Origin of the sequence: Rhodococcus sp. PML026 (assembly GCF_000963615.1) — a bacterium.
Classification (GTDB): Bacteria; Actinomycetota; Actinomycetes; order Mycobacteriales; family Mycobacteriaceae; genus Rhodococcoides; species Rhodococcoides fascians.
In genome coordinates, this window is sequence record NZ_KQ031373.1 from 28,245 (window position 1) to 84,683 (window position 56,439).

56 protein-coding genes and 1 riboswitch (1 of these 57 cut by a window edge) are annotated in these 56,439 nt (G+C 65.8%); of the genes, 12 read left to right on the forward strand and 44 right to left on the reverse strand.

Annotation, left to right across the window (positions count from 1 at the left end; all coding sequences use genetic code 11):
• From VF34_RS10695 to dacB, 19 genes are all read right to left on the reverse strand, one after another.
• Nucleotides 1-2,427: ATP-dependent Clp protease ATP-binding subunit (locus tag VF34_RS10695; RefSeq protein WP_045841406.1), on the reverse strand; the 2,427-nt coding region annotated here is incomplete at its 3' end.
• Nucleotides 2,428-2,700: 273 nt separating this feature from the next.
• Nucleotides 2,701-4,224: a lysine--tRNA ligase gene (lysS, locus tag VF34_RS10705; RefSeq protein ID WP_032373866.1), complete on the reverse strand. Its 1,524-nt coding sequence runs from the start codon at nt 4,222-4,224 to the stop codon at nt 2,701-2,703.
• A gap of 36 nt (nt 4,225-4,260) precedes the next feature.
• Nucleotides 4,261-4,683, reverse strand: a complete 423-nt coding sequence (locus VF34_RS10710; RefSeq protein WP_032364474.1) for a rhodanese-like domain-containing protein — start codon at nt 4,681-4,683, stop codon at nt 4,261-4,263.
• Nucleotides 4,680-5,249 carry a cysteine dioxygenase gene (locus tag VF34_RS10715; RefSeq protein WP_080733275.1) on the reverse strand — a complete coding sequence of 190 codons (570 nt, stop codon included), beginning with the start codon at nt 5,247-5,249 and terminating at the stop codon, nt 4,680-4,682. The genes VF34_RS10710 and VF34_RS10715 overlap by 4 nt, the downstream gene beginning before the upstream one ends.
• A 137-nt stretch (nt 5,250-5,386) precedes the next feature.
• Entirely contained in the window at nt 5,387-6,187 is an 801-nt protein-coding gene (locus VF34_RS10720) for a type III pantothenate kinase (protein ID WP_032373865.1), read from the reverse strand.
• 4 nt (nt 6,188-6,191) lie between these two features.
• Nucleotides 6,192-6,623, reverse strand: a complete 432-nt coding sequence (panD, locus tag VF34_RS10725; protein WP_027494364.1) for an aspartate 1-decarboxylase — start codon at nt 6,621-6,623, stop codon at nt 6,192-6,194.
• 4 nt (nt 6,624-6,627) lie between these two features.
• Nucleotides 6,628-7,536: a pantoate--beta-alanine ligase gene (gene panC, locus VF34_RS10730; RefSeq protein WP_032373864.1), complete on the reverse strand. Its 909-nt coding sequence runs from the start codon at nt 7,534-7,536 to the stop codon at nt 6,628-6,630.
• Complete coding sequence (locus tag VF34_RS10735; RefSeq protein WP_032373863.1) at nt 7,533-8,447, reverse strand: Rossmann-like and DUF2520 domain-containing protein; 915 nt, start codon at nt 8,445-8,447, stop codon at nt 7,533-7,535. The genes panC and VF34_RS10735 overlap by 4 nt, the downstream gene beginning before the upstream one ends.
• Nucleotides 8,448-8,561: 114 nt before the next feature.
• Nucleotides 8,562-9,788, reverse strand: coding sequence for a DUF6779 domain-containing protein (locus VF34_RS10740; protein WP_045841407.1), 1,227 nt, complete (start codon nt 9,786-9,788; stop codon nt 8,562-8,564).
• Between the two features lie 90 nt (nt 9,789-9,878).
• On the reverse strand, nt 9,879-10,349 hold the full coding sequence (locus tag VF34_RS10745; protein WP_032369421.1) for a DUF3180 domain-containing protein: 471 nt from the start codon (nt 10,347-10,349) through the stop codon (nt 9,879-9,881).
• The gene (folK, locus tag VF34_RS10750; protein ID WP_032373862.1) at nt 10,346-10,855 is read right to left on the reverse strand and encodes a 2-amino-4-hydroxy-6-hydroxymethyldihydropteridine diphosphokinase; all 510 of its coding nucleotides are present in this window, start codon (nt 10,853-10,855) and stop codon (nt 10,346-10,348) included. Before folK ends, VF34_RS10745 begins: the two co-directional genes overlap by 4 nt.
• Complete coding sequence (folB, locus tag VF34_RS10755) at nt 10,852-11,253, reverse strand: dihydroneopterin aldolase (protein ID WP_045841635.1); 402 nt, start codon at nt 11,251-11,253, stop codon at nt 10,852-10,854. The genes folK and folB overlap by 4 nt, the downstream gene beginning before the upstream one ends.
• Nucleotides 11,250-12,098, reverse strand: coding sequence for a dihydropteroate synthase (gene folP, locus VF34_RS10760; protein ID WP_230593387.1), 849 nt, complete (start codon nt 12,096-12,098; stop codon nt 11,250-11,252). The genes folB and folP overlap by 4 nt, the downstream gene beginning before the upstream one ends.
• Nucleotides 12,099-12,117: 19 nt before the next feature.
• Entirely contained in the window at nt 12,118-12,744 is a 627-nt protein-coding gene (folE, locus tag VF34_RS10765) for a GTP cyclohydrolase I FolE (protein WP_080733274.1), read from the reverse strand.
• 207 nt (nt 12,745-12,951) lie between these two features.
• Nucleotides 12,952-15,780 carry an ATP-dependent zinc metalloprotease FtsH gene (gene ftsH / locus VF34_RS10770; protein WP_032373861.1) on the reverse strand — a complete coding sequence of 943 codons (2,829 nt, stop codon included), beginning with the start codon at nt 15,778-15,780 and terminating at the stop codon, nt 12,952-12,954.
• Nucleotides 15,781-16,087: 307 nt separating this feature from the next.
• Nucleotides 16,088-16,639 (reverse strand): hypoxanthine phosphoribosyltransferase, encoded by a 552-nt coding sequence (gene hpt, locus VF34_RS10775; protein WP_027494374.1) that lies wholly within the window; start codon nt 16,637-16,639, stop codon nt 16,088-16,090.
• Nucleotides 16,640-16,650: 11 nt separating this feature from the next.
• Nucleotides 16,651-17,604 (reverse strand): tRNA lysidine(34) synthetase TilS, encoded by a 954-nt coding sequence (gene tilS, locus VF34_RS10780; protein ID WP_032373860.1) that lies wholly within the window; start codon nt 17,602-17,604, stop codon nt 16,651-16,653.
• Between the two features lie 16 nt (nt 17,605-17,620).
• Nucleotides 17,621-18,697 (reverse strand): zinc-dependent metalloprotease, encoded by a 1,077-nt coding sequence (locus VF34_RS10785; RefSeq protein WP_045841409.1) that lies wholly within the window; start codon nt 18,695-18,697, stop codon nt 17,621-17,623.
• On the reverse strand, nt 18,694-20,064 hold the full coding sequence (gene dacB / locus VF34_RS10790) for a D-alanyl-D-alanine carboxypeptidase/D-alanyl-D-alanine endopeptidase (RefSeq protein ID WP_045841637.1): 1,371 nt from the start codon (nt 20,062-20,064) through the stop codon (nt 18,694-18,696). Before dacB ends, VF34_RS10785 begins: the two co-directional genes overlap by 4 nt.
• A gap of 178 nt (nt 20,065-20,242) precedes the next feature.
• On the opposite strand from dacB, the gene VF34_RS10795 reads away from it, so the two are divergent.
• Both VF34_RS10795 and VF34_RS10800 read left to right on the forward strand, forming a co-directional pair.
• Complete coding sequence (locus VF34_RS10795; protein ID WP_027494378.1) at nt 20,243-20,734, forward strand: inorganic diphosphatase; 492 nt, start codon at nt 20,243-20,245, stop codon at nt 20,732-20,734.
• 64 nt (nt 20,735-20,798) lie between these two features.
• Nucleotides 20,799-21,257 (forward strand): PAS domain-containing protein, encoded by a 459-nt coding sequence (locus VF34_RS10800; protein ID WP_027494379.1) that lies wholly within the window; start codon nt 20,799-20,801, stop codon nt 21,255-21,257.
• 86 nt (nt 21,258-21,343) lie between these two features.
• Here VF34_RS10800 and VF34_RS10805 read toward each other — a convergent pair whose 3' ends face one another.
• From VF34_RS10805 to VF34_RS10815, 3 genes are all read right to left on the reverse strand, one after another.
• Complete coding sequence (locus VF34_RS10805; RefSeq protein WP_032373888.1) at nt 21,344-22,420, reverse strand: GGDEF domain-containing protein; 1,077 nt, start codon at nt 22,418-22,420, stop codon at nt 21,344-21,346.
• A 130-nt stretch (nt 22,421-22,550) separates the two neighbouring features.
• Nucleotides 22,551-23,015 carry a MarR family winged helix-turn-helix transcriptional regulator gene (locus VF34_RS10810; RefSeq protein ID WP_032369382.1) on the reverse strand — a complete coding sequence of 155 codons (465 nt, stop codon included), beginning with the start codon at nt 23,013-23,015 and terminating at the stop codon, nt 22,551-22,553.
• Between the two features lies 1 nt (nt 23,016).
• Complete coding sequence (locus VF34_RS10815; protein ID WP_032373857.1) at nt 23,017-23,844, reverse strand: crotonase/enoyl-CoA hydratase family protein; 828 nt, start codon at nt 23,842-23,844, stop codon at nt 23,017-23,019.
• A gap of 119 nt (nt 23,845-23,963) precedes the next feature.
• Between VF34_RS10815 and VF34_RS10820 the strand changes: the two genes are divergently transcribed.
• A complete protein-coding gene (locus tag VF34_RS10820) occupies nt 23,964-24,461 on the forward strand; it encodes a 2-oxo-4-hydroxy-4-carboxy-5-ureidoimidazoline decarboxylase (protein ID WP_032369380.1) in 498 nt (165 codons plus the stop codon).
• A gap of 10 nt (nt 24,462-24,471) precedes the next feature.
• Here VF34_RS10820 and VF34_RS10825 read toward each other — a convergent pair whose 3' ends face one another.
• Together VF34_RS10825 and VF34_RS10830 are read right to left on the reverse strand one after the other, a co-directional pair.
• Nucleotides 24,472-24,696 carry a DUF6480 family protein gene (locus VF34_RS10825; RefSeq protein WP_027494384.1) on the reverse strand — a complete coding sequence of 75 codons (225 nt, stop codon included), beginning with the start codon at nt 24,694-24,696 and terminating at the stop codon, nt 24,472-24,474.
• A gap of 28 nt (nt 24,697-24,724) precedes the next feature.
• Nucleotides 24,725-25,303: a TetR/AcrR family transcriptional regulator gene (locus VF34_RS10830; RefSeq protein ID WP_032373887.1), complete on the reverse strand. Its 579-nt coding sequence runs from the start codon at nt 25,301-25,303 to the stop codon at nt 24,725-24,727.
• Between the two features lie 138 nt (nt 25,304-25,441).
• On the opposite strand from VF34_RS10830, the gene VF34_RS10835 reads away from it, so the two are divergent.
• From VF34_RS10835 to VF34_RS10845, 3 genes are read left to right on the forward strand one after another with little or no spacing between them, the layout of a single operon-like run.
• On the forward strand, nt 25,442-26,437 hold the full coding sequence (locus VF34_RS10835) for a hypothetical protein (RefSeq protein WP_032373856.1): 996 nt from the start codon (nt 25,442-25,444) through the stop codon (nt 26,435-26,437).
• A gap of 11 nt (nt 26,438-26,448) precedes the next feature.
• Nucleotides 26,449-27,411, forward strand: a complete 963-nt coding sequence (gene alc / locus VF34_RS10840; protein ID WP_032373855.1) for an allantoicase — start codon at nt 26,449-26,451, stop codon at nt 27,409-27,411.
• 27 nt (nt 27,412-27,438) lie between these two features.
• Nucleotides 27,439-27,912 (forward strand): YbaK/EbsC family protein, encoded by a 474-nt coding sequence (locus tag VF34_RS10845; RefSeq protein ID WP_032373854.1) that lies wholly within the window; start codon nt 27,439-27,441, stop codon nt 27,910-27,912.
• 11 nt (nt 27,913-27,923) lie between these two features.
• Here VF34_RS10845 and VF34_RS10850 read toward each other — a convergent pair whose 3' ends face one another.
• Nucleotides 27,924-28,427 carry a hypothetical protein gene (locus VF34_RS10850; protein WP_032373886.1) on the reverse strand — a complete coding sequence of 168 codons (504 nt, stop codon included), beginning with the start codon at nt 28,425-28,427 and terminating at the stop codon, nt 27,924-27,926.
• A gap of 154 nt (nt 28,428-28,581) precedes the next feature.
• Complete coding sequence (locus tag VF34_RS10855; RefSeq protein ID WP_032373853.1) at nt 28,582-29,913, reverse strand: aminotransferase class V-fold PLP-dependent enzyme; 1,332 nt, start codon at nt 29,911-29,913, stop codon at nt 28,582-28,584.
• A 54-nt stretch (nt 29,914-29,967) separates the two neighbouring features.
• A riboswitch (SAM riboswitch) is annotated at nt 29,968-30,083 on the reverse strand.
• Nucleotides 30,084-30,278: 195 nt separating this feature from the next.
• Between VF34_RS10855 and VF34_RS10860 the strand changes: the two genes are divergently transcribed.
• Complete coding sequence (locus tag VF34_RS10860) at nt 30,279-34,223, forward strand: Pls/PosA family non-ribosomal peptide synthetase (protein ID WP_230595233.1); 3,945 nt, start codon at nt 30,279-30,281, stop codon at nt 34,221-34,223.
• 6 nt (nt 34,224-34,229) lie between these two features.
• On the forward strand, nt 34,230-35,567 hold the full coding sequence (locus tag VF34_RS10865) for a M1 family metallopeptidase (protein WP_032373852.1): 1,338 nt from the start codon (nt 34,230-34,232) through the stop codon (nt 35,565-35,567).
• A gap of 83 nt (nt 35,568-35,650) precedes the next feature.
• Here VF34_RS10865 and VF34_RS10870 read toward each other — a convergent pair whose 3' ends face one another.
• The 12 genes from VF34_RS10870 to VF34_RS10925 all read right to left on the reverse strand — a co-directional run bounded on the left by VF34_RS10870 (nt 35,651) and on the right by VF34_RS10925 (nt 46,402).
• Complete coding sequence (locus VF34_RS10870; protein ID WP_197077458.1) at nt 35,651-36,112, reverse strand: hypothetical protein; 462 nt, start codon at nt 36,110-36,112, stop codon at nt 35,651-35,653.
• Nucleotides 36,113-36,340: 228 nt separating this feature from the next.
• Nucleotides 36,341-37,591, reverse strand: coding sequence for an MFS transporter (locus tag VF34_RS10875; RefSeq protein ID WP_045841410.1), 1,251 nt, complete (start codon nt 37,589-37,591; stop codon nt 36,341-36,343).
• A complete protein-coding gene (locus tag VF34_RS10880; RefSeq protein ID WP_032369373.1) occupies nt 37,588-38,244 on the reverse strand; it encodes a GntR family transcriptional regulator in 657 nt (218 codons plus the stop codon). The genes VF34_RS10875 and VF34_RS10880 overlap by 4 nt, the downstream gene beginning before the upstream one ends.
• Nucleotides 38,245-38,382: 138 nt before the next feature.
• Nucleotides 38,383-38,580, reverse strand: a complete 198-nt coding sequence (locus VF34_RS10885) for a hypothetical protein (RefSeq protein WP_027494394.1) — start codon at nt 38,578-38,580, stop codon at nt 38,383-38,385.
• 113 nt (nt 38,581-38,693) lie between these two features.
• Complete coding sequence (locus VF34_RS10890; protein ID WP_045841411.1) at nt 38,694-39,098, reverse strand: DUF2752 domain-containing protein; 405 nt, start codon at nt 39,096-39,098, stop codon at nt 38,694-38,696.
• Nucleotides 39,099-39,111: 13 nt separating this feature from the next.
• A complete protein-coding gene (locus tag VF34_RS10895; RefSeq protein ID WP_032369371.1) occupies nt 39,112-39,459 on the reverse strand; it encodes a cupredoxin domain-containing protein in 348 nt (115 codons plus the stop codon).
• A complete protein-coding gene (locus tag VF34_RS10900) occupies nt 39,456-40,457 on the reverse strand; it encodes a HEAT repeat domain-containing protein (protein WP_045841412.1) in 1,002 nt (333 codons plus the stop codon). The genes VF34_RS10895 and VF34_RS10900 overlap by 4 nt, the downstream gene beginning before the upstream one ends.
• Nucleotides 40,458-40,466: 9 nt before the next feature.
• Nucleotides 40,467-41,093 carry a HEAT repeat domain-containing protein gene (locus tag VF34_RS10905; RefSeq protein ID WP_045841413.1) on the reverse strand — a complete coding sequence of 209 codons (627 nt, stop codon included), beginning with the start codon at nt 41,091-41,093 and terminating at the stop codon, nt 40,467-40,469.
• A 34-nt stretch (nt 41,094-41,127) separates the two neighbouring features.
• On the reverse strand, nt 41,128-43,185 hold the full coding sequence (locus tag VF34_RS10910; RefSeq protein WP_045841414.1) for an FUSC family protein: 2,058 nt from the start codon (nt 43,183-43,185) through the stop codon (nt 41,128-41,130).
• Nucleotides 43,186-43,206: 21 nt separating this feature from the next.
• Complete coding sequence (locus VF34_RS10915) at nt 43,207-44,535, reverse strand: GAF domain-containing protein (protein ID WP_032364496.1); 1,329 nt, start codon at nt 44,533-44,535, stop codon at nt 43,207-43,209.
• Between the two features lie 44 nt (nt 44,536-44,579).
• Complete coding sequence (locus VF34_RS10920) at nt 44,580-45,347, reverse strand: acetoin reductase (protein WP_045841415.1); 768 nt, start codon at nt 45,345-45,347, stop codon at nt 44,580-44,582.
• Nucleotides 45,344-46,402: a 2,3-butanediol dehydrogenase gene (locus VF34_RS10925; protein WP_027494401.1), complete on the reverse strand. Its 1,059-nt coding sequence runs from the start codon at nt 46,400-46,402 to the stop codon at nt 45,344-45,346. The genes VF34_RS10920 and VF34_RS10925 overlap by 4 nt, the downstream gene beginning before the upstream one ends.
• A gap of 181 nt (nt 46,403-46,583) precedes the next feature.
• Here VF34_RS10925 and VF34_RS10930 point away from each other — a divergent pair, with 181 nt between their 5' ends.
• Both VF34_RS10930 and VF34_RS10935 read left to right on the forward strand, forming a co-directional pair.
• Nucleotides 46,584-47,699 carry a hypothetical protein gene (locus tag VF34_RS10930; RefSeq protein WP_156158517.1) on the forward strand — a complete coding sequence of 372 codons (1,116 nt, stop codon included), beginning with the start codon at nt 46,584-46,586 and terminating at the stop codon, nt 47,697-47,699.
• A 92-nt stretch (nt 47,700-47,791) separates the two neighbouring features.
• Complete coding sequence (locus VF34_RS10935; protein WP_032373841.1) at nt 47,792-49,633, forward strand: flavin-containing monooxygenase; 1,842 nt, start codon at nt 47,792-47,794, stop codon at nt 49,631-49,633.
• Between the two features lie 53 nt (nt 49,634-49,686).
• Here VF34_RS10935 and VF34_RS10940 read toward each other — a convergent pair whose 3' ends face one another.
• The 5 genes from VF34_RS10940 to VF34_RS10960 form a co-directional block, all read right to left on the reverse strand.
• Nucleotides 49,687-51,048, reverse strand: coding sequence for an NAD(P)/FAD-dependent oxidoreductase (locus VF34_RS10940; protein ID WP_045841641.1), 1,362 nt, complete (start codon nt 51,046-51,048; stop codon nt 49,687-49,689).
• 63 nt (nt 51,049-51,111) lie between these two features.
• Nucleotides 51,112-52,116: an aldo/keto reductase family protein gene (locus VF34_RS10945; RefSeq protein ID WP_032382164.1), complete on the reverse strand. Its 1,005-nt coding sequence runs from the start codon at nt 52,114-52,116 to the stop codon at nt 51,112-51,114.
• 23 nt (nt 52,117-52,139) lie between these two features.
• Nucleotides 52,140-53,393, reverse strand: a complete 1,254-nt coding sequence (locus VF34_RS10950; protein ID WP_045841416.1) for a hypothetical protein — start codon at nt 53,391-53,393, stop codon at nt 52,140-52,142.
• 7 nt (nt 53,394-53,400) lie between these two features.
• Nucleotides 53,401-53,865 carry a MarR family winged helix-turn-helix transcriptional regulator gene (locus tag VF34_RS10955; RefSeq protein ID WP_045841417.1) on the reverse strand — a complete coding sequence of 155 codons (465 nt, stop codon included), beginning with the start codon at nt 53,863-53,865 and terminating at the stop codon, nt 53,401-53,403.
• Nucleotides 53,862-54,461, reverse strand: a complete 600-nt coding sequence (locus VF34_RS10960) for a DJ-1/PfpI family protein (protein WP_045841418.1) — start codon at nt 54,459-54,461, stop codon at nt 53,862-53,864. Before VF34_RS10960 ends, VF34_RS10955 begins: the two co-directional genes overlap by 4 nt.
• A 149-nt stretch (nt 54,462-54,610) precedes the next feature.
• On the opposite strand from VF34_RS10960, the gene VF34_RS10965 reads away from it, so the two are divergent.
• Nucleotides 54,611-54,967 carry an ArsR/SmtB family transcription factor gene (locus tag VF34_RS10965; RefSeq protein ID WP_045841419.1) on the forward strand — a complete coding sequence of 119 codons (357 nt, stop codon included), beginning with the start codon at nt 54,611-54,613 and terminating at the stop codon, nt 54,965-54,967.
• Nucleotides 54,964-55,992 carry a TIGR03086 family metal-binding protein gene (locus VF34_RS25750; protein WP_082079182.1) on the forward strand — a complete coding sequence of 343 codons (1,029 nt, stop codon included), beginning with the start codon at nt 54,964-54,966 and terminating at the stop codon, nt 55,990-55,992. Before VF34_RS10965 ends, VF34_RS25750 begins: the two co-directional genes overlap by 4 nt.
• Here VF34_RS25750 and VF34_RS10980 read toward each other — a convergent pair.
• On the reverse strand, nt 55,989-56,439 hold the 3' portion of the coding sequence (locus VF34_RS10980) for an ABC transporter substrate-binding protein (protein WP_231578213.1). Its footprint extends 533 nt past the window's final position; 451 of the gene's 984 nt are visible here — the last part of the coding sequence; the start codon falls outside the window, past its right edge; its stop codon occupies nt 55,989-55,991. The two genes, VF34_RS25750 and VF34_RS10980, sit on opposite strands and share 4 nt — an antisense overlap.

Sequence of the window (56,439 nt, forward strand, 5' to 3'; positions counted from 1 at the left end):
TTCGCCGTCCCAGTTCTCGACGTCGACCAGGATGATCTGGCCGGCTTCGATTTCGCCGAAGAGGATCTTCTCCGACAACTGGTCCTCGATCTCGCGCTGGATGGTGCGACGCAGTGGCCGCGCACCCAGGACGGGGTCGAATCCGCGCTTGGCGAGCAGAGACTTCGCCTTCTCGGTGACCTCGATCGCCATGTCCTTGTTCTTGAGCGCACCTTCGACTCGGTTGAGCATGAGATCGACCATCTGGATGATATCGTCCTTGGTGAGCTGGTGGAACACGACGATGTCGTCGATACGGTTCAGGAACTCGGGGCGGAAGTGCTTCTTCAGCTCGTCGTTGACCTTGAGCTTCATCCGCTCGTAGTTCGATCCGGTGCCTTCACCCGAGGAGAAGCCGAGGCCGACTGCCTTCGAGATGTCCGAGGTACCGAGGTTCGAGGTGAAGATCAGCACGGTGTTCTTGAAGTCGACCGTGCGTCCCTGGCCGTCGGTGAGACGGCCGTCTTCGAGCACCTGCAGGAGGGTGTTGTAGATCTCCTGGTGTGCCTTCTCGATCTCGTCGAACAGCACGACGGAGAACGGCTTGCGGCGGACCTTCTCGGTGAGCTGGCCACCCTCTTCGTAGCCGACGTATCCGGGAGGAGCACCGAACAGACGCGACGCGGTGAAGCGGTCGTGGAACTCGCCCATGTCGATCTGGATGAGCGCATCGTCCTCGCCGAAGAGGAAGTTCGCGAGTGCTTTCGACAGCTCGGTCTTACCGACACCGGACGGGCCGGCGAAGATGAACGAGCCCGACGGGCGCTTCGGGTCCTTCAGACCTGCACGGGTACGACGGATCGCCTTGGAGACGGCCTTGACTGCCTCGACCTGGCCGATGATCCGCTTGTGCAGCTCGTCTTCCATGCGGAGCAGACGCGTGGTCTCTTCCTCGGTGAGCTTGAAGACGGGGATGCCGGTCCAGTTTCCGAGGACCTCGGCGATCTGCTCGTCGTCGACCTCGGCGATGACGTCGAGGTCACCGGAACGCCACTGCTTCTCCCGCTCGGCACGCTGACCGACGAGGGTCTTCTCCTTGTCGCGCAGGTTCGCAGCCTTCTCGAAGTCCTGTGCGTCGATGGCCGATTCCTTCTCCCGGCGTGCGTCGGCGATCTTGTCGTCGAACTCACGCAGGTCTGGCGGCGCGGTCATCCGGCGGATGCGCATCCGCGCGCCCGCCTCGTCGATGAGGTCGATTGCCTTGTCGGGCAAGAACCGATCGTTGATGTACCGGTCGGCCAGAGTGGCGGCAGCAACGAGTGCACCGTCGGTGATCGAGACGCGGTGGTGTGCCTCGTAGCGATCGCGCAGACCCTTGAGGATCTCGATGGTGTGCTCGACGGTCGGCTCGCCGACCTGGACGGGCTGGAAACGACGCTCGAGAGCGGCGTCCTTCTCGATGTACTTGCGGTACTCGTCGAGGGTGGTGGCACCGATGGTCTGCAGTTCGCCACGAGCCAGCTTCGGCTTGAGAATCGACGCTGCGTCGATGGCACCTTCGGCGGCACCTGCGCCGACGAGCGTGTGCAGCTCGTCGATGAACAGGATGATGTCGCCGCGGGTGTTGATCTCCTTGAGCACCTTCTTCAGGCGCTCCTCGAAGTCACCGCGGTAACGGCTGCCGGCCACGAGCGAGCCGAGGTCGAGGGTGTAGAGCTGCTTGTCCTTGAGCGTCTCGGGAACCTCGCCGTTGACGATGGCCTGAGCCAGGCCTTCGACGACTGCGGTCTTACCGACACCGGGCTCGCCGATGAGAACAGGGTTGTTCTTGGTACGACGCGACAGCACCTGCATGACGCGCTCGATTTCCTTCGCGCGACCGATGACCGGGTCGAGCTTGCCTTCGAGCGCGGCCTGGGTGAGGTTGCGTCCGAACTGGTCGAGAACCAGTGACGTCGACGGGGTGCCCGCCTCGCCGCGGCCGCTGCCGCTCTCGGACGGCTCCTTGCCCTGGTAGCCCGACAGCAGCTGAATGACCTGCTGACGCACGCGGTTGAGGTCGGCTCCGAGCTTGACCAGAACCTGAGCTGCGACGCCTTCGCCTTCGCGGATCAGGCCGAGCAGGATGTGCTCGGTGCCGATGTAGTTGTGGCCGAGCTGCAGTGCTTCACGCAGGCTGAGCTCGAGTACTTTCTTGGCGCGCGGAGTGAACGGAATGTGACCGGACGGAGCCTGCTGGCCCTGGCCGATGATTTCCTCTACCTGGCTGCGGACTCCTTCGAGGGAGATGCCCAGCGACTCGAGAGACTTTGCTGCAACACCTTCACCCTCGTGGATGAGGCCCAGCAGAATGTGCTCCGTGCCGATGTAGTTGTGGTTGAGCATCCGGGCTTCTTCTTGAGCCAGGACGACAACACGCCGCGCGCGATCGGTGAACCTCTCGAACATCGCTCTCCCTCACTTCTCGGTGGGTGGTAGCTCGCCCACCAGTTCTTCCAGCGCCGCAGTGTCCTGAACACTCGGTCGCTTGTGCATTCGAAGGTAAGACTGTGTCTCACTGTAGTTGGCCGACGCGACGAACGCCGACCCTCCACCCCTGAAATACTGCGTCTCCGGCAACGAGACGGACCGCCTCGTGTGCTTACTGTTCATAACGCAGGCACTTTGCAAAACGTTTCCCGATCGCTGTCCGCTGCTGGCGAACAGCTTTCTGGCCTCCGATCAGGCCTGCGACGGCTTGACGATCGGAAACAGGATCGTTTCGCGGATGCCGAGGCCGGTCAGTGCCATCAGCAGACGGTCGATTCCCATACCGGTTCCGGTGGTCGGCGGCATTCCCTGTTCCATGGCCGCGAGGAAGTCCTCGTCGAGCACCATCGCCTCGTCGTCGCCTGCGGCAGCCTGACGCGCCTGGTCCTCGAAGCGCTCGCGCTGGATGATCGGGTCGATCAGCTCCGAGTAGCCGGTCGCCAGCTCGAATCCACGAACGTAGAGATCCCACTTCTCGGTGACGCCCGGCTTGCTGCGGTGCTGACGCGTCAACGGCGACGTCTCGACGGGGAAATCACGGACGAACGTCGGTTCGGTCAACGCGTCGCCCACCTGGTGTTCCCAGAGTTCCTCGACGAGCTTGCCGTGGCCGTAGATCGGGACGCCGTCCTTGCGGGGGACTTCCAGCCCGACCTTGTCGGCGATCGCGAGCAGTTCGTCGACGGTGGTGTCGGGGGTGACGTCGAATCCGAGCGACTCCGACAACGACGGGTACATCTCGAGCGTCGTCCATTCGCCGCCGAGATCGTAGGAGGTGCCGTCGGGCAGGGTGACCACGGTGGATCCGAGTGCGGCCACCGCCACTTCCTGGACGAGTTCCCGCGTCATCTTCGCCGAATCGTCGTACGTGCCGTAGGCCTCGTAGGTCTCGAGCATCGCGAACTCCGGCGAGTGGGAGGAGTCGGCACCTTCGTTGCGGAAGTTGCGGTTGATCTCGAAGACCTTCTCGATGCCGCCGACGACGCAGCGCTTGAGGAACAGCTCCGGCGCGATGCGCAGGTACAGATCCGTGTCCATCGCATTGGAATGGGTGACGAACGGCCGGGCCGCGGCACCGCCGTGCAGCGTCTGCAGCATCGGGGTCTCGACCTCGAGGAAGCCGCGACGCTCGAGTGCGTTACGCAGTTCACGAACGACGGCGATGCGCTTGCGAGCGGTCTCTCGGGCCTCCGGACGCGTGATCAGATCCAGGTAACGCTGCCGGATCCGCGTCTCTTCGCTGAGTTCCTTGTGCGCGACGGGCAAGGGCCGCAACGACTTCGACGCGATCTGCCACGCGTCGGCCATAACGCTGAGCTCACCGCGACGGGAGCTGATGACCTCGCCGTGGACGAACACGAAGTCGCCCAGGTCGACGTCGGCCTTCCACGCTGCGAGGGCGTCCTCGCCGACACCTGCCAGGCTGATCATGGCTTGGAGCTGGGTGCCGTCGCCCTCCTGCAGGGTGGCGAAGCACAGCTTGCCGGTGTTACGGACGAAGATCACGCGGCCGACGACGCCGACGATCAGGCCGGTCGTCGTGTCGGCGTCGAGCTCGGGAAACTGGGTGCGGATCTCGAGCAGCGAATGGGTCCGCGGAACCGACACCGGATACGCCTCGACCCCGCGCTCGAGCAACGCAGCGCGCTTGGCGCGACGAATCCGTAGCTGCTCCGGGGTGTCGTCGGCCGGCTGGGTAGAAGCTGTATCACTCACGCGCACACACTTTACAGTCCGAGACTGTCGGGACGATCAGTGCGCTGCGACGGCCTCAGCCTCGCGAACGCAGTGCTTGGCCTGCGTCAACACCCCGAGCAGCCCTGCCGACTTCAGCGCCTGATAGCCGCCGACCAGATCGGTGGCCTTGTGCAGACCCAGCAGCTTGAGCGACGCGGCCGCGAGCGAGGACGTGTAGCCCTCGGAGCAGATGACGATCCACTCGACGTCGTGGTCGGTGGCGATCGCCAGCCGCGCGTCACTGGTGGGATCGAGACGCCATTCGAGGACGTTGCGTTCGATGGCCAACGCACCGGGCAGGGTGCCCTCGACAGCGCGCTGCGCCTGCGGGCGAATGTCGACGACGACCGCGCCGCGGTCGACAGCATCACGGAGCTCGAAGACGGTCATGCGATCGATGGTCTCGCGAGCGGATTCGAGCATTTCGACGATGGTCATCTCGTGGCCTTCTCGGGTTCGGCGGTGAGCTCACTGCGGGTCCGGCGCAGCGTGGCGCGCTCGGTCACTTCGTAGTACGACATCGCCGTCAGCGGCGGTGAGTAGGCGTGCACGCTGAGGGTGGGCCCGGTCGTGTTCGACGCCGGATCGTGCATCACGTCGTGCACCCATCCCAGCGGAAAGGCTGCCTGATCTCCCGCGTCGAGATGACGTTCCTTCAGTTCGGTTCCCGCCCAACGGTATTCGAGCAAAGAACCACTCAGGACGGTCAATGCACCGAGCGATCCGGCGTGATCGTGCAGTTCGGTGGATCGCTCGGGAACCCAGCTGATCAACCAGACGTCGAGATCGTCGTCGGAGTGCAGGCGAGTGGCCCAACGCTCGTCGGTAGGCCACTGTCCACCGCCGGGAAGCAGGTGGTCGAAGCGACCCTCGAGGACGTCCGATGCGCCCTGATCGGTGATCCGAAGCAGGTCGGGAGGACGCAGCCGAGTCGGCGATGTCGAGACCGACCGCGAGGTCGATCGGGGACGGGAGGGTGCAGAAAATACAGGTGTGGAAAGCATGAAGCTCTACTCCAAGGGTGTGTAACGAACGAGGCGGCGGTCAGCCTCGACAACACTCCTGGGTGGCCATGCACGTCATCACGCCGACGATTCTGACACACGAACGCCCGACGCGCTACCCCGCTTCACCGAAACATTCAGCGTGGCCGTCGCTTTGCCATGTTTCGTTCGTAGACCAGTCGCAGACCCTCCAGCGTCAGGTCGGGTTCGTGATGCTCGATGGTCGTCGACTCGGGCAGGATCAGCGCAGCGATGTCTCCGGTACCGATGACCGCGACGTCGGTGCCTTTGACCTCCGGCACCTCACGTCTGATGCGTCCGACGAGCCCGTCCACCAGGCCGGCGAAACCGAAGATGGTGCCCGCCTGGATGCACTCGACGGTGTTCTTTCCCAGCACCGATCGCGGCCGCACCATCTCGACCTCACGCAGCGTCGCGGTGCGAGTCGACATGGCCGAGGCCGAAATTTCGAGACCGGGCGCGATCGCTCCGCCGAGGAACTCGCCCTTGGCCGAGACGACGTCGACACACGTGGTGGTGCCGAAATCCACCACGATGCACGCCGAGTCGTACAGATCATGTGCGGCAAGGGTATTGACGATGCGATCGGCCCCGACCTCTTTGGGATTGTCGACCAGCAGCGGAACCCCGGTCCGCACACCGGGTTCGACCACCACGTGCACCACGTGATCCCAGTAGCGCACGAGCATCGTCCGCATCTCGCGCAGCACGGACGGCACCGTGGACAGAGCCGTCACCCCGGTGATCTGCTCGGCCTGTTCGCCCAACAACCCCCGCAACATGAACGCCAGCTCGTCGGCCGTCACATGGGGATCGGTGCGAATACGCCAATCGCGCAGCAGTTTCGAGTGATCCCCGGTGCCGGTGAAGAGCCCGACCACCGTGCTGGTGTTGCGTACATCGATTGCGAGAAGCATCGAGTCAGACCAGCACGGAGTCGGCCCGCAGATCGCGCGGCGTGATCAGACCCGAACCGGCGGGCGCATGAGCCGGGTCGCTGCCGAGCTCGACCGGCCGGTTCTTGTCGTCGACGAACACCACCCGGGGTGCGTAGTCGGCAACCTCCTGCTCGTTCATGACCCCGTAGGCGATCAGGATGACCAGGTCACCCGGGTTCACCAGATGCGCTGCGGCCCCATTGATTCCGATCACACCACTGCCCCGCTCACCGGTGATCACGTAGGTCTCCAGCCGCGCACCGTTGTCGATGTCGACGATGGTGACCTGCTCGCCTTCGAGCAGATCGGCTGCTTCCATCAGTTCCTGATCGACGGTCACCGAGCCCACGTAGTGCAGGTCCGCGTGCGTGACGGTGGCGCGATGGATCTTGGACTTCATCATGGTACGAAACATCGTGTCACTCTCCACTTTTCGGATCGTCCGGGTACTCCAAGAAACCGGTGCCGACGGCGACACCGACGTTGTCGATCAATCTCGTGGTACCCACCTTGGCCGCCACGAGCAGTCTGCCGTCCCCACGTTCGGGAGCCGGGCCGAGATGCGGGTCGCGCACTTCGAGGTAGTCGACCTGGACCAACGGCACCTGGTCGAGTACGGCACGCGCGGTGGCGATGATCGCCTCCGGACCACCGGCAGCGGCGTGCGCCCCGGCCACGAGTGCAGCGGACAACGCCATTGCAGCGTCACGCTGTTCTGCATCGAGATACCTGTTGCGCGAGGACAGCGCCAGACCGTCCTGCTCGCGAACCGTCGGGACTCCGATGACCGCGACGTCGAAGTTCAGGTCTCGCACCATCTGCCGGATCAACGTCAGCTGCTGGTAGTCCTTCTCCCCGAAGTACGCCCGATGCGGAGCGGCTATCTGCAGCAGCTTCGCCACGACGGTGAGCATTCCCGCGAAATGCGTTGGTCTGCTGACACCGTCGAGTTCACTACCGAGCGGACCGGGATGGACCGTGGTGCGCGGCCCGGACGGGTACATGTCGGACGCGGACGGCGCGAATACCAATTCCACGCCCTCGCCGCGGAGCAGTTCGACATCGGCGTCGAGGGTCCGCGGATAGGCGTCGAGGTCCTCCCCCACGCCGAACTGCAGTGGATTGACGAAAATCGACGCGATCACGACCGCGCCGGTGAGCTTCGCCTGGCGCACCAACTGCAGGTGGCCGGCATGCAATGCGCCCATGGTCGGCACCAGAGCGACCTGCTTGCCGACGCCACGTAGGGCCTTGGACACCGACGTGATCACCGCGGGATCGTGGTGAACCGTCAACTGTCCCTTCGTGTAGCTGCCCGCGAGGGTCATCGCTTCCCTTCCAGAATCTCGATCAGATCGGCTGCGGCACCGATACGTTGGGCGGACCGCAGCGACAGCGCACGGTAACCGGCGGCGATCCGTGGATCGACGGCCTCGAGCACTTCGAGGTGTTTGCCCACAGCCGCGGTATCGCCTCGGGCCACCGGGCCGGTCAGTGCGGATTGTCCGTTGCGCAGCGCATTGTCCAGTGCAGTTTCGAGCAGCGGAGCCAGAACGCGCTCGGGCACACCACGTTCGGCATCGGATCCAGGAAAACCCGGACCGGCCAACGCAACTCGCAGTGCCTCGACCGCGTCGACGACCAACGTCACGAGGTGATTGCTGCCGTGAGCCAACGCCGCGTGGTAGAGCGCCCGGTTGCTCTCGGGCACGTGCACCGGCTCGCCACCGATCTCGAGGACGAGGGCTTGGGCTACCGCATAACCGATCTCGTCGCCCGCGGTGATGCCGAAGCACGCGGCCGTCATCCGGTCGGTGTCCTCGGGTCCGCCGCTGAATGTCATGGCCGGATGTATTGCCAACGGAACCGCGCCAAGGGCAGCCAGCGGCTCCAGTACCGCGACGCCGTTCGCGCCGGAGGTGTGCGCCACCAACTTGCCCGGCGCGACCGCCCCGGTCGCGGCGAGACCGGCGACGATCGAGGCCAGTTCGTAATCCGGTACCGCCAGAATCAGCAGTTCGGCGCGACGGGCAACCTCGTCGACAGGCAGAATCTGCGACTCGGGCAATCGATCACGTACTCGCGCGATGGATGCGTCCGATACCGCGGCGGCACCGACGACAACGTGTCCGACGCGTTCGAGCGCCTCACCGAATGCCGTACCGACCCGACCGGCGGAGACGACACCCACGGTCAAGCGAGCCGGAGACAGACCACCAGTGAACCCTGATGAGGTCACCGAAATTTTCCTCTCGTTCGTTCCAGTCCCGCTCGGCGGGTACCAGACGTCCTGCAGGGAACAATAGCGACAGCGGCACCGAACGTGCCATGGGAAACCGGTGTGATCTGGTTCTCAGTCTGCGCGACGGCGACGGCGACGCGTGCCGGCGTCGGTGGTCGTCGTGTCGGCCGAATCGCCGCCTGCCAGCCCGGCCATGATCTCGGCGACGGAACGGCCGTTGGAGTGCGCGCCGGACGCCTCCTCGGTGGATTCGGCGCGCCTGCGTCCGCGTCGCGGTGCATCCGCCGTCTCCTCGGCAGGCGTGTCGTCGACGCGGTCGGCTGCGAAGAACGCATCGGCCGAATCGCGCAGCGATCGGCGAGACTCCGGGTACGTGGCCTCTTCTTCGGCCGATTCGGACTCGGTGGCCTGCTGGGGCTGGGCCTCCTCGACAGGTTCGGCGTCCTCGACAGGTTCTGATTCGGCCGCGGGTCGACGCGTCTGCTCGAAGTTGTATGCGGTGAACGGCGAGGTGGGCGGGCTCACCCGACCGGCCGGCCTCGGTGCCCCGTAGGGGCGGGACTGCGCGGCCGGCGGCTCGGTGCGGTCGTTCTGCCCGGCGTCGGTGACGTCGTCGGAACCCTCCGGTGCAGAACCCTGCTCGGCAGACGCGTCCTGTGCGTACCGGGAATCGGTGTCCGGTGCCGCGGTCGCGCGGGGCATTTCGTCCGGATCCTCGGGGTAGACCACCGACGTCTCGGCGGTGACCGGCTCGTCGTAGGGCGTACCTACGCCGTTGAAGCCGGGGCCTGCAGGTCCGTTGCCGTTGCCGCCACCCCGTACGTACAACCCGGACGGGGCGGGCTGATAGCTGTCGTAGCCACGGCCACCGAGTTCCTGCATCCGCATCGCCTCGGCGCGCAGTGCGACCCGTTCGGTCGGTAGATTGCCCTCGAAGAGCACCTGCAGGTTCTGGCGCAGCGCGGCCAGTTCGTTACGCAGCGCAGCGACCTCGTCCGATTCCAACCGCGTCTCGTTGCGCACCCGGGCTTCGACGCTCATCTCGTACTCGCGTCGGGCCGAGATCTCGCGGGCGAGCTGCAGTTCGTAGACGGTCTGTAAGTCCTTGGCCTTGGTCTGATCCGCGGCCGCTTCCCTGCGGTACTTCGTCATCGCGAACGCACCGATCACCGCGGCCCACAGCGCCGAGAGCACCCCGACGCGCATCCACTGAACGCTTTCGCTGAACAACAACAGCACACTGGCGACGATGCCGAACACGACGAGCGCCGCGAGGAACAGCTGGCTCGCACTACGCCGCTTTCGGCGTCCCTTCTTGGCGCGAGTCTGATCTGTCATGTTCTCAAGGGTAACCGGCCTGTCGGTCGCATCTGGTCATCCCCGACCGATCACGTACACAACGAAGGTAACGATCGAGGGACGGATACGTTATCGGGAGCGCTCGTCGTCCCGATCTTCCGGGGTGCGGCAGCACTGCTCCAGCCACACCGCGGCGGCGACGACAGCAAGGCCCGCGACGAGGGCCACGATCGCTCCGGCTCGGTCAGCGGACGCCGCTCGCACCGTTGCCGCACGTGGCAATACGTACACCAGGAAGCCGACGCACACCCCCACCAGAGCGGTTCCCACCAGCAGCGACGCCTTCGCCAACACCAGCGCCCGGAAGACCGTCAACGGATGCAGGTCGTGCAGACCGGTACCCACTCGATGCTCGGCGATGCGATTGCGGACGATCACCGCGGTCACCACTTCCACCACCGCGACCAGATACAGCGACGCTCCGGCGTACACCGGGATCGGCGGAAACGAACCGTAGAAAACCCGCACCAGCAGCCACGTGCCCACTGCGGCGATCAGAAACAAACCCAAGACATCCCAGATCTTGGTGGGATTGGTCACCACAGTCGATCACCGTCGCCGTCGAGACGGACGACTCCCGCTCGCTCGTCCGTACTCAGACGCTCGAGCAGCTCGGATATCGGCACGTCCGCCCCGTCGACCCGAAGCGTGGCGTCGGGCTCGACGTCCAGCCACGGCATCAGCACGAACGCGCGCTCGTGTGCACGGGGATGGGGAAGAATCAGGCGCGGGTCGTCACTGATGACGTCGTCGCACACGATCACGTCGACGTCGAGGCTGCGGGGTCCCCAACGCTGCACTCGAACGCGGTCCGCTGCCTCCTCGAGTTGCTGCCCCAGACGCAACCAGTCCCACGGGCCGTAGGCATCGTCCTCGGCCACCACGATCGCGTTGAGGAAGTCCTGTTGCTCGACGCCACCCCACGGAGCAGATCGATGCACGGCCGAGCACGCCACCACGCGCGAACCCAATTCCGTTGTGACAGAACGCAAGTGGCTCATCGAGTCGCCGATGTTGCTGCCGATCGACAGCACTGCACGGCTCACTTTCGCTCCCGATAGGCCACCACGGCAACGTCGCCGAACGTCAGGGGAATGGGAGCCGACGGCTTGTGCAGCACCACCTCCACCGCGTCGACTCGGGAGTCGTAACCGAGCACCACCTCGGCGATCTCGGCGGAGACCGTCTCGATCAGATCCCGGGACGGGCCCGCTACGACCGCCGCGGCATGTTCGGCCAGCTCGCCGTAGTGCAACGTCCGAGTCAGATCGTCGGTCTCGGCCGCGGGCGAGAGATCCATCCAGACGGTGATGTCGACGACGAAGTCCTGGCCGTCTCGCTTCTCGAAGTCGAAGACACCGTGATTGCCGCGGACGGTCAGCCCACGCAATTCGATGCGGTCGCCGCGACGAGTCCCTGCAGCGGCACTGTTGATCTCGCTCATGCGCGACCACCCTGCCATGCCCGCACGACGGCCACCGCGTCGAGTGACGACCGGACGTCGTGCACCCGCACTCCCCACGCGCCGCCGGCGACGGCGAGGGCCGAGACGACGGCCGTCGCGATCTCCCGGCCGTCCGGTGGACGCGGTGAACCGTCGGGTTCGGCGAGAAGCGAGCCCAGAAAACGTTTGCGGGACGCACCCACCAGAACCGGGAAACCGGATTCCACCAGGATGGGCAGTCCGCGCAGCAGCTGCCAGTTGTGCTCCGCGTTCTTGGCGAATCCGAGGCCCGGGTCCAGCACGATCCGCGACGCGTCGACCCCGGCGCTCACTGCGTGGTCGACCTGCTCGAGCAGTTCGCGGCGGACGTCGGCGACCACGTCGTCGTAGTGATCGGCCGGACCGGTGTGCCGGAACGTCGAGTCGGCGGCCCGCCAGTGCATCAGGATCCACGGCAGTCCGCCTCGCGCGACCACGCCGGCCATTGCGGGGTCGGCTCGACCGCCCGAGACGTCGTTGACGATCGACACCCCGGCCTCGATCGCCGCAGCGGCGACGTGTGCGCGCATCGTGTCGACGCTGGTGCTCACGCCTTCGGCGGCCAACGCCGAGATGACCGGTACGACGCGCTGCGCCTCGACCGACGGGTCGACGCGGTCCGCCCCGGGGCGCGTGGACTCCCCGCCGACGTCGACGATGTCGACTCCCAGCCGATGCATTGCCAGACCGTGTTCGACGGCCGCGTCGACGTCGAGGTAGCGACCGCCGTCGGAGAACGAATCGGCCGTCACGTTGAGAACGCCCATGACGATGGGCGCAGCGGGAACGGAGCGCGCGAGAATCATCGTGATCGGACCGGAACCGTCATTTCCGGAGGATCAGGTCCAAGGCTTCCGAACGCGATGCCGCGCTGGACTGCAGCAGACCCCGGACCGCAGAGGTGGTGGTGCTGGCACCGGGCTTGCGGATACCGCGCATCGCCATGCACAAGTGCTCGGCCTCGATCACGACGATTGCGCCGCGTGGGTCGAGCTTGCGCATCAACGCGTCGGCGATTTGGCTGGTCAACCGCTCCTGCACCTGGGGACGCTTGGCGTACATGTCCACCACGCGGGCCAGCTTCGACAGACCGGTCACCTTGCCGCTCTTGCCGGGGATGTATCCCACGTGGGCGACGCCGTGGAACGAGACCAGGTGGTGCTCGCACGTGGAGTACATGGGGATGTCTCGAACCAGAACCAGTTCTTGATGGCCTTCGTCGAAGGTCGTGTTCAGCGCGGTGTCCGGATCGGTGTAGAGGCCGGCGAAGATCTCTCGGTAGGACCGGGCGACACGAGCCGGGGTATCGAGCAGGCCCGGGCGGTCGGGATCCTCACCGACGGCAATGAGCAACTCGCGTACCGCGGCCTCCGCGCGGGGCTGGTCGAACACCGCGCCCGTGGCAAAGGCCACCGTCTCCACGATTCCCTGCTGCGGGGCGGCGGATTGCACGGCTGCTGGGACTTCTGCCGAGTCGCCTGTCGACTCGTCGGTCCTGTTGACTGACACGAGAACGTACCTCCGGTTGGGCTCCGCGAATGTGGCAGCTGGGCGGGCGTGCTGCTCGGTGTGAACGGCTCGCCGACGAACAACAGCACGGGTTCGAAACGACGCACTGGGTCGACCGTCACGGTCGACCCAGTCAGCCTAATGATCGGACTAGCGGTGTGAGCCGCCCGGTCCTTCCCACCGTTGGGTGCGTGGGCCGGCGTCGCCGTCGTCGTTTCCGTGACCGTCGCCGTGCTCACCCTGTTGCGACTCCTCCGACGAACCATGAGCGGGTCGATCGTCTCCGGGCAGCGGGTAGTTGTGCGAGCTTTCCGGAACCTCCCACGTGGGAGTCGACTCCGGCGCGCCCTCGGAATTCTCGCCGTAGGGAGGCTCGTGCCGGGACGTGCGACCGTGCTCCCCGGCGTCCGGCCGGAACGGATCCGGCTGGTACTGCGGCGGCTGATACGACTGCTGCGGCTGCTGCGGGTCGTACGACTGCTGCGGCTGGGGCGGCTGGTAGGACTGCGGCTGCTGATACGTCGGATGCTGACGGTAGCCCTGATCCGAGTCCTGCTCACGCGGAGGCTGGTACTGAGCCGGCGGCGTGGACGGGCCTTGGTAGCGCGGCACCTGTGGCTGATCGCGCGGCGGCCAGCCGGGTGCCGACCAGCCGGCGGGAGCGCCGTAATCGGGGCCCGAACCATTGGGACCCGATCGGGGCTCGGGCCGGCGATAGCCCTCGGAGTATCCGCCGCCCGTGTTCGGCCCGTAGCTTCCGTTGGCAGGACCGCCATTGGCGGCGCCGTTGTAACCGCCGCCGTTGTAGCCGCCGCCGCCGTTGTTGCTTCCGCCGTTGTAGTCGCCGGGGGTAGGCGCGCTACGTCGACCGGCACCCGTGTTCGGTCCGAGCTCGCCGGTGCCGGGTGCGCCGTTGGTGGGTGCGCCGTTGTAACCGTTGCTGCCGTTCTGCTGCCCACCCTTGGTCAGCTGCGGCGACCCGGCGTAGCTCGGCTGCGGAAACTGTTGTGGCGGAAGCTGTTTCGGTGCCGGTGGTACCGGAGGCCACGGCTCGCCGCGCTCGGCTGCGAGCTCGCGAGGAGTCTTGACCGGTGGCTTGTCCGACGGCTTACGGTCACCGAAGTCGTTGAACAGTGTGATGCGCGGGCGCTTGGTGACGCTGTGGAAGATCTTCTCGAGGTCCTTGCGAGTCAGCGTCTCACGTTCGAGCAGCTCGGAGGCAAGGGTGTCGAGCAGGTCGCGGTACTCGTTGAGGATGGCCCACGCCTCGGTATGCGCGGCTTCGATGAGCTTGCGCACCTCCTCGTCGATTTCGCGGGCGACCTCGTGCGAGAAGTCGGACTGCTGCCCCATCGAACGACCGAGGAACGGGTCGCCCTGTTCCTGTCCGTAGCGGACGGCACCGAGCTTGCTGCTCATGCCGTACTCGGTGACCATCGCGCGGGCGATCTTGGTGGCCTGGTCGATGTCCGAGGACGCTCCGGTGGTCGGCTCGTGGAACACGAGCTCTTCCGCGGCGCGTCCACCCATAGCCATCACCAGGCGTGCGATCATCTCCGACCGCGTCATCAGGCCCTTGTCGTCCTCGGGGACCGTCATCGCGTGGCCGCCGGTGCGACCGCGCGCGAGGATGGTCACCTTGTACACGGGCTCGATGTCGGGCATCGCCCACGCGGCGAGCGTGTGTCCGCCTTCGTGGTACGCAGTGATCTTGCGCTCGTGCTCGCTGATGATGCGGCTCTTGCGGCGCGGACCACCGACGACGCGGTCGACGGATTCTTCGAGCGACGCCTCGGTGATGACGGTGCCGTTCTCACGAGCGGTGAGCAGTGCCGCTTCGTTGATGACGTTGGCCAGGTCTGCACCCGACATTCCGACGGTTCGCTTGGCCAGACCTTCGAGGTCGGCATCCTGCGCGACGGGCTTGCCGGCCGAGTGCACCTTCAGGATCGCTCGACGGCCGGCCAGGTCGGGGGCACCGACGGGGATCTGACGGTCGAAGCGGCCCGGACGCAGCAGGGCCGGGTCGAGGATGTCGGGACGGTTGGTGGCGGCGATGAGGATGACGCCGGTGCGCTCACCGAAGCCGTCCATTTCGACGAGCAGCTGGTTGAGCGTCTGCTCGCGCTCGTCGTGTCCGCCGCCCATGCCTGCGCCGCGCTGGCGGCCGACGGCGTCGATCTCGTCGACGAAGATGATGCAGGGGCTGTTCTGCTTGGCCTGCTCGAACAGGTCGCGCACGCGGGATGCACCGACGCCGACGAACATCTCGACGAAGTCGGAGCCGGAGATGGTGAAGAACGGGACGCCCGCCTCGCCTGCGACGGCGCGCGCCAGCAGCGTCTTGCCGGTTCCGGGAGGGCCGTACAGCAGGACGCCGCGCGGAATCTTGGCACCGAGGGCCTGGTAGCGCGCCGGGTTCTGCAGGAAGTCCTTGATCTCGTAGAGCTCTTCGACAGCCTCGTCCGCGCCCGCGACATCGGCGAACGTGGTCTTCGGCATATCTTTCGTCAGCTGCTTGGCCTTGGATTTGCCGAAGCCCATGACACCGCCGCGGCCGCCGCCCTGCATACGGCTCATCACGAAGATGATCACGCCGAGGATCAACACCATCGGGAGGATGAGCAGCAGGAACGAGCTGAACCAACTCTCCTGGGTGACGGTGGTGTTGTAGCTGCTCAAGCCCTGCGAGTCGACCTTGTCGAAGATCTGCTCGGACGCCGAGTCCGGATACTTCGCGATGATCTGCTTCTCGTTCTCCGTGGCGTCGGAGGCCTCTTTGAGGGTCAGCCGAATCTGCTGCTCACGGTCGTCGATCTGCGCGGACTCGACATTGCGGTCGTCGAGCTGGGCGATCGCCACCGAGGTGTCGACCGACGTCCAGTTCCGCGTGTCGTTACCGAAGTAGCTGAAGGCATAGATCACCAACAGAATGCCGAAAACGATGGCGAGATTTCGTATTACTGTCTTCCGATTCATACAGCTTCAGCCGACTCGGCCGTGTCCTTTCAGTCCGCTCCCGCGCGCTGGCTGCTCCCTGCCCGCCGGATACTCCAGGCTACCGCGAGACTCGGACATCGGACTCGCTCTTACCTGGCGCTCTGCGTCCACGCGCCTGTCGGCGTCGACGCTTCTTCCCCTCCAACGACTGCACTCCCCCGGCAGTTCCCCGTGTATCGCCGCACACTATCCGGATCGATGGACCATTGCATACGTCTCGGCGCGGCAATGGTCCATTGACGGACGATCCAGCGCAGCGACACGGGCGGAACCGAAAGAACTCGGATCAGCTGTACACCTTCGGGTCCAGCAGACCGATGTACGGCAGATCGCGGTATCGCTCGTTGTAATCGAGGCCGTAGCCGACGACGAACTCGTTGGGGATGTCGAAGCCCACGTTCGCGACCTCGACGTCGACCTTGATCGCGTCGGGCTTACGCAGCAACGTCACCACCGACAGCGAGGCCGGCGACCGGGTCGCCAGGTTGCGCTTGAGCCAGCTCAGCGTCAGACCCGAGTCGATGATGTCCTCGACGATCAGCACGTGGCGTCCGGTGATGTCGCGGTCGAGGTCCTTGAGAATCCGGACGACGCCGGAGGACGACGTCGACGAGCCGTAGGAGCTCACCGCCATGAACTCGAGCTGCGCCGGGATGGGCAGGGCCCGCGCGAAGTCGGTCATGAACATGATCGCGCCCTTGAGAACGCCGACCAGCAGCAAGTCGCCTTCGGGAGCACCCTCGGGATACCGCTTGGCAATTTCCTCTGCGAGTTCCGCGGTCCGTGTTTTGATCTGTTCCTCGGAAATGAGAACCGATTCGATGTCGCCCTCGTACACGGGGTTTCCCTTCATTCGTTCTCCAGGCCGACGCTCAGCCTGCCATGCCGACGCGAGCACACCAACCTCGCCTCCGGCGTTCCCCCAGGCAGCGCAACTCCGCCCTGCCCGGTCCAGCGCACGACGAGCGCATCGACAGCGCGGATCTGACGGTCCGACAACGACGTCACACCCCGGCCGAGGAGCCAGCGACGCACCACTCGGCGGCGGATCGCAGGGTCGGACGATTCGATCGCCGAGACGTCCAGCTCGCGCGTGTTCGTATCGACGACGGCCGCGGCAATGGCGTCGAGCGCTCGGCCGTCGTCCTGCAACTGCTCGGCCGTGCGGGCCAGAGCCGGAGCGACGCCCCCACCGAGCACGTCCTCGAGCAACGGCAACACCTCGTGGCGTAGTCGCACCCGAGTGAAGTCGGGATCGGCGTTGTGCGGATCCTCGAACGGTTCGAGTCCCAGCTCCGCGCACGCGGCCCGCGTCACGGCGCGGCGGACGCCGAGGAGCGGCCGACCCCACGGGTCGTCGAACGCTGCCATTCCGGCGATGGACCGCGGCCCCGAGCCGCGACCGAGGCCCAGCAGTACCGTCTCCGCCTGGTCGTCGAGAGTGTGCGCCACCAGCACCGAGGCATCACCGCGCGCGGCGTCCAATGCGTCGTATCGGGCTCGGCGAGCGGCAGCTTCCATCCCGCCCGAACCCGCCACGGTCACCGTCAGCACTCGGGCGTCGTCGACGCCCAGCAACCGGGCACGCTCGGCGGCAACGGCAGCCACCTCGGCCGATCCCGCCTGAAGCCCATGATCGACGATCAGCGCCGTCACGTTCGAAGCCTCGGCTGCGGTCGCCGCAGTGAGCGCCAGTGAATCCGCACCACCGGACAACGCCACCGCTACCGGGCCGGGATGCGCCGCCAACCAACCCCGCACCGCTCGCCGAACCTCCAGCAACGCCGGAGACTCGGGCAGCATGGGTCGTTCCGCAGGCTCAGCCAAGGACTCGCGCGACCCACGCATCCGGGTCCTCGATCTCCGACAGCAACGGCAGAGTGTCCGGCCCGGTCCACACCGTGTTGAAGCGTTCCATTCCCACCGAGCCGACGACGTGATCGACGAATGCCTTGCCGCGTACGTATTGCGCCATCTTCGCGTCCATCCCGAGCAGCGTGCGCACGACGCGTTGCACGGGGTTGACCTTGCGTTGGCGTCGCCGATCGAATGCGCGGCGGATCTGCACCACCGACGGCACGACGGCCGGTCCGACGGCGTCCATGACGTGGTCGGCGTGACCTTCGAGCAGTGTTCCGAGAACGAGAAGCCGGTCGATCGCCTGCCGCTGCGGCTCGGGCTGGGTCGCGCGGAGCAGACCGATGATGCCGGCGTCCTCGGCGGATCCGCCGGGGTTCTTCCTGGCCTTCAGAGCGCCGCTCAGCCGAGTGAGGACATCGGACATCGGCTCGTCGGTGCCGTCGGAGAGCAATCCGACGTTGTCCCGCATGTACTGCCCGAGCCACGGCGCGGAGGAGAACTGCACTCGGTGGGTCACCTCGTGCAGGCATACCCAGAGCCGAAAATCACTGGGTGAGACGCGAAGTGCACGTTCGACGGCGATCACGTTGGGTGCGACCAGCAGCAGGGTGCCGCTCTCACCGGTGAACGGATCGTACTGTCCCAGAATGGCACTGGACAGGAACGCGAGCATGGCACCGGCCTGCAACCCGGCGGGCTTGCCACCGAGCAGACCGGTCGGGGGTGCCTCGTTCTCGTCCCCGGTGAGGTGCTTCATCGACGCAGCCGCCGCTGCGATCCATCCTGCTCGATCGACCACCTGGGCGTCGGGCACCGGCAGACCGTCTGCCAGGCCTGTCGTCTCCCGTACCGGCCCCTCGGCCCGAATGGATGCTGCGGCAAGCTCTTCCACGGCTGCGGCGGCGGTGTATCGCGAGGTGGCCGGCCCCGGGCGGGCCAATCTCGCTCCGGCCTTCGCGGCCACCGCCCAGTCGACTGCGCCGGCGAACCCGGACGTGGCTTCGTTGTCGTAGTCGGTTGCTGTTTCGGTGCTCATCGGCAACCACACATTCTCAGGGTCGATGCGACGGCATCGAGGGCGGGTCGACTGACATCGGGTGGCCGGTCGTTGGACATCAGGGCGAACGTCAGGATCCGACCGTCTACGTCGACGACGTATCCGGCCAAAGCGCTTGCAGCGGAAAGGGTTCCGGTCTTCGCGCGAACCCACCCGGCACCGGTGCGATCACCCGAGGCGTACCGATCGGACAGCGTTCCGGTGGCACCGGCGACCGGTAGGTAGTCGAGCATGGGCCGCAGTGCCGGTTGACCGCTCCCGGCTGCCGACGTCAGCACCTGATCGAGCAGGCGCGCGGGAATCCTGCCGTCGACCGACAGTCCGCTCGCGTCCTGCAACGCCAGACCCGCCATGTCGAAGCCGGCCGAGAACAGGGTCTGGCCGATGGACGCCACCGCCCCGGAAAAGCTTGCCGCCGTATTCATCTCGAGCGAGAGTTCTCGGCCCACCGCTTCGGCCAGCACGTTGTCGGACCGATAGATCATCTGCTGCAGCCGATCCCGCAACGGGGCCGACTGCACCGATGCGATCTGATCGGCACCCTCCGCCGCCTTGCCCGTCGTCACCGCAGCGGGGTCGACGCCGAGTCCCGCGGCGAGGGCGCGGCCGGCATCGAGGGCAGGCGTGGTGCTGCGCGGCGATTCGTCGACGAGGGGGTTCGAGCGGCCGCCGTCGAGCATGATCGGTTCGATCGGGGTGATCGATCCGGCGGCGATGTCGGCCGGGAACCAGCCCTGGGCCATCGTGTCGCCGGAGTAGATGGACGTGTCGACGCTGATGCTGCGCACTGCGGTTCCGCTGCGGCGGATCTGCTCCACCAGGTCGTCGATACGCGCCGCTCCCGGATAGAACCCGGTCGTACCCACCGGCAGGGCGGTGAGCGTGGGGTCGCCGCCGGCGATCAGCACGATGTTGCCCTCACCGCTGCCCTGGACCACCCGGGTCGCGACGCGGTGGTCGGACGGAAGCGCGAGCATCGCGGCCGCTGCCGTGAGCACCTTGGTCGTCGATGCGGGAGTCATGGGCGTGTCGGGATTCTGCGACCACAGGATCTGGCCGGTCTGCGCGTCGGCCACGGTGCCGGTGAAGGTGCCGAGCGCGGCGTCGTCCACGACGGGTGCGAGCGCGCCTGCGAGACCGGCTGCGCTCGGCACCGGGGCGGAGTCGGGGAACGCGGTGATCGACGGGTTCGGCAGCACAGTCTCGGGCGGGGGTGCGATCGCGGCGTCGACACTTTCGGAGACCCTGGGCAGCACCAGAGCGGCGGTCGTGACGGCAAGGACCACGACGAACACCGCGCACAGCGTGAGGATCAACCGCTTCTTCCTGCGTCTGCGCCCCGCCATGGGACCGAGGAATCGCCGTGTCAGCCCCGCCACCGTTCCTCCGTCATTGCCGTGGTCGTACCCATGATCGTCGAGTCAACAGTATCCTCGGGTCCGGTAGCCTTGCGCCGCCACCATAGAGACATTCGCAAACCACTCGAGCCCGGTCGGGCTCGAACCAAGACAGTGAGGACTGCACGTGTCGTTCGACGTCACCATCGAGATCCCCAAGGGGCAGCGCAACAAGTACGAGGTCGACCACGTCACCGGACGTGTTCGCCTCGACCGCTACCTCTACACCGCGATGGCGTATCCGGCCGACTACGGCTTCATCGAGAACACCCTGGGCGAGGACGGCGATCCGCTCGACGCGCTGGTGCTGCTGCCCGAGTCGGTGTACCCCGGTGTCATCGTCGAGGCCCGCCCGGTGGCCATGTTCAAGATGGTCGACGAAGCAGGCGGCGACGACAAGGTGCTGTGTGTGCCGGCCGGCGACACCCGCTGGGATCACATCCAGGATCTGAGCGACGTCTCGACCTTCGAGCTCGACGCGATCAAGCATTTCTTCGTCCATTACAAGGATCTCGAACCCAACAAGCACGTCACCGGTGCAGACTGGGTGGGTCGCGCAGAAGCCGAGGCCGAAATCGCTGCGTCCTTCAAGCGTTTGACGGACAATCCGGGTCACTGATCCTTTCGGCATCACAACACCTCGTTTCGGCCGTGTGCCGACGAACCACAGTTTGGGGAGACGTATGACCGACAGCACTTCCAACGGCACCGCCGGTGATCGGCGCAATCTGGAGTCGCGGCCGATATCGGACCCGACCCAGTTCCCCGATCTGCCGGTGACCGTCGTTCTCGACCGGATCCCGGTACCGATTCTGGCTGTCGATCCCACCGGTGCCATCGTGTTCGCGAACGAGGCCTTCGACGATCTGTTCGGACTCGACCGGACAGAACGAGAGGACTTCCACCTGCACGACATCTTCCCGGATCGAGCTCCGGAGGGCGTGAACGTCGCGGAGATGTTCCTGACCACCGTCGCCACCCGTGCGGACTCCCTGTGGCGGATGACCGACAAGACCGGCGACATCGTTCAGGTGCGGGCCAGCAAGTCGATTCTCAGGCGCACCGAGGACACTATCGTGCTCGTCGCGTTGGAGGATTTCACCGACCAGCTGTGGAACGACCCGAAGAGCGCTCTGCGCTGAGACTTCGAAGAGCGCTCTGCGCTGACGGTTCGAATCGTCCTCCCCACAACGTTTCCCGGGAACGACCAACGGTGTACATCGGCATGTCAGGTGCCGGTGTACACCGTTGCTTTGTTTCCACCCGCGTGTTTCGACTCGTACATCGCTGCGTCGGCGTCGAGCAGTCCGTTGTGCATCAACTCGGCCGACTCGTAGGACGAATCGGCCGACCGCCACTGGCCGGCATCGAGTATCGCGACCCCGATGCTGACCGTCACCGGCACGTCGTCGCCTGGATCGTGCACCGCCTCGCGAATGTCGTCGGCCAGGTGTTTCGCGGAGTCGGCGTCGACCGGAACGGCAATCGTGAACTCTTCACCTCCGGTCCGCGCCACGCACGGACGTCTACCGGTGACAGCGCTCAGCCGTCGCGCTGTCCGGCGAAGAACCCGGTCACCCATCGCATGGCCGAAGGTGTCGTTGACCCGCTTGAACTGGTCCAGATCGACCACCATCAACGCCACGGATTCAGTGTCGGCCAATCTGCCCAGCATCCGCTCGAGCCGCAGTTCCAGACCGCGCCGATTGAGCAGGCCCGTCAGAGAGTCGGTGTTGGCGAGGTCGAGCTGGCGTTGGATGACGGCGCGAAAGGCGAGCACCGAGTTGACCACGAGCACCGTGACGAGAGCGCGCGCGATGATCGAGGCCGGGTCGTCCGGGCGTTCGAGGACGGCCAGAACCGCGAGCAGCAGAATGACTGCGTTGACGAACGCCGTGTGAAATTTCAGTACGTTGCGGCGGGAGAAGTACGCGATGTAGGTGCCGATCACCGAGAACAGGGCAGCCCCGTACAGAGCCAGGTCCCGGTCCGCAAAGGTCAGCAGTAGCCCCGACACCCCCACGTCCGCATAGATCACGAACCATCCGGGCATGTGCGAGGCGTCCACCGACCGTAACCACCACCACGCTCCCACCGGCAGGGTGGAGAGCAGCACGATCGTGCAGATCAGCACGGCCGTCGTGCCCACCGGACCGTCGTCCGACAGCATGATGATCGCGCCGATCACTCCGAACGACGGGACGAGCACTGCGATACCCCTGGCCACGCGACGCTCGAGCCGGATCGAGCCCGATCGGGGTCCGATCTCGGACGACGGGGAGGGTAGGTCGTGATCGGTTGGCATCGCGTCCCCTCCGTCCGTTTCGAGCAGTCCGAGCATCCGGGTACGACGGCGTCGCGCCCCGGCCGTCGAGGCAGGGCTCGAGCGTACGAAACGACTCGACCGTCGTCACCGAGTTCTCGGAGTCCGAGGCTCAGACGTTACCCGGGCGTTGAGTGGGCAGGTCCGGTCTGATGGTCTCGTAATCGGTCAAGAATCGATCCAGCAGTCCGACCAGCGTCGCCCGATCCTCCTCGGCCCATCCTTCGATGACTCGTCCGAGGTTCTCGGTGCGGCGTTGCTGGATGGCGGCTGCAGCTTCCTCACCGGACGGGGTGACGGCCAGAACGAATGCCCGCCCGTCACGTTCGTCGGGTACCCGAGCGACGTGTCCTCGCTCGACCAGCTGGCCTACCTGCCTGCTGACCGTGGACGGGTCCGAGTTGACCATCGCGGCGAGCTCGCTGGACCGCATCGGTCCGTCGCGCAGCAGGCGGAACAGGCATACGTAGGCGGCACCGTCGACGCCGCCCGAGGACGAGATCTGCGCGATGTTGCGCTCCCGAATCCGCTGCAGCCGAACCAGCTGTGTACCCAGCTCTTCGGCGTATTCGACCACGTCAGCTACCGGTGAATTGGGCCGGACGCTTCTCGAACACCGAGGTGATGGCCTCGGTGAGATCGTGCGAGGCGAGGAAAGCCGCGTTCCAGGCCGCGACGAATCTCAGCGAGTCGTCGACGCTCGCCGACCGGGAATGGTCGAGGACGGTCTTGATGCCCTGCACCACCAGGGGCGGGTTCGCAGCAATGGCCGCGGCGCACTCGCGGGCGGCCGCGAGGACGGCATCGTGGTCCTCGAACACGTCGTTGACCAGGCCGATCTTCTCGGCGCGCGCCGCGTCGATGTCCTTGCCGGTCAACGCGAGCTCACGCATGTGGCCGTCGCCGATGATCGCGGGGAGTCGAGCGAGAGATCCCATGTCGGCGACGATCGCGACACGCACCTCGCGGACGCTGAACTTCGCGTCGGCGCTGGCATATCGCACGTCGGCGGCGGTGATGAGGTCGACGCCGCCACCGATGCACCAGCCCTGCACTGCGGCGACGACGGGCTTGCGGCAGTCCGCCACGGCGTTGACGGCCTTCTGCATCGTCTTGATGGTGTCGTGGAACGTGGTCCTGGGTCCGGCGAGTGCTTGGTCGGCCATCAGCGGTCCGAACGTTCCGGCCATGGCCGGCAGGTCGAGACCGTAGGTGAAGTTCCTTCCGGAGCCCGCGAGAACCACGGCCCGTACCTCTGGATCGGCATCGAGTCGGTCGAACAGTTCTGGGCATTCGCTCCAGAAATCAGGGCCCATGGCGTTGCCCTTGTTCGGCCCGAGAAGTGTCACGTGCGCGATGTGGTCTGCGATCTCCACAGAGAATGCGGTCCAGTTCCGTTCGGTCATGCTGCAAGCCTAGCGGCAGATGCAGCAGTACCTACAGGGCGTGTTACGCCGAGTAACGTCTGCGCTAAGAGCCTGCTCAGCTATGGCAATGACCGACTCCGGTCTTCCATCATTCATGCATGTTGATGCATCAGGGGTTGGGTCTCGAGACATTCAACGATCTGCCGCGTCGCAAGGCGGTCCACGCGCTCTACGAGTGCTGTTGCTCGGTTGCCTGGGCCTCACGTCTCGCCGACGGCCGCCCGTACCGGTCGCGGGACGAGTTGTTCACCGCGGCGGCCGCCGAGCTGAACGAGTTGTCCGACAACGTCATCGACGCCTTGGCCGCGACGCTGCCCGAGCCGAACAAGATGTGCACGACCATGGACGCAGAATCACGTAGCGCCCTGGGCACCGCAGCGCGCGCGTACGAATCGAAATTCGGCTGGCGGTACGTCTCGAACCTGATGATGGCTCCCGACGGTTTCGAACCCAGGGACGTGCTGATGGAGCTCGGCCATCGACTCGACAACGACGAACCGACCGAACGGCTGGTCATGCGCAGGGAGTTGGTCGAGATCGATCACCGTCGCCTCGGCCGACTGTTGGGTCCCGAAGGCGGCTGGCCGCCGTACTGACACCGCGAAATCAGCCGAACAGGCCGACAACTCGACCGATCAGGCCACCGGCGATCACGATCGCCAACAATGCCACCAGAACGATGACGACGATCGGCATCACGCGACTGCGCTGCGGCGGTTCGTGGTTGGGCCCACCGACTGCTGTCTCGGCTGGAGGAGTATCGCCCGGCGTCACGCTACCGCCCGCTTCGAGGCCGGCAGTCTCATCGGGTTCTGGATTCTGAGCAGTCATGAACCCGGAGTACCCGGTAGCGCAGCCCTCAATCGAGCTGTGCTCTGGCTATCGCTCCGGCGAACAGTTCCGACACGGCATCGGCGATGACGGACCGGTCGATCTCCTCCGGATCCACCGAATGTTCCACGGCCAATCCGGAGATCAACGCAGCCAAGGACATCGCGAGGCGTCGAGCATCGAACGCCTCCCCCACACCCCACTGCACCGCTCGATCGGCGATGAGTCGTTCGAGCTCGGAGCGGAGGGCACGACGGTCGGTGCGGTAGCGCTCGGCAATCACCGGGTCACGGCCCGCGAGAATCCCGAATTCGACGGTCAGTAGTGGCCACCGCGGCTCGGCGACCACCCAGGACGCGATTTCGCCGCCGCCGGCTCCCGCAGCCGCCTGCGGGTCCAGGTCGGACACGTGAGCGAGTACTCGGGCGGCGAGGTCGAGTGATCGCTGTGCCAGCAGTTCGGCGAACAGCCCTTGCTTGGAATCGAAGTTGGAATACACGGCCCCCTTCGTGAACCCGGCCCGATCGGCAATGTCGGTGAGCTTGGCCGCCGCGTATCCGCGCTCGGTGAACTCGTCGGCCGCTGCGGCGAGCAGTCGTTCTCGCACATCGGTGCGCTGCGGCCTGCGCTGTGGCTGTGTCGATCGCCACTCTTCTTGCTGCTCGGCATTCACGATACCTAGAGTATTGAATACCTCGGGTATCGACAAGGTCTTCGAGTCTCGACATGTTCAGGAGCACTTTTCATGCGCAAGATGTCACTACTCGCCGCCGCAGTGCTGGTGCTGCAACTCGGCTTCATCCTCAGCTACGTGTCGGCGTTCCATCAGCCGACTCCCCACGCGATTCCGATCGCCGTGGTGACCGAGGCCGGGCTTCCCGCCGGCCTGGACCAGCAGACCGCCGACCGCCTCGACGCCATCGACGGTGCGCCGCTCGACGCGCGTACGGCAGTGGACACCGCCGAGGTTCGCACTCTGCTCCGCGATCGGGACATCCTCGGTGCCTACGTCGTCGGCTCGAGCGGCACCGACACACTGATCACCGCGAGCGCTGCCGGCAGCTCGGTGGCGACCGCCCTCGAATCGATCTTCACCGAGGTCGATGCCGCTCAGGGACGCCAATTCGTGGTGCGTGACGAGATCCCGGTCGGCGTGCATGACAACCGTGGATTGTCCGGCTTCTACCTGTCGGTGGGCTGGGTCGTCGGCGGCTACCTCCTCGCGGCCGCCTTCGGTCTGCTCATCGGGGCACCGACGACCCGACGCGAAACCTGTGTCCACGTCGGCATTCTCGCCGCGTACTCGATTGCCTCGGGCGCACTGGGAGCACTGCTGACCACCCACGTACTCGGAACCTTTGCCGGACACTGGTTTCCGCTCACCGTGCTGGGCACCGGGGTCGTCTTCGCCACCGGACTGTTCACGATGGGCCTGCGAGCCCTGATCGGAGTGGCTGCGGTACCGGCGGCGATCGTGCTGTTCGTCATCCTCGGAAATCCCAGCGCTGGAGGCGCTTTCGGGGCCAACGTACTGCCGCATGTGTACGCGTCGATCGGCCGGTGGATCACCCCGGGCATCGGCACCGAAGGAGTGCGCAGCATCGTGTACTTCTCGGGTGCGGGGGTCGGGCAGCCGGCACTCGGACTGGGTCTCTACATCCTGATCGGCGTGCTGCTGATGGCTGCGGCAGCGGTTCTGCGCCGTCGTCGCAGCGCCGGTGAATCGATGCCGAGCCAGTAAAGTGGCATCCCATGACTGCCACATTCCCTCTGCCGATGCCCGATCTCGCTGTCCGCACACTCGGTGGCGCAGTGGTGTGGGCGAACGACGAGACGTTCGCCGAGAAGGAAAATCTGATCACACCGGGCAAAGCCGACTACTCGACCGCGACGTTCGGGCACAAGGGGCAGATCTACGACGGGTGGGAGACGCGGCGCCGACGCGAGGCCGGCTACGACGAGGCGATCGTGCGACTCGGAGCTGCCGGCATCGTGTCGGCCGTCATCGTCGATACGTCCTGGTTCACCGGCAACTATCCGCCGGAAGTTTCGATCGAGGCCGCCGAGGTGACCGGATTCCCGTCACCGACCGAGCTGTACGAGACGGAATGGACGACCATCGTCGCCCGTAGTGCCGTCGATGGCGACAGCGAGAACCGATTCGAAGTCGCGTCCGACGCCCGGTGGACGCACGTCAAGCTGTCCATCTACCCGGACGGCGGCGTCGCTCGGCTGCGAGTACTGGGCCGCGGCGTCCCGGACCCGAAGTTCCTCGCCGTCGGGCCCGTCGACCTGGCCGCGCTCGAGAACGGCGCATACGTGTCGGCCTGCTCCAACATGTTCTACAGCTCCCCCAACAATCTGCTGTTCCCCGGCCCGCCGCGCTCGATGGGCGAAGGCTGGGAGACCTCGCGTCGACGCAACGACGCCAACGACTGGGTGCAGGTGCAGCTCGGCGGCACGGGCCGAATCCGGCTGGCCGAGCTGGACACCAGTTGCTTCCTGGGCAACGCCCCCGGCGCGGCATCCCTGCAAGGGCGACTGGGCGACGGCGACTGGATCGAACTCTTGCCGCGAACGACACTGCAGCCCGACACTCGGCATCGCTTCGTTCTCGACCACGACACTCCGGTGTCGGAGGTGCGAATGGACATCTTCCCCGACGGGGGAATGGCGCGATTGAGACTGTTCGGTGATCTCGACCTGTCTGCGTAAACGGTCGTGTGGCAATAGGGTTGGGGCATGTCCCGGCTACTTCATCCGAATGCAGCCCACGTTGCCGACACCCTGATTTCTCGTGGTCATCACGGGGTGGTGGTGAACAGTCCCGAGGGCACCCACACCGCCGCCGACGCCGCAGCTGCGTTGGGCGTCGAGGTGGGTGCGATCGTGAAGTCGATGGTGTTTCTGCTCGACGACGAGCCGGTGTTGCTCCTGGTGTCCGGGGCTCACAATGTTCATCTCGAGCACACCGGTGAGCGTCTCGGCGGCACGCTCGCCCGGGCCGATCTGCGTACCGCCAAGCACGCCACCGGCCAGCCGATCGGGGGAATCGCTCCGGTGGGCCATCCGACGAATTTGGATACGTTCGTCGATCAGGACCTTGCGGCCCACCCCGAACTGTGGGCCGCGGCCGGGCACATCGACACGATCTTCCGCTCGTCGTACTCCCAGTTGCTGCGCATCACCGCAGGTCTGGCGATCGACGTCACCTGAGCTCGAACGACCTAGGACGCGAGGGTCGGGGCAATTCGGGGTGCGCTGAGGATCGCGTCGACGACGTCGGTGTCGAGGCGGGTGCCGCGCGATTCGAGGAGCGGCAACACTCCCGCGGCCAGGAACGTCGACTGCCGCTCGATCTCGCCGTGCACCTGCAGCGTCACGCCGTCGGCGACGTCGGCCGCGGTCACGTCGGAGATCAAACTTGCCAGTCCCGACGGGGTACCGACGTAGCGGATGGACGACGGGCTTGCCGGCGCGTCGAGTGCGGCGAATTCCCGACGGGCCGTCCTGGCGTCGGCAGCGATGTAGATCTCGAGATCGAGGAAGACCGCGAGATTGTCGGCCGATTCACCGCGGTCGACGGCTTCCGCGTGCAACCGGGCGCGTTGCTGCTGAGCTTCCCGCAGGTCCGAGGCAACGATTCTGACGGTGTTCACCTCGGGCCCGACGGTCAGCTCGGTCCAGACGTCAGCGGATTCGATGGCTATGCGGGTGTGATTGTGCGACATGAGTGGTGGTCCTGATTCGTCGGTCGGGATGCGCATGCGGACGGAGCGGAGCCGAACTCGAACACGACCCGGACGCAGTGCGGCACAGATCGACATACCTGTTGCACCAGTGGCGATTGCCACGCGACACGACACTCACGGTCATGACGCCATGCTAACTGCCTGTGGGGCTGCACGGGGATCCAACCCCGGCGGCCCCGTCGGCCAGGGCGGGGAACGGCCGAGGGTCCGGTACGGGGTTCCACCACCCGGCTTCTTCGGCGTAATCCCACGTCGGCCCGGACTCGACGAACGCTGCCAACGCGTCGACGAGTCGGTCCACGTCGGCCGAGGAACTGCCGAGACCGATACTGGCCCGCACGGCACCGTCGGCATGACCGAGCCGGCGCAGCAGCGGGTGGGCGCAGAACTTTCCGTCGCGCACTCCGATGCCGTGTTCGGCCGACAGGTACGCCGCCACTTCACCGGGGTCGTGGCCGGCGACAGTGAACGTGACGATGCCGACGACGTCGGGCGCGTCGGCCCACACCTGCAGCAGTTCGACACCCTTCAGTGCGGCCAACCCGTCCCGCAATCGGGTGGACAATTCCCGCTCGTGCGTCGTCGCGGCATCCTCGTCGAACGACGCGATGGCCTCGCACGCCGCCGCCAGCGCGACGACACCGAGCACGTTGGGCGTTCCCGCCTCGTGACGCTGCGGTGCGGGAGCCCAGTCGGTGTGCTCGATCGTCACACTGCGCACGGCACCGCCGCCGGCCAGGTGGGGCTCGCCCGCGTCGAGCCAATCACGGCTTCCCACAAGCACACCCGCGCCGAACGGGGCGTAGAGCTTGTGACCGGAGAACGCCAGATAGTCCACACCGAGTGCGGCGATGTCCACTCGACGGTGCGGAACGAGCTGTGCGCCGTCGACGACGATCCGGGCACCGTGGCGATGCGCGAGATCGGCCAGTTGCTCGATGGGGAGCACTTCGCCGGTGACGTTCGATGCACCCGTGATGGCCAGTAGCGCAGCAGGTTTCGCAGCCAGTTCGGCGTCGAGCCGGGCGAGCGTCTCGGCCAACGTCGATGCTGCGACCACCACTCGGCGATTACGCCACGGCAGGAGGTTGGCGTGGTGTTCGATATCGAGCACCACGGTATCTCCTGGCACGCACGCGGCCAACAGATTGAGCGAATCGGTGGTGTTGCGTGTGAACACGACCACTGAATTCGTCTGTGCACCAACGAATCCAGCCACGGTCTCACGCGCCTTCTCGTACGCCGCGGTGCACACCCGGGACGCGTAGCCGGCCCCGCGGTGCACGCTCGAATAGAACGGCAGCAACTCCGCGATCCGATCGGTCACTGCGGACAGCGCAGGCGCGCTGGCCGCGTAATCGAAATTGGCGTAGGTGCACGTGCCGCCGTGAACCAACGGAACCTGCAACTCCGTGCCGGAAACAGGGGCAAAAGGAGTGCAGGGACGGGAAAGTACAGACGTCATGACAGATCAAGCCCTCACGTTCGAGGGACCCGCAACGGAAGATATTCGTGAACGAGTCCGCGCTTGCCGCACCGATTGTTCGGTGTCAGCCTGGTCGTCACCCGGAGCACCCCACCGCGAAGGAGGGTTGCCGACCAGCAAGCCGGGGCTCGATGCTGGTACTCGTGACCGTGGTCAAGACACTGGCAAACCCGCCACGGTTTTGTCAAGCCGGGGATCGCTCCGACACAGCAGTAGGATTTCCGCGGTGGGAAGGCGCGCTCGTTCACCTGCTGGCAAACAGAACGTGAGATAACCAACGGCGCTGCTTTCCTCAGCACCACAAGAGTCATCTGCCAACGAACGAGAAGGACACCCGGTTGCCTGTGCACCAAGAGAACGATCTGCCGGGTTCGAGCACGGATATCGCACCTGCTCCGGCCGCGTTTCTCCGCTCGCCCCTTGCCCCGCCGGCCCGCACACTGATCGACGTACTGCAGGAGACCGCCGATCGCTTCCCGGATGCACCCGCGATCGACGACGGGACGGTGTCGGTCAGCTACGCCGAACTGCTGGACGACATCGCCGAGGGTGCCCAGTGGCTCGCCGACGCCGGTGTCCGGCGCGGTGACCGCGTCGGCATCAGGATGCCGTCGGGGTCCTTCTCGCTCTATGTCGCGATTCTGTCGATCCTCGACGTCGGGGCTGCGTACGTACCCGTCGATGCCGACGATCCGGAAGAGCGCGCCGAACTGGTCTTCGGTGAGGCGCAGGTGACGGCCATCGTCACTGCGGGCGGAATCGCTGCCGGCACCGCGCCGAAACAGAATGCGCCCGAACTGGGTGCCGGTACTCCGGTGCCCGAGCTGCCCACACCCGAGGACGACGCGTGGGTGATCTTCACCTCGGGTTCGACCGGAACCCCCAAAGGTGTTGCAGTCAGCCACCGTAACGCCGCGGCATTCGTCGACGCCGAGGCCCGGATGTTCCTGCAGAAGGATCCGCTGGGACCAGGCGACCGAGTGCTCGCCGGCCTGTCGGTCGCGTTCGACGCCTCCTGCGAGGAGATGTGGCTGGCGTGGCGGCACGGCGCCTGCCTGGTGCCCGCCCCGCGCTCCCTGGTGCGATCCGGCTTCGACCTCGGTCCGTGGCTCGTCTCCCGAGACATCAGCGTCGTCTCGACGGTGCCTACGCTGGCGTCACTGTGGCCCGCCGTGGCACTGGAAGCGGTGCGGCTGTTGATCTTCGGCGGCGAAGCATGCCCACCCGAGCTGGCCGAGCGGCTGGCCGTCGAAGGCCGGGAAGTCTGGAACACCTACGGCCCCACCGAGGCGACGGTTGTCGCGTGCGCGTCCATCATGGACGGTAAAGGTCCGGTCCGCATCGGATTACCGCTGGACGGTTGGGATCTGGCGGTCGTCGACGCCTCGGGCACTCCGGTGGCGGTCGGCGAAGTGGGCGAGCTCGTCATCGGCGGCGTCGGCCTCGCCCGGTATCTCGATCCGGCCAAGGACGCCGAGAAGTACGCACCCATGCCCTCTCTCGGGTGGGACCGGGCGTATCGCAGCGGCGATCTGGTGAAGCTCGAGCTCGAAGGACTGCTGTTCCAGGGCCGCGCCGACGACCAGGTCAAGCTCGGCGGGCGACGCATCGAGCTGGGCGAGATAGACAATGCGCTGCAAGCACTTCCGGGCGTCGGCGGCGCGGCCGCGGCAGTCCGCAAGACCGCTGCGGGCAACTCGGTTCTGGTGGGATATCTCGCCAGTACCAATCCCGACTTCGACCTGGAGGCCGCGCGCGCCTTGTTGGCCGAGCAGTTGCCGTCGGCGCTCGTACCGCGGCTCGCGCTGGTCGACGAGATGCCCACACGTACCTCGGGCAAGGTCGACCGCAATGCGCTCCCGTGGCCGCTGCCCGGCATGGCGGGCGCGTCGGCGCTCGGAGGTACCGCGGGGTGGGTGGCCGAGTTGTGGACCAACATCCTCGGCGCTCAGGTCAACGACGAGAACGCCGACTTCTTCGCCAACGGTGGCGGATCACTGTCGGCCGCTCAGCTGGTGACGGCACTGCGCGAGCGGTTCCCCGAGATCACCGTCGCGCAGCTCTACGATCACCCGCGGTTGGGTTCTCTGGCACAGTATCTGGACGACCTGAAGCCTGTCGTGGAGGCAATCCCCCGCGACGTGGCACCGACGTCCCGCACCGCGCAGTGGGCGCAGATTCTGGCGACCGTGCCGTTGACGACGCTGACCGGGTTGCAGTGGGTCACCTGGCTCGGCCTGCTGTTCAACGTCATGGCCTGGTTCGACGACGTGCCGTGGGCTCCGACGTTGTCGTGGTGGTGGATTCTTCTCGCGTTCGTCCTGTTCATCACCCCGGTCGGGCGCATGGCCATCTCGGTGATCGGCTCGCGAATACTGCTGGCGGGGTTGAAACCCGGCGCATATCGACGCGGCGGCAGCATGCACATAAGGCTTTGGGCGGCAACGAGATTGACCGATGCCAGTGGCGCGTCCAACCTGTCGGGCGCACCGTGGATGGTCTATTACGCGCGCGCTCTCGGCTCGAAGATCGGCAAGGGCGTCGACCTGCACACCCTGCCGCCCGTCACCGGCATGCTCGAACTCGGCGACGGCTGCTCCATCGAACCCGAGGTCGACCTGTCCGGTCATTGGATCGACGGCGACCTCGTCTACATCGGCGGCATCGAGATCGGAGCGGGTGCCACTGTCGGCGCACGCTCCACGCTGCTGCCCGGCACCAAGGTCGGCAAGAACGCGGTCGTGACGGCCGGCTCCGCCGTCGTCGGACGAGTCAAGGCCGGCCAGATGTGGTCCGGCTCGCCCGCGCAGAAAGTGGGCAAGGCCGATCATCCGTGGCCGGCGGAGACCCCGCCGCGCGCCACCAAGTGGGTTTTCGCCTACGGCGTCGCGTCGCTGTTCCTCTCCGGCATGGCCCTGTTCTCCATCGGCGTCAGCCTGGTGCTGATGGGCTGGTGGATTCACACCGCGGACTCCGTGCTGGGGGCCTTCGAGCGCGGCTTGGTGATGCTGCCCGTCGCCACTCTGGTGTCGCTGGCGGTGTTCGCGCTGATCACCCTCGTCGCGGTCCGGTTGCTCGGCATCGGTCTCGTCGGCGGCTACCACCCCGTGCGCAGCCGCATCGGCTGGCAGGTGTGGGCCACCGAACGGTTGATGGATTCGGCGCGCACCTTCCTGTTCCCGCTCTACGCGTCGCTGCTGACACCGCATTGGCTCCGGTTGCTGGGCGCGAAGATCGGCAAGGACGTCGAGGCGTCGACAGTGCTGATGATTCCCAAGTTCACCACGGTCGCCGACGGCGCGTTCCTCGCCGACGACACCATGGTCGCGAGCTACGAACTCGGCGGCGGCTGGATGCACCTGGGCGACGCCAAGGTGGGCAAGCGGGCGTTCCTCGGAAACTCCGGCATGACGGGACCGGGGCGGACCGTCCCGAAGAACGGTCTCGTTGCGGTGCTGTCGGCAACACCGGACAAGGCGAAGTCGGGCTCGTCGTGGCTCGGTAGTCCACCGGTCCGGTTACGCCGCGCGGCAGGCAGTGCCGACTCGTCGCGGACGTTCGACCCGCCTCGCAAGTTGAAGATCGCCCGTTCACTCGTCGAGACGTGCCGGCTGATTCCCGTCGTCGTGACGTTCGGCATCGGCCTCGGTGTGCTGTTCGGACTGACCGCGATTGCCGACTCGATCGGCTACTGGCTCGCTGCCGCGCTCAGCGGTGTCGTGTTGCTAGTCGCCGGCTTCGTGGCTGCAGCGGTGTCGGCGGCCGCGAAGTGGCTGTGGGTGGGCCGGATCGGCAAGACCGACCATCCGCTGTGGAGTTCGTTCGTCTGGCGCAACGAGGTGGCCGACACGTTCGTCGAGACCGTCGCCGCACCGTGGTTCGCGCGCGCTGCCGAGGGCACCGCGGTGCTCAACATGTGGCTGCGGTGGCTCGGGGCGGACATCGGTCGAGGTGTGTGGTGCGAGACGTACTGGCTCCCGGAGGCAGACCTCGTGACGTTGGCCGACGGTGCGACGGTGAACCGAGGGTGCGTTGTGCAGACGCACCTGTTCCATGATCGGATCATGTCCATGGACACCGTCGATCTCGGCCGAGGCGCAACCCTGGGACCGCACTGTGTCGCTTTGCCTGCATCGGGTATAGGTGATGGTGCGACGGTGGGGCCTGCCTCTCTGGTGATGCGCGGCGATACGGTTCCCGCGCATACTCGTTGGCAGGGCAATCCGATCGCGCCGTGGGCCAAGGGTGATCCCTTTCCGCGGATTCGCGACGACCGAAACGAGGGGTGATCTTCAATGCCGGACAGGCTCGTGGCACCGGTGTTCGACGTCGACTCCAGTGACAATCCGATCGATACGTATCTTCCGCAGAACGGCAATCGCGGCTACCGCGTCTCGCGCTACGAACTCGACCTCGAGTACAAGGTCGAGAGCAACCGATTGACGGGCAAGGCGAAGATCACCGCGGTCACCACGGCGACGGTGTCGAAATTCGCGTTGGATCTCGGCCCGGCGATGAACGTGTCGAAGGTGTCGGTCAACGGGTCACGTTCGGTGAAGTTCAGCCACCAGCGGGGCAAGCTGAAGATCACTCCCGCCAAGCCCATTGCGTCCGGAGCGGCACTGGTGGTCACGGTGGCGTACGGCGGAACACCCAAGCCCATCAACGGTTTCTGGGGTGAGGTCGGCTGGGAGGAGCTCACCGAGGGATCGATCGTCGCGAGTCAGCCGAACGGTGCCGCATCGTGGTTTCCGTGTGACGACCACCCGGTGTCCAAGGCCAGCTACGGCATCACCATCACCACCGACTCGCCGTACTACGCGGTGGCCAACGGCACGTTGGTACGCAAGCAGACTCGGGCCAGCCGGACCACGTGGGTGTACGAGCAGCCCGAGCCGATGGCGAGTTATCTCGCGACCATTCAGATCGGGCCGTACGAGCATCGCGTCGTGAGCCCGGGGCCGGTGCCGATGAACGCGATCACGCCCCCGCGGCTACGAGCGCAGTTCGATCACGACTTCGGCCGTCAACCGCAGATGATGGATACCTTCGTACGGCTCTACGGCCCTTACCCTTTCGCGTCGTACACCGTGGTGGTGACCGACGACGATCTCGAAATCCCGGTCGAGGCGCAGGGCCTGTCCATCTTCGGTGCCAACCACTGTTCGGGTTCCCGGTACTACGAGCGTCTGGTTGCACACGAATTGGCGCACCAGTGGTTCGGCAATTCCCTGACCCTCGGCAAGTGGGCAGACATCTGGCTGCACGAAGGATTCGCCTGCTACTCGGAATGGATCTGGGCCGAGAACTCCGGCGGCGCAACGGCTCACGACAAGGCCAAGCGAGCTCACACCATTCAGCGAGGGCTCGCGATGGATCTGCAGCTCACCGATCCCGGGCCCGCCCGCATCTTCGACGACCGCGTCTACAAGCGCGGCGCGCTGGCCTTGCACGCACTGCGACGCACCATCGGCGACGAACGATTCTTCGGCCTGATCCAGGAATGGACCTCCAAATACCGCTACTCCACCGTGGCGACCGCCGACTTCACCGACCTCGCCTCTCGCTTCGGTTGCCCCCGAACCCTCTGGGACGCATGGCTTGTGGATACGCAATTGCCGTCGTTGCCGTAGGTCCGGCGGGCAATCGGCTCCCCGGTTTCGGAAATGTGCCTCCGATCAGAGGCATATTTCCGAGTCTGGGGAGCCGATTGTCGTCAGCGATACGCGAGCGAGACCGCGAGGCCTGCCACGGCGTAGCCGTACAGCGCGACCGTCGCCGATGCCTGTCGCCAGAATCCTTGCGGGAACGTTGCCGCCCATCGTCCCTTGCCGTCCAGTTGCAGATCGCAGGGGAAGTCGCTGATGACCATCGCTGAAGCCGGTTGTTTCGAGTGCGCGAGCACCACACCGGTGGTGAACGGCAGTCCCCGAACGAACAGGTGCCCGCGCACATCCCCCGCTCGATAGCGCACCGTGGATTCCGTCAACGGTCCTGTGTACCGACGCCGTTGGACGTTCCACCCGGTGGCGTGTGCGAGTCGGAGGTTGCGATCGCCGCGTAGTGCCGTGTCCACGGTCTCGACGTGTGCGATCACTCCCCAGCGCAGCATCGACACCCACGAGGCGACCCGTCGGTAGCGAAACACCAGAGCCCCGACCACAACGATCGCGAACATGTACGGCACCAGCGCGGGATACCTCGACCAGCATGCGGCAGGCACGATCACCGCGACGAGAAACCAGTACGCTTCGTGTCGATTCCAAACCGTGACACCAACGATCAAAGCTGTCGGGGGCACCCGATACGGCGGGACCGTGCGCGAGGACTGCACCATGATGGCGCTGATCCTAGCCTCCCTCGTGCGCGTTGTGCGTCCCTCCAGGTACGCACAACGCGCACGACCCTAGGGCAGGTGAGCGGACGTCTTCGATCGCACCACCAGGCCACACAGTGCCGCCATCACCGCGCCGAATCCGAAGATGATGGGATACGTGACCACCCCTGGCCAGGTCTCGGTCAGCGCCGACAGCACAGCGGGCACCGCAAAGCCGAGATACGTCAGCGAATAGAACACAGCGGTGAGGCCGGCGAGATCGTCGGGGCCCGCAATGCGTTGCACCTCTTGCAGACCCGAGACGAGTGCCATGCCGTACCCGCACCCGAGCACCGCTGCTGCGATCAATGCCGCGGCGATGGTGAGCACCGACGCCGCCCACGCCGCAACAGCCATGCCGACCACCAACAGAGACAGCGCAACCAAAGCGCCGCGGGCATTGGCGGGTGTGTCGATCCGACGCCCGACAGCCTGGATCGCGAATCCGGAACCGAGGGCGATCACCGCCATCGCCGCGGACAGGGCGACGGGGTAACCGCCACCGGGCTCGTCGGCCAACGCGTCGGCCATCAGAGACGGCAGCACCGCATAGGCGACGCTGGCCGCACCGAAAACCCATGGGGCCAAGGGCAACACGACGAACAGGAAGCGTCGATGCGACGCCGACGGAATTCTGAGATCATCGAAAAGACTTTTCCGCCCCGATGAGGCTGCGGCGCTGCGTGTTTCCGGGACCGACAGCATGCCGACGAACGCGGCGATGCAGATCAGCACGTGCACGCTGTACGCGAGGTGCGTCGGCCAGGGTGCCCACTGCGCCAGCACACCGGCGACGCCGGCTCCCAGGGCGAAGCCCGCCGTCAACGACATCGCGGCGCGGCGCGCTCCGGCACCGGGCTTGGCGGTGGCGTCGTGACCGGAGAGTTCTTTGACCCAGCTACCGCCGACGGCCATACCGATTCCGAGCGCGATGCCGCTGAGCACCCGCCCGCCGAAGAGCATGTAGGCGTTGTCGGGTCCGAGGGCGATCAGAATGGACCCGGCCGCGGCAATTGCAGGCGCGGGCAACATGATCGGGCGTCGGCCGAGTCGATCGGACAACGGACCACAGATCAGCATCGCCGGAATGATGCCCAGAACGTATGCGAACAGGAACGTGTCGACCACCACGGCAGAGAAGCCGTGGTCGAGTCGATACATCACCAAAAGCGGTGTGAATTCGTTGCCGCCCCAGGCGACGGCGAACATGCCGACGGCAACCAACAGCCAGCGTCTGGCCGTCGTCTGTCGGACGTCGTCGTCGATCATGGCCTCGGTCATCGTGTTCCCCCTCTGTCTGTGCGCAAGCCGTGCACCCTGAGCATGTGTTGTTCGACGGCTCGCTCGAATTCGTCTGCGTCCCCGGCTTCGATCAGGTCGGCGAGTCTGCGATGGTCGTCGACGATGCGGGAGATCTGACCCGGATCACGGGTCAGGGATGCCGCGGTCATCCGCCGCTGTCGCTCGCGAAGTCCGTCGTAGAACGCGTCGAGCAACGGGTTGTTGCCGGCGCGGACGACGGTCCGATGGAAATCTGCGTCGGCGGCACTGAACTCCGCTGCGGTGCCGTCGACTGCGAGCTTGTCCTGGATTCGCAGGTTGTCGCGTAGCGCCTCGACCACTCGTGCGCGGGCATCCGCATCGCCGACGAAGGCGCGAACACTGCCGGCCTCGACCAATCGCCTCGCGTCGACGACGCTCTCCGCCTCACCCACCGCGATGGGGACGACCAGCGCCCCGCGCTTGGGATAAAGGCGCATCCATCCCTCGACCTGGAGGCGAAGGAACGCCTCGCGGACCGGTGTGCGGCTGATCTCGAGCCGCGTCGCGATCTCCCCTTCACTGACGAGCTCACCACCGGGAAGTTCCCCCGAAATGACGAGCTCCTTGACAGTCAGGTACGCCGTATCGGCTGCGGATCTCGTCTCGGACACAACATAGATACTAGATGCGCCTCAGCAGTCCACCCAACTCGACCTATCCCGACGGTCCACTCAACGTGACATTGACCGTCGAAAAGGCCACCACATGTCACATTGACTCCCCGAGGGGAGTCGCGAGGGAGACAGCGGTCAGGGCACCCAGTGTCTGGCGGCGATGTCGTCGATCACCGGGTCTCCGTCGGGGGCTGCGTCCAGTGCTTCGAGGTCGTCGCGCAGTGCGTTCAGGCGGGGGTCGTCGCCCTCTGCCTGCTCGGCGGCCGTGCCTCCGTCGTCGGCGATCTGGGCGAGCAGCTTCGCCCGCACCCGATCTCGCAGTGAGTCGCTCATTCGTCGTCACCCTTCTTGAAGACGCGTCGGGCCGTGGGGATGAGCGCAATGAGCACGCCCAGCAACACGATGATCGAGAAGATTTGCAGCAGCACAGCAGCCTCCTAGGGATGTCAGGTCGGGGCGAGGGCGGAGCCCAACGCAGTGTTGCGCACCACGGTGAACAAGACCAATAGGGCAACCCCGACGACGACGGTCGGGCGATTGGGACGAGGCAGCGTCAGTGGCGTCTGCGTCCATCGTGCTCGCAGCCACGCGGCCCAGACACCGATCGCGACGACACCGAGCACCACCGCCACGACGTTGCTCGACGCGGCAGCCGCGATGTCTCCGCGAGTGAGGTCGCCGAAAGCCCTGGTCGCACCGCATCCTGGGCACCACAGTCCGGTGAGGGCGTGGAACGGGCACGGCAGGTACGTCGAGGTTCGGGGATCGCGGACGTGCAGCAGCACAGCACCGCCGACTGCGGCCAGGCCGACGCCGAGAGGTGCGGCGATGCAGCGCGTCCGGGTTGCCATGACTAGCAGTCCATCACGGTTCGACGATGATCGTCGCGGTCATGTCGGGGTGCGGGGTGCAGTGGTAGGTGTAGGTGCCCGCGGTGTCGAAGGTATGGGTGAACTGCCCCGACTGCATCAGTTCGCTGCGGAACGACTTGTCGTCGGCGACGACGTTGTGTGCCATCGCGCGGTCGGCGAACACCCACGTCACGGTCTCGCCCGCAGTGATCGTCAGAGACTGCGGTGTGAACATCCGGTCGGCGACGGTCACCTGGTTCTCGGCAGCGGGCTCGGCGGGTGCGGCCGGGGTGGTCGAGGTGGAGCAGGCAGTCGCGGCCAATGTGATCGACAGTGCCGCGAGCAATCCGAGTGCCTTCATGACGTCGACGGTACCGAAGCGGCTCGCTCTCTCCGATCCAGCAGGTAGGTCGCCGTCAGCGCGATCGAGCGGTCCTCATCCTGAGTCAGCTCGCGCAGAGCCTGCGCCGCCGCCGGACCCGGAATGCTGGCCAGCGCCTGGGTCACCCGTAGTCGTGCCGCGACCTCTTTCGGGCCGTCCATGAGGTCCGCGACCGTAGAGTCTTCGTAGCCGAGCTCACCGAGCACGTCCGCCGCGTCCACATCGTTCGTACCCTCGTGGACCATCTCGATCAGCACCGCAATCGCGTCGACGATTCCTCGGGCACCCAGTTCCAGCGCCGCGAGCCGGCGTACCTGACCGTCCTCGTGGCCCAGCGCCTCCCGCAGCACCTCGGTGGCGTCGGGATGCGGAATCTCGACGACGGTATCGACGGCGCGGCGACGCACCTCGGGATCCGGTGAGTCGAGGCCCTCCCGCAGCGCCGCGACGGCGTCGCTCCCGGTCTGCGCGAGTGCCCATCGCAGCGCGCCGGCGACGTTGGTGGCGGGCTCGCGCAGCACCGCCTCGGCCAGAGCCTCGGCCGGGATGGGGCGATCTCCGACGGACGCCAACGCCGCCGACTGCCGCTTCCCCGCGCTCACCGAGTCCAGGTCTCCGAGCATTCCGATGACACCGAGTACGTCCTCCCAATCTTCCGGTCGGGCGTTCCCGATGCGGCGCAACCGCGTCAGCAGCTCGGTATCTCGCGCGATGCGCTCTTCGGCTCGGGTAGCCAGCTCGTCGACGAGTCCCGTCGCCGCGAAACTCGGATCGTCCAGCGCGCGTCCGACGTCGTGCAGGGACAACCCGAGCGATCGCAGGGATTCGACGTGGAACAGGCGACGCACGTCGTCCGGGGAGTATTCGCGGTAGCCGGTGCTACTCCGCGAGGTCGGCTGCACGAGCCCGAGCCGGTCGTAGTGCCGAAGCATGCGCGCGCTGACCCCGGACCGCCGCGCCACCTCACCGATCAACATCTGCCTATTTCACCCCGTCGGGTCGGCTGCGCCAAGTGCATCGACGCGCTGGGCCTCGAACAGTGCAAATCCGCTGTCGGGGTCTCGGAGCAGCGACTCCGTCGCCAACGCGTGCGCGCGAACAGCAGCATCCTTGCTCGACGCGGCTTCGCGCACCATCGGCTCGATCACCGACCCGAGTACCACCAGTGCGCGGCTGAGGCTGCGCTGCATTTCCCGCCCGCCTCGCCCCAGCTGAGTGGACAGCGTCGTCGCCAACCACTGCTCGCTGCCGCCGGGGACCAGGACGACCGCCGCCCGCCACGCGCTTCGGGCCACCTCGTCGTCGGAGTCGGAGATGAGCGGCTCGGTGATCACCGGCCAGGCCGCCATGTCCTTGACCTTCGACAAAGTGTGCAACGCCTGGCTACGAGCCTGCGCGCCGCCGGTGCGCACTTCGTGCATCAGCCTGGGCACCGTCGATGCAGCGGGGAGACGAATCAGCGCCCACGTCAACATCTCTCGCACCTGAAAATCCGGTTCGACGGCGCAACGCTCGAGCAGCGCGTCAAGGAGTTCTGGTTTCTTCGATATTCCGATGTCGAGCGCAGCCCGAAGCCGCACGGAAGAGTTCTGGTGCCGAAGTGAGTCGATCATGGCCGTCAGCCAAGACCTTGTCACCGTGTGAAGGTCAAGCCCGGGTCATGACGTCCGCGAGCGTCCGATTCATGATGTTCAGCGCCCGCACCGCGACCCGCACCGGGCCGGGCGAGTTCGCGCTGGTGAGCAACACGTTCAACACCGTTGTGTCGGTGACCTTCTCGGGCTGGTCCACCCGCTTGCCTGCGATCGCGGCCTCCACGTGCCGGGCGGTCTCACGCACCAGCGCCGCAGCGTCGCGCAGGGCCTGGGCAGTATCGGCCGAGGGTGCCGAGTCCGGTTCGGCACGCGACGCCAGCACTCCGGCTCGCGCGAGTGCGTGGGCGGATCGGCCGCTGACGGTCAGCACCCGCAGTAATCGCTTCGCCCCTCGCCGGCTGCGGGTCGTCGGCCCGAGCACGAGCGGCTTCCCCGCCGTCACGACCTCCTTCAGCGCATTGTCGAGCGTGCGCGTCGACGCCACCAGGTCGGTGGCATTTCCTGGAGTGATCACCGATTCGACGCTGGTGTCGATCAGGGCGTCCAGTTGATCGAGATACGTATCGACTTTGTCCACCAATGCCTTTCGCGTCCCGGTCGAGAAGATGAAGTAGGCGGACGCAATACCGACGGCTCCGCCGACTGCAGTCTCGATGATCCGTAGTTCCAGAACCTCGATGCTGAACGTGCCGAGCAGCCCGTAGAGCATCGCGAGCAGGATGGTGACGAAGAACGACAGCAGCGCATACGCGACGGTCACCAGGTAGAACGCGAAGAACACACAGACGACGATGAGCACCAGCTGAACGGATTGGTGATTGCCGACGAGTGCCGCGATCACCACTCCCGCAAGCACTCCCGCCATTGTGCCGAGGATGCGTTGGCCGGCTCTGGTCAGAATCTCGCCGCGCGTCGACGCCCCGGTGAACACCAGGAACGCCGTCAGCACGGCCCAGTACCAGCGGTCCGGTGAGACCAACTCCCCCAATACCGTTGCCGCACTGGTGGCGACGGCAACCTGAATTGCCGCCTTCGTGCTGGGATTCAGGCCTGCAGGCTCGTCCTTGTCCGACGGCTCGACAGCAGCCGGTCGAGGGCTCGACGTGACAGCCACCGCATTGGTGGTGATGTGATGAATGGCGATGTGTGCCTGCACCGCTCGTTGCGCGGATACCGTCGCGATACCGGCGGGGGTCGACGGGTCGGCGCGCTCGGCCGCCGTGGCGGCCAACCGTCGGGCGGCCTTGAGTTGCTCGGCGGACGGGGCGTTCTGCAAGCACGATCCCAGTGCGGTAGTCGCTTGCCCCAGTGCGGTCGGCCACGGCTTGGCCGGATCGAGAGCCCACAGTGAGCTGACGAGTTGTTCGGTGGCGATCTGGGCGTCGAACACACGCAGCGACAGATCGGTACTCGTCACGCTGAGCAGTTGTCCCGCGTCGTGACGGTCGAGCCAGTCGTCGATCATCAGGGCGGTGTTTCCGAGCCGATCGAGCCTGCGCCGCAACAGTTCCAGATCACGGTCCTCACGCGCCGATGCCGCCGCGAGCACCGATTCCGATACCGCTCGCATGGCGTAGAGCAGCCGCCGCACCTCCACGATCGGCCGGTCCGGAAAGACCACCGCCCGTACGAACAGAGCGATGAGCACTCCGCCGACGATCGCCGCGATCAGCATCGGCACTTGCCCCGGGGTCGCCTGAAGGAACAACGCGAAGAAGTACGAGATGAACGCGACCATGCCGAGCGCGGTGCCACGGGGTCCGAATCTGCGCACCCATACGGCCGCGAACAACACCGCGATGAATCCGACGTCGGCCACCGCGCCGAGCCGCGAGAGCAGCGCCGCGACCGTCACTGCCGCCGAGGCGGGCAGCACCATCAGGGCGGTGGTGACGAGCCTGCTGTGCTGGTCTTTGTCCTTGACCGACGCCGACGCCTGCATCGCCACCACGGTGCCGAGCATCGCCACGGTCACCGGCTGGCCGATGGCGCGAGTAGCGAGCAGCAGGACCACCATCGCGAGCAACACCGTCAGCGTCGTCGCCGAGGCACCGCGCAGCCGTAACTGCCCGGGATCCGACGCGTCGAGGATGCGGGCGAGGCGGTTCATTCCCCGATTCTGCGCTACGGCTCAGCCCCGTGCGGCCCGGATTGCGGGGGCCGACGAATGCGGTAGCAGCCTGTTCATGTCCGCCGGCGTGATCACGTCGACCGTCGCCGACTCGTCCAGCCGGTAGGGCTGGGTGGAGATGATGCCGGCGAGGTGCTTGCGCAGGCGCGACATCTCGGCCCGCACGGTGATCGCGCGGCCGTCGTCGCCGAAGAGGTCGGCAGCCATCTGCGACGCGGTGCGTCCCTGCCGGTGGATGGCCAGCAGGTACAGAATCTCGGCGTGCCGGGGCGTCGGCTCGTGGGTCCACTCCCCCACCTCGCTGCGCACCTCGATACGAGGCTTCTGCGAATCGCGCAGGTCGATGCGAATCGTCGTCGTGTTACCGGACTCCGCGACGAACGAGTCCGCCGAGTCGCCAGGAGTGGAGCCGGCGGAACGACCATGAGAAGTGGGTCGCACCAGCCATCCACCGGGCAGGGGTTCGAAGTCGCACACCCCGAGGCTCGGCAGCCAGAAGCGTCCCGTCGCGAGGTCCTCGGGCAGCAGGATGCGATTGCGCAGTGCCACTGATTCGACGGCCGCGACCCACCCGTTCGCGTCGACGGCCAGCGCCGGGGACTGCAGGCGCGCCAGCATCGGTGCGGCCACCGAACGCAGTCGATCCAGGGTGGTTCGGTGAATCTCGCGCAGCTGCGATTCCGCCAACCTCGCCACGGCGTCCACCAGGGCGATGGTGGTGGGGTGCACCGTCTTGGCCGGCCCGCTGACGTCGATGGCGCCGAGCACCTGGCCGGTACGCGGATCACGAATGGGCGCTCCGGCGCAGGTCCACGAATGATGGCTGCGCACATAGTGTTCGGCCGAGAAGATCTGCACAGCGCGGCGTGAGACCAATGCTGTCCCGATGGCATTGGTGCCCACCGAATCCTCGGCCCAGTTGGCCCCTTCGACGAACCCGAGACCGTCGGCGCGGTCGAGCACCGACGTCGATCCGCTGCGCCACAGCACTCGACCGTTCCGATCGGCGACGACGAGAATGTTGTCGCCGTCCTGCACCACCGATTCCAGGCCACGGGCGAGGTCGTCCAGAATGTCGAACAACCCCGATTCCCGTCGACTGAACTCGAGATCGGACGCGTCCATCTGTCTCTCGGCAGGATTGCCCAGTTCCGGGTCGATACCGAGGGTCTGCAACCGCCGCCAGGAATCACCGATGACCTCGCGGGGACGCGCGGGAGACTTCCCGCCGGTCATGGTCGCGTCGTACACCGCAGTGAGAATCTGCGCGTAGCGGCGCGGGTCTTCGCCGGCCGCCAGCGCAGGTTCAGGGCCTGTCGACTGCGTCATCGCTGTCAATTGTGCTCCAGCTCACAAAGCGGATTCATGCGGGGTCACCGGTAGACCAAACCACCATCGATCAACGGTGCCTGTCCGGTCATGTAATCCGAGTCGGGTCCGGCGAGATACGAGACGAACGCGGCGACGTCCTCGGGAGTCTGCGCCCGACCGAGAGCGATACCGCCGACGAACTTGTCGTAGGTCTCCCCCTCGGCGGCACCGGTCAGCTCGGCGAAGCGCTTGTCGATGGTCACCCACATGTCGGTGCCGACTACGCCGGGGCAGTACGCGTTGACGGTGATGCCGTCCGAGGCGTACTCCTTGGCCGCAGCCTGGGTCAATGCCCGGACTGCGAATTTCGTTGCGCTGTAGACCCCGAGCATCGCGAACCCGTCGTGGCCTGCGATCGAGGAAGCGTTGATGATCTTGCCCTTCTGGCCGAGCGCCTTGAATGTGGCTGCCGCAGCTTGAATTCCCCACAGCACCCCGTCGACGTTGACGGCCCAGATCTTCTTCGTGTCTTCCGGGCGGACGTCGTCGAGCGGCGCAACCTGTGCGATTCCGGCATTGTTGACGATGACGTCGAAGCCGCCGAGCGCTTGATGGGTATGTTCGACGGCCGCGAACACTTGATCGCGATCACTGACGTCGGCGACGAATGTCGTTGCCTTCGAGCCTGTTCGACGCACCTCGTCGGCCACGCCGGCGATCTTGTCCTCGGCCAGGTCGACCAACGCGATGTCGTGCCCGTCGTTGGCCAACCGCAACGCGATCGCCCGTCCGATGCCCTGACCGGCCCCTGTCACCAGCACCGCGCTCATGCGGGTACACCCGTCGAGGGGTCGACCAGAACTTTCATCTTGGTGCCTGCGTGCAGCGCCTCGAATCCGTCGTCGATGACGCCGTCGAGCGTGATCTTGTCCACCCAGCCCGTCGTGTCGTAGTGGCCCTGGCTCATCAGATCGATGACGGCCTCGTAGTCGGCGGAGGTGTAGCAGAGCGATCCCTGGATGCGGGATTCGTTCATGACGAGCTTCTGCAGCGGTGTGGTGAGCGGCTTTTCGTAAATTGCGACGCTGACGAGCGGTTTGCGAGCACCGATGCAGCCCAGCGCGGTCTCGACGGCCGGTTGCACACCGGCCGCGTCGTAAATGGCGTCGGCCCCGTTGCCGTCGGTGAGATCGGCGATGAACGCGGGGACATCGACTGCCGTCGGGTCGAGGGTCTTGGCACCGAGCGCTTCGATCGAGGCGCGACGCGTCGGCGACGGTTCGACGACGTAGACGTTGTCGAGTCCCTTACCGCGCAACGCGAACCACAGGCCGATACCGATGGGGCCGGCACCGAACACCATCGCGGTGTCCTCGGGTTTCGGATCGCCCAGTGTCGCAGCGTGATAGGCAACCGACATCGGTTCGACGAGGGCACCGAGTTCGAGAGAGACGTTGTCGGGTAGGGCGTGAATCATGTCCGTGGGGACCACGGTGTATTCGGCCATTCCGCCGTCGGACATCAGTCCGTGGAAGCCGATCTGCGCGCAGATGTTGTAGTTTCCTGCCCGGCAGGGTCCGCAGTGTCCACAGCGGTAGAGCGGTTCGATGGCCACGCGATCGCCGACCGAGATGCCGGTGACACCCGTGCCGAGCTCGGTGACCGTGCCCGAGAACTCGTGTCCGAGCACCAGGGGCATCTCCTGGCCGGTCAGCGGATGCGGCGAGGTGGGGATGAAGATGGGGCCTGCGTAGTACTCGTGCAGGTCGGTTCCGCAGATTCCGTTGAACCCGACCTTGACCTTGACCTGCCCCGCACCGGGATTCGGCTCGGGTACGTCGGTGATCTCCACCTTGTTCGGGCCGTAATACACAGCTGCACGCATCGGTTCTCACTCCTGACTGAATTGGATGCACACAGGTTTATGTGACGACGACCACTTCCGACAGGGTTGCAGTGCGTTGCATCGAATCGGTCGCACTGCAACCTCCCGCAACCCTGACGGGTGGGCTGTGATTCAGCTCATAGTGACGGCGACCCTGTCGACCCACCGAGAAGAGACCCCCATGACCGCAACCGCAGACCGACCCCTCGACGAGCCGAAAATGGCGTCAGCACAGGGCAACTGGCTCATATTCGGACTGGCCAACCTCGCCGTGGTCACGGCCGTGTCGCTGGCGACCTGGTATCTGTTGGCCGATCCCACCACCAGTCCCTGGAACTTCTATCCGCTGCCGTTCAACGCCGCGCTGTTCTGGGCCATTCTCTTCATCGTGTTCATCGGATTCGATTGTGAATTCGCCGGATTCGACTCTCTGAAGCAACCGATGCGCGGGCTCGCGATCCTGACTTCGACGGCGGTGTTCGCCGTTGCCGTCACCTGGATCCTCGGCAGCGGCCTCGGGGCGTTGTACCCGGACTTCGCCGGTTCTCGCGAGGGCGGGCTCGGCTACTTCGCCGGAGCGCTGTTCGTGCTGTTCGGATTCGGCACCTGGGTCATGGTGGTCCTCAACTGGCAGCACTGGCCGTGGACCGTGCTGCGCATGAAGCAACCGCTGATCGGGCTGTGCGAGATCGCATTCGTCGCCGTCCCGACCCTCGCGTTGTACTTCGTGTTCGGACTGCCGTCGGTCTCGCTCTCGGCCGCCGATCCCCTGATGTCCGTGGACACCGCACTCGGCTGGTTCTACTCGATCGTCGTCTCGGTGATCCTGACCGGCCAGACCCTCGACAACTGGCCCTGGAAATTGGCCGGCGGCGGCGGACGGACCGCACTGGCGGCCACCGTCGGCAACGCTGCGCTCGGCACGGCGATCTACTTCCTGATGGTTCCGCTCGCGAAGCTACTCGTCGGCTCGGAAGCCACCGCAGAACTCGGAACGGTGATCAACCAGTTCCCGGCACAGATCGGAGTCTGCTGGGCATTCTGGATGATCTTTTGGGCGAACGGCTTCGGCAATCGCTTCCCGGCGGCGGGACGCGCAGTACTGACTTTCGCGCTGGCCATCGGCACGTTCCTGGCCTACTACTACGTTCTTGCCGAGCACGTGCTCCACGAACCCGTCGTCGCGGCCGGCATCTCCGGCAACGCACTGGGCTTCGTCGACTGGCTGGTGCTGTGGACGTTGATCTACGTCGTCGGATTCCAGTCGTTGGGGTTGAAGAAGCTGTCACCGGCATGAGCCGCTGCAACGCATTGCAACTCTCGACCCGGCTATCCGAAGAGAGTGTGCTGGGTCACATACACGGCACCTCTTCATCGCAAGGAGTTTTCATGACCCAGACCATCGAGCCCGACTCGATCACCCGCACGCACACCCCGCAGGAACGGGTCGACGCCTGGTTGTCGCAGTTCGAGGACGCCCTGGTCGCCCGGGACATTCCTCGTGTTGCCGGCATGTTCGCCGTCAGCAGCTTCTGGCGCGATCTCGTCACGTTCACCTGGAACCTCAAGACGGTCGAGGGCCGGGACGGCGTCGCCGACATGCTGGGCGAGAGGCTCGCCGATACCGACCCGACGGGATTTCACACCACCGAGACCCCCGACGAAGCAGACGGCGTCGTCTCGGCGTGGATCGCATTCGAGACGGCGACGAGCCGCGGCAAGGGACATCTGCGTTTGACGACGGACGCCGAGACCGGTGACGACGTGGCGTGGACGCTGCTGACGACGATGCAGGAGCTCAAGGGATACGAGGAGCGGCAGGGCAAGTCCCGTATCAAGGGTGCCGTGCACGGCTCGAATGCCGATACCCAGAACTGGGCCGAGAAGAAGGAGATGGAGGAGAAGGAGCTCGGCTACAGCGTGCAGCCGTACGTCCTCGTCGTCGGCGGCGGGCAGGGCGGCATCGCTCTCGGTGCTCGGTTCCGTCAACTCGGCGTCCCGGCGATCGTCGTCGACCGTGCCGAGCGCCCCGGAGATCAGTGGCGTGGCCGATACAAGTCACTGTGCCTGCACGACCCGGTCTGGTACGACCATCTGCCCTACCTGCCGTTCCCGCCGAACTGGCCGGTGTTCGCGCCGAAGGACAAGATCGGCGACTGGCTCGAGATGTACACCAAGGTCATGGAGGTTCCGTACTGGAGCAAGACGACCGCGAAGTCCGCGACCTACGACGAGACCGCGAAGGAGTGGACCGTCGTCGTCGACCGCGACGGCGAGGAAGTGATCCTGCGGCCCAAGCAGTTGGTGATGGCCACCGGGATGTCGGGCAAGAAGAACGTACCGAACTTCCCCGGCATGGACGAGTTCGAGGGCGAGCAGCACCATTCCAGCGAACACCCCGGTCCCGACGCCTATGTCGGCAAGCGCGTGGTGGTCGTCGGTTCCAACAACTCGGCGCACGACATCTGCAAGGCGCTGTACGAGACGGGCGTCGACGTCACGATGCTGCAGCGCTCGTCCACGCACATCGTCAAGTCGGACTCGTTGTGCGAGATCGCTCTCGGCGATCTGTACTCCGAGCGCGCGGTGGAGTCCGGAATGACCACGGCCAAAGCCGATCTCACGTTCGCGTCGCTGCCGTACCGGATCATGCACGAGTTCCAGATCCCGGTGTATCAGCAGATCGCGGAGCAGGACAAGGATTTCTACGATCGCCTCGAGAAGGCGGGCTTCCAGCACGACTTCGGTGACGACGGTTCCGGCCTGTTCATGAAGTACCTGCGCCGCGGCTCGGGCTACTACATCGACGTCGGCGCGTCCGAGCTCGTCGCGGACGGCAAGATCAAACTGGTTGCCGGGCAGGTGGAGCGGATCAGCAAGACCGGCGTCGTACTCGAGGACGGAACCGAACTGCCGGCGGACCTCATCGTCTACGCCACCGGCTACGGCTCGATGAACGGCTGGGTCGCCGATCTCATCGACCAGGAGACCGCCGACAAGGTGGGCAAGTGCTGGGGCCTGGGCTCGGACACCACCAAGGATCCCGGTCCGTGGGAGGGCGAACAGCGGAACATGTGGAAGCCAACGCAGCAGGAGAACTTCTGGTTCCACGGCGGCAATCTGCATCAGTCACGCCACTATTCGCTGTACTTGGCGCTGCAGATCAAGGCGCGTTACGAGGGTATCGACACCCCGGTCTACGGGCTGCAGGAGGTGCATCACCTTCGGTGACGGTCGTGCGCGGAAACTCGTAGTGGGCTACGAGTTTCCGCGCACATGGCTGCCTAGTCGTACACGCCGGTCCCCTGCGCCTTGGCGATCAACGCATCCTCGGAGCGCACCTGATCGAGGTTGACCACGCGGGTGGACAGCACCGTCGAGTACAGCCAATCGGTGGCCACACGCACCCGGGCGGAGGCGGTGGGCAGGGCATAAAGGTGATAACCGCGGGCGACGAACTTCGCGACGGCTCCGGTGAGGGGCACGCCCAACGGCTTTGCCACACCGTCGAATCCGCCCAGGTCGGCGACCAGTCCCAGATCCTTGTGTCGGTACGGTCGAGCAGTGCCGACACCGAGGGACGCGGCGACGTTCTTGGCCACCGCTGTGCCCTGCCGCTGAGCGTGCTGCGCGGTGGGCGGCGTCGGCTTCGACGGGTCGGCGGCGATATCGGGCACCGCGGCCGCGTCACCAATGGCCCAGACGTCGTCCACGCCGGGGACCGTGAGGTCGGGGTTGACCACAAGCCGCCCCTTTTCGGTCGGCAGGTCGAGTTGCGCGATGAGGGGGCTCGCAGCCACGCCCGCTCCCCACACCAGGGTGCGTGTCGGTACGACGTCGCCGTCCGTGAGCGTCACTGCGTTCGCCGTCGCCGACTCCACCGACACCCCGAGACGCACCTCGACGCCGCGCGCCGCGAGGACTTCCATTGCTTCCTTGCCGAGTCGCTCGCCCAGTTCCGGCAGCACCGCAGGCGCGAGGTCGATGAGCAACCACCGGATGTCCGACGGGTCGACCGTCGCCCACCGGGTAGCGATACCGCGAATCCAATTCTGCATCTGCGCAACGAATTCGGTGCCCGTATAGCCGGCTCCCACAGCGACGACGGTGAGCCGTTCCTTGCGTTCGGCGCGGCCCTCCGGCGTGTCGGGCAGTTCGTCGGCTGCATCCAACTGCTTCAACACGTGGTTGCGAATGAACACCGCTTCGCTCAGGGTCTTGAGTCCGTGTGCGTGCTCGGCGACACCGGGGATGTCGAACTGCCTCGTCACCGAACCCGGGGCCAGAATCAGCTTGTCCCAGGCCAGTTCCGAATCACCGTCGGGGCCGGCGACACGAACGCGTCGATTCTCGAAGTCGACGGACGTGACGTGCCCCAGCACCAACCTGGTGCGCCGCAACGTCTGCCGCGTCGACACCGCGATGTCTCTGGGGTCCAGCACACCGGTGGCGACTTCGGGCAGCAGCGGGCTGTAGAGCAGGTAGTCGTTGGGCGCGACCAGGGTGAACGAGGCGCGGTCCGGGCCCAACAGCTTCTGCATCTTGCGCAGTGCGTAGAAGCCGCCGAACCCGCCGCCGACCACCACCACCCGGGCTGGGGATGCAGGAGCCGGGGCGGTGCTGCGATTACGGAGTGGTGAGCGCATGGTCCACATTAACGCCGAGTACCGCAGCTCCGCCCCGTCAAACGTGGACCGGGCGACGAATTTCTAGACCAACCGGGCTTCCGGGGAGCCGGTCTTGCCCGCATCACGCTCGACCGAATCGCCGAGGGCTTCGTCGATCTTGGCGAGTACATCCGCGTCCAGGGTGACCTCGGACGCCTTGATGTTCTCGGCGATCTGCTCAGGACGCGATGCCCCGACCAGCGCGGCGGAAATGTTGTCGTTGGCCAGAACCCAAGCAACAGCCAACTGCGCCATGGTGATTCCGAGATCGTCGGCGATCGGCTCGAGTGCCTGCACCCGGGTGAGCGTCTGATCGTCGAGGTAGCGCGCAATCATCTTGTCGCCGCCCTTGTCGTCCTTGGCGCGCGAGCCGTCGGGCAGCGGTTGTCCGGGTAGGTACTTGCCGGTGAGCACTCCCTGAGCGATGGGTGACCAGACGATCTGGGAGATGCCCAGTTCCTTGGACGTCGGGATCACCTGATCCTCGATGACGCGCCACAGGGCCGAGTACTGCGGCTGGTTCGAGATGATCGAGAACCCGTTCTGCCGTGCCAGTTCCTGGCCGGCGCGGAGCTGATCGGCCGTCCATTCCGAGACTCCGATGTAGAGGGCCTTGCCCTGACGGACGACGTCGCCGAACGCGGCGATGGTCTCTTCGAGCGGGGTCTCGACGTCGTAGCGGTGGGCCTGGTAAAGATCGACGTAATCGGTACCGAGGCGACGCAGCGAGGCATCGATGCCTTCGAAGATGTGTTTGCGGGACAGACCGGTGTCGTTGGGGCCCTTGGGTCCGACGGGGAAGTAGACCTTGGTGAAGATCTCCAGCGATTCGCGGCGCTCGCCCTTCAATGCGTCACCGAGGACCGTTTCCGCAGCCCCGTTGGCGTAGACATCGGCGGTATCGAATGTGGTGATGCCTGCATCGAGAGCCGCACGCACGCACTGGGTCGCGATGTCGTTCTCCACCTGCGAACCATGGGTCAACCAATTGCCGTAGGTGATCTCCGAAATCTTCAGTCCACTGTTTCCGAGGTATCTGTAAGCCATGTAAGAAAACGGTACTCCGGTGTTCAATTCGCAAGTGGCCGACGACCGAGGAACCGGGTTCCGATACCTGCGAGGACCACCGCTACCACTGCCGCGCCCGTGGAGAGCCACAGTTCCATGCTGGGCCACGTGGAGTGGTGGAGAGCGGATGTGAGCGGCGTGTACGCCGTCCAGCCGTAGGTGACGACCATCGGCACCGTGATCGCCACCGGTACCGCGAGGCCGATGGTCAAGGGCGTGGGGGTCGAGGGAGTGGTAGTAGCCGGCGTGCACGCCACGTACAGGTAGGCCGCAGCGGCCGGGAAGATCACCAGACTTGCCGCGTAGTGCGCGTTGTCCCACGGGGGGCGCTCGAACAGCGCGGTCGTACACACCACCGCCAGGGTCGCGAAGCCGAAGATCGGTCGACCCCAGCGCAGCCCGAGTGCCGCGCCTACTGTCACCGCAACTGCCGTGATTGCCACGAGCCCGAGCACCCAGATACCGTCCGAAACATCGATGCCCACCCCAGAGGTGGTGGTCGAGGTGAGCAACACGGCTGTCCCGGCGAGCACAAGAATGCCTCCGCGACCCGGTAGCAGAGCGGCGGCAGTGAACAGCACCGGTACGACGAGGAGGCCGAAGTACCAGCTTCCACCGAAGCCGTCTTCAGCTCGAAACAGCATCTGCACGAACAACATATTGAGCAGCAAGCCACCGATCGAGATCAGTAGTATCGCCCCGACCGTGCGGATGCTCCGTTCCGGTGGCGCATGGTCGTCGCTGCGGTCGACACGAGCTGCCGAGGCCACTGCAATTGCGACCAGTACGCACAGCACCGGAACGACCACCGGCGGGCCGATATCGGATTCGGTGAGGTAGTCGGCGTAGCGACGCGGGATACTCGGATGCTGCAAGGCCTCGACCGCGCCTGCACTGAGTAGTCCGACGAGGAACGACCCGATCGACAGTGCTTGCCGAGCTCGTACACCGTTCGCCCGTACTGCAGTGCATCCCAACAGAACTCCGCCTGCCACCACCTCGGCGAGGTCGGAGGGCATCATCAGTGCCGTCACCCCGGCGCCAATGGCCGCAGCGATGGACAGGCCGGCCAGAATACTGCGCCGACGGACGAGCATAGCCAGACCCGATGCCAGAATCACTGCTACGGCGACTCCCCCTCCGCCGCTGGAGAACACCACACCCCCGACGCTGGTGTCGCCGAAGATATCGACCCCGTCGGATTGCGAGAGCAAACCGGCCAGGAGTCCGGAAACAACGATCGCGAGCGCTGACATCCCCGAATTATGCACGGCCACCGCGGTAGGCGCGGGATGCCGCAACAATCTTCTCCAAAGTCTGTGCAAAAGCACGCAATTCGTCCTCGCCCACCGCGGCACCCACGGCGTCCGACCACGCGTGTTGAGCATCCCGCAGAGCGGCTACGGTCTCGCGCCCCTTCGGGGTGGGCTCGAGGAGCTTCGCTCGCTTGTGGTTCGGATTCTCGAGGTAGACGGCCCAGCCCCTGTCCACCAACAAGTTTGCGGTTCGTTGCACACTTTGCCGCGCCAAACCCAGACCGACGCGTCGCGCAATATCGGCCACCGAGAGCGGCTCGTCGAGAGTGGCCCCGAGAACCTGCCACCAGGCCGGCGTCAATCCTGTCGGTTCGGTGATGTCCTGTGCGGCAGCGAGGAATTCGCCGTTGAGCTCGAAGACCGGCAGGACCACCTCGGTGAGCGCATCTCCCTCCGGCGTTCGTCGGCTCATGCGCCCGTGAGCTGGTCGTAAAATCTGCGCTCCCCCGTCGTGTAGAGCCCGTACCATGCGTCGATGATGGGCTGCGGGAACACCTCCAGGCGCTCGAACACCAGCTTGGCGAACTCGATCGGTGCGGTCGCTCCCGCGGTGATGACGGTGCCGTCGGACACTGCCTTCTCCTCACGGTAATGCTCCGCTCCGCGGTATTCCGCAGCCTGAGTGAGGAATTCGGCCGCATTCGAGGTATGCGGCCGGTCGTCGAGCAGGCCGGTCCGAGCCAGCCCGTAGGTTGCCCCGCAGATTGCTGCGACCGGGGTGCCCGCTGCCACGAGTTCGGCGGCCAACTGCAACGCTGCCTCGTTGGCGGATTCCCACGTGCCGGCACCGGGCAGGATCAGCGCGTCGACGGGCGGAAGATCGGCCAACGCAACGTCGGGGGTAATCCTCAGGCCGCCCATGGTCGTCACCGCCTCCCCCGACTCCGATGCGACGAGCAACCGGTTGGCGTCGGGATTCTGCTCGCGGGCCATCGTGAGCCCGGCGATGAGGTAGCCGTACTCCCAATCGGCCATGGTGTCGGTGGCATACAGCGCAACGGTGATCATGGAACGGTCCTCACATCGATTGACAGGATGCTGTCAATGCTGCGCGCAAGACAGCAGGCTGTCAACCCTTCCACGAATCTTATAAACCAATTGGTTGACTACGCAGCTCGAGGGGCATATCTTGCCTGTATTCGAGGAGGTGGGTGACCATGGACGACCGTATCGAGCAGCTCAATCGAACCTTTGCAGCGTTGGCGGACCCCACTCGGCGTGACATGGTTGCTCGGCTTGCGGGTGCCGACGCCAACGTCAGCGAACTGGCCGAGCCGTACGACATGAGCCTGCAGGCAGTCTCCAAGCACGTGAAGGTGCTCGAAGACGCCGGGCTGGTGACGCGCAGCAAAGACGCCCAGCGCAGACCGGTGCATTTGGATGCAGAGGTGTTCGGACTGATGGCGAAGTGGATCGAGCGTTACCGCCAGGAGGCCGGGCAGCGCTACCGACGTCTCGACGACCTGCTGGATCACGTTGTAACACAAGACGACTCTCAGAAGGACGTGTCATGAACGAGCACGAAACCGAGATAGTAGCGGACGACAAAGTACCCACCATCGAGATCATCAGGCAGTTCGACGCGTCGCCCGAGCAGGTGTTCCGCGCACACGTCGACCCCGATCTGTATCGGCAGTGGGTAGGCCCACGGTCGGTGACGACGCGAATCATCGCGTGGGACGCACGAACCGGCGGCGCATGGTCGTTCGCGAACGACCGCGACGGCGAAGAGATCGCGTCGTTCTTCGGCAGCTTCCACGAGGTTCGCGCGAACGAGCGGATCGTGTGGACCTTCACCTACGAAGGCGATCCGGATTCGGTCGCCCTCGAGACCATGGCTTTCGAGGCCCGCGACGACGGCGGCACGCGATTGAGGGTGCTGAGCGTCCTGTCCGACTTCGCAACCCGAGACGGGATGCTCTCCAGCGGAATGGATGTGGGAGTCAGGGAGGGCTACGAGAAACTCGATGCACTGTTGACGGGACCGGCTGCGCAGCATGCACGGGACGCCGCCGCGTTCACGGCGTTGGTCGAATCCGTTTCCGGGGACGCGTGGTCTCGGCCCACTCCGATACCGGAGTGGAACGCGCTGGGTGTCGTCGAACACCTCGTCGGTTGGTCACGGGGTTTCCTCGGCGGTGTCGAGGGTGTCGAGCTCACCGAACTCGACGTGGCGCGCGATCCTGCCGCCGCGTGGGCGCGACACGTCGCCGACATCCAAGCCATCCTCGACGCCCCCGCAGGCCGCATCCTGAGCAATCCGCACATCGGCGACATGCCGGTCGAAGACGCGATCGACCGGTTCTATACCGCCGATGTGTGGATGCACACCTGGGACTTGGCCAAAGCCCTGGGACGCGAACCCGATCTCGGCGAAGAGCGTTGCGCCGCAGCGCTGATCGCCATGAAACCGATGGACCGCGTGCTCCGCGAGAGCGGGCAGTTCGGCCCCGCCGTCGACGTCGACGACAACGCGTCCGCCCAGGACAGGTTGATGGCCTTCATCGGACGCGACCCGTCCTGGTCACCCAAGAGTTAGGTACCCACAGCCTCGAGCTGCGGACGAATCTTGTTCAGCGAGAACTCGACCGACGCTTTCGATGGTGTATTGAATCCCACCACCGTCGCGTAGTCGACGACGGCAACTCCGCCGCCGGTCGCCGCGGGCAGGCTGGTGAATCCCGGAAGTTGTTCGAGGTCTTCGCGCGTGCCGCCGTTGGGGAGAATGACCACGAGGTCTGCGGTGAGAACGTCCAGCCGTTCGGGGCTCAGCACGATCCGGCCGTGAGAGATGTCGGGCGAGTTCACCAAATCCTGCGGGACGTCGAGTCCGATGCTGTCGAAGACTTTCGCGGCACCGTCCTCCGGGTCGGCGACGACCGCAAGCTGCTGACTGTCGAAAACGAACTGCGACAACACAGCCGACTTACCGTCGAGCGCCGGGTACTGCTGACGGATGCCATCGGTTACGGCATGCCCCTCGTCG

What these genes read in the sequence shown, in the direction of transcription:
- VF34_RS10950 (WP_045841416.1), bottom strand. Translation starts at nt 53,393, where the DNA reads ATGTCAGCGCTCGCGATCGTTGTTTCCGGACTCCTGGCCGGTTTGCTC.
- VF34_RS10865 (WP_032373852.1), top strand. Translation starts at nt 34,230, where the DNA reads ATGCCGGACAGGCTCGTGGCACCGGTGTTCGACGTCGACTCCAGTGAC.
- VF34_RS10815 (WP_032373857.1), bottom strand. Translation starts at nt 23,844, where the DNA reads ATGACCGAACGGAACTGGACCGCATTCTCTGTGGAGATCGCAGACCAC.
- panC (WP_032373864.1), bottom strand. Translation starts at nt 7,536, where the DNA reads ATGACCCTCGCGGGCAGCTACACGAAGGGACAGTTGACGGTTCACCAC.
- VF34_RS10890 (WP_045841411.1), bottom strand. Translation starts at nt 39,098, where the DNA reads ATGGCAACCCGGACGCGCTGCATCGCCGCACCTCTCGGCGTCGGCCTG.
- folP (WP_230593387.1), bottom strand. Translation starts at nt 12,098, where the DNA reads ATGATTCTCGCGCGCTCCGTTCCCGCTGCGCCCATCGTCATGGGCGTT.
- VF34_RS10805 (WP_032373888.1), bottom strand. Translation starts at nt 22,420, where the DNA reads ATGCCAACCGATCACGACCTACCCTCCCCGTCGTCCGAGATCGGACCC.
- VF34_RS10820 (WP_032369380.1), top strand. Translation starts at nt 23,964, where the DNA reads ATGTTGATGCATCAGGGGTTGGGTCTCGAGACATTCAACGATCTGCCG.
- VF34_RS10900 (WP_045841412.1), bottom strand. Translation starts at nt 40,457, where the DNA reads ATGTTGATCGGTGAGGTGGCGCGGCGGTCCGGGGTCAGCGCGCGCATG.
- VF34_RS10845 (WP_032373854.1), top strand. Translation starts at nt 27,439, where the DNA reads ATGTCCCGGCTACTTCATCCGAATGCAGCCCACGTTGCCGACACCCTG.
- VF34_RS10835 (WP_032373856.1), top strand. Translation starts at nt 25,442, where the DNA reads ATGCGCAAGATGTCACTACTCGCCGCCGCAGTGCTGGTGCTGCAACTC.
- VF34_RS10850 (WP_032373886.1), bottom strand. Translation starts at nt 28,427, where the DNA reads ATGTCGCACAATCACACCCGCATAGCCATCGAATCCGCTGACGTCTGG.
- VF34_RS10785 (WP_045841409.1), bottom strand. Translation starts at nt 18,697, where the DNA reads ATGAGCACCGAAACAGCAACCGACTACGACAACGAAGCCACGTCCGGG.
- VF34_RS10875 (WP_045841410.1), bottom strand. Translation starts at nt 37,591, where the DNA reads ATGACCGAGGCCATGATCGACGACGACGTCCGACAGACGACGGCCAGA.
- panD (WP_027494364.1), bottom strand. Translation starts at nt 6,623, where the DNA reads ATGTTTCGTACCATGATGAAGTCCAAGATCCATCGCGCCACCGTCACG.
- VF34_RS10925 (WP_027494401.1), bottom strand. Translation starts at nt 46,402, where the DNA reads ATGCGTGCAGCTGTGTATTACGGCCCGAACAAGGTGGAGATCACCGAC.
- VF34_RS10920 (WP_045841415.1), bottom strand. Translation starts at nt 45,347, where the DNA reads ATGAGCGCGGTGCTGGTGACAGGGGCCGGTCAGGGCATCGGACGGGCG.
- VF34_RS10740 (WP_045841407.1), bottom strand. Translation starts at nt 9,788, where the DNA reads ATGACAGATCAGACTCGCGCCAAGAAGGGACGCCGAAAGCGGCGTAGT.
- VF34_RS10715 (WP_080733275.1), bottom strand. Translation starts at nt 5,249, where the DNA reads ATGCTTTCCACACCTGTATTTTCTGCACCCTCCCGTCCCCGATCGACC.
- folB (WP_045841635.1), bottom strand. Translation starts at nt 11,253, where the DNA reads ATGAGCGAGATCAACAGTGCCGCTGCAGGGACTCGTCGCGGCGACCGC.
- VF34_RS10930 (WP_156158517.1), top strand. Translation starts at nt 46,584, where the DNA reads ATGACCGCAACCGCAGACCGACCCCTCGACGAGCCGAAAATGGCGTCA.
- VF34_RS10910 (WP_045841414.1), bottom strand. Translation starts at nt 43,185, where the DNA reads ATGAACCGCCTCGCCCGCATCCTCGACGCGTCGGATCCCGGGCAGTTA.
- VF34_RS10720 (WP_032373865.1), bottom strand. Translation starts at nt 6,187, where the DNA reads ATGCTTCTCGCAATCGATGTACGCAACACCAGCACGGTGGTCGGGCTC.
- VF34_RS25750 (WP_082079182.1), top strand. Translation starts at nt 54,964, where the DNA reads ATGAACGAGCACGAAACCGAGATAGTAGCGGACGACAAAGTACCCACC.
- VF34_RS10965 (WP_045841419.1), top strand. Translation starts at nt 54,611, where the DNA reads ATGGACGACCGTATCGAGCAGCTCAATCGAACCTTTGCAGCGTTGGCG.
- VF34_RS10895 (WP_032369371.1), bottom strand. Translation starts at nt 39,459, where the DNA reads ATGAAGGCACTCGGATTGCTCGCGGCACTGTCGATCACATTGGCCGCG.
- VF34_RS10945 (WP_032382164.1), bottom strand. Translation starts at nt 52,116, where the DNA reads ATGGCTTACAGATACCTCGGAAACAGTGGACTGAAGATTTCGGAGATC.
- VF34_RS10940 (WP_045841641.1), bottom strand. Translation starts at nt 51,048, where the DNA reads ATGCGCTCACCACTCCGTAATCGCAGCACCGCCCCGGCTCCTGCATCC.
- VF34_RS10935 (WP_032373841.1), top strand. Translation starts at nt 47,792, where the DNA reads ATGACCCAGACCATCGAGCCCGACTCGATCACCCGCACGCACACCCCG.
- VF34_RS10960 (WP_045841418.1), bottom strand. Translation starts at nt 54,461, where the DNA reads ATGATCACCGTTGCGCTGTATGCCACCGACACCATGGCCGATTGGGAG.
- dacB (WP_045841637.1), bottom strand. Translation starts at nt 20,064, where the DNA reads ATGGCGGGGCGCAGACGCAGGAAGAAGCGGTTGATCCTCACGCTGTGC.
- VF34_RS10870 (WP_197077458.1), bottom strand. Translation starts at nt 36,112, where the DNA reads ATGTTCGCGATCGTTGTGGTCGGGGCTCTGGTGTTTCGCTACCGACGG.
- VF34_RS10800 (WP_027494379.1), top strand. Translation starts at nt 20,799, where the DNA reads ATGACCGACAGCACTTCCAACGGCACCGCCGGTGATCGGCGCAATCTG.
- VF34_RS10955 (WP_045841417.1), bottom strand. Translation starts at nt 53,865, where the DNA reads ATGAGCCGACGAACGCCGGAGGGAGATGCGCTCACCGAGGTGGTCCTG.
- VF34_RS10855 (WP_032373853.1), bottom strand. Translation starts at nt 29,913, where the DNA reads ATGACGTCTGTACTTTCCCGTCCCTGCACTCCTTTTGCCCCTGTTTCC.
- VF34_RS10885 (WP_027494394.1), bottom strand. Translation starts at nt 38,580, where the DNA reads ATGAGCGACTCACTGCGAGATCGGGTGCGGGCGAAGCTGCTCGCCCAG.
- ftsH (WP_032373861.1), bottom strand. Translation starts at nt 15,780, where the DNA reads ATGAATCGGAAGACAGTAATACGAAATCTCGCCATCGTTTTCGGCATT.
- alc (WP_032373855.1), top strand. Translation starts at nt 26,449, where the DNA reads ATGACTGCCACATTCCCTCTGCCGATGCCCGATCTCGCTGTCCGCACA.
- VF34_RS10915 (WP_032364496.1), bottom strand. Translation starts at nt 44,535, where the DNA reads ATGACGCAGTCGACAGGCCCTGAACCTGCGCTGGCGGCCGGCGAAGAC.
- VF34_RS10825 (WP_027494384.1), bottom strand. Translation starts at nt 24,696, where the DNA reads ATGACTGCTCAGAATCCAGAACCCGATGAGACTGCCGGCCTCGAAGCG.
- VF34_RS10710 (WP_032364474.1), bottom strand. Translation starts at nt 4,683, where the DNA reads ATGACCATCGTCGAAATGCTCGAATCCGCTCGCGAGACCATCGATCGC.
- VF34_RS10905 (WP_045841413.1), bottom strand. Translation starts at nt 41,093, where the DNA reads ATGATCGACTCACTTCGGCACCAGAACTCTTCCGTGCGGCTTCGGGCT.
- tilS (WP_032373860.1), bottom strand. Translation starts at nt 17,604, where the DNA reads ATGCTGCCCGAGTCTCCGGCGTTGCTGGAGGTTCGGCGAGCGGTGCGG.